This is a genomic window from Pseudomonas sp. MF6767, assembly GCF_016405475.1.
GTDB classification, from domain to species: Bacteria; Pseudomonadota; Gammaproteobacteria; order Pseudomonadales; family Pseudomonadaceae; genus Aquipseudomonas; species Aquipseudomonas paracarnis.
This window is the reverse complement of the sequence record NZ_JAEKCY010000012.1, coordinates 57,672-114,611: the sequence shown is the minus strand read 5'-3', so window position 1 is coordinate 114,611 and position 56,940 is coordinate 57,672. Positions and strand designations below refer to the sequence as shown.

The window sequence follows — 56,940 nt, the reverse complement described above, 5'->3', positions numbered from 1 at the left end:
TTTGTGATCCTGGGCATTGCGTTCACGGTGGTGTTTGCCTTGACGCTGTTTGGCATCGTCAAGCTGGTGCTGTACCTGGCCGGTGTTTAACGCCGCCGCCGATGCAGACTGAACGCATAAACAGGACGCCGGTTTGCCAACGACCGCCAGCGCACGGCATCCACCGGCGCTGGCGGCGCTGACAAATGCAGGCGCTCAGATGAACCTTGAATATCGACCGCCATCATCTTGGCTACTCGACAACCAGTCGCTGCTCAATCAACGGTTTTATCACTGGTGGCTGACCCAAAATACAGCGGTCCCGACCACGAGAATAATCAGAAACAAAATGGCCCAGACATCAACGGTACTGTCAGGTTTACGGGCTTTGGTGGAATTACTCATCGCATCGCCTCTTGTCGGTTTTATAGGTGACTGCACTAAGACTCGTCCACAGTAAAGACCAGTCTTGCCCCCATGACAAATGTGGGTATGGCGATAACGGTTCTCATTAGTCAGTTTGGTTATGTGCATATACCCAAACATCACTTTTGCGCATATACGCAAACTGGTATCGTGCGCCGGCTCCGTTGGGAGTGCGCGGCCGTGCGCGCAGATTTGCCGAGAACAGGACCTATATGTACGTATACGACGAATACGATCAGCGCATCATCGAGGACCGCGTCAAGCAGTTCCGTGATCAGACCCGACGCTACTTAGCAGGTGAACTGAGCGAAGAAGAGTTCCGCCCTCTGCGCCTGCAAAATGGCCTTTACGTGCAGCGCTTTGCGCCGATGCTGAGGGTGGCCGTGCCCTATGGCCAACTGACGTCGCGCCAGACGCGAATGATGGCCAAGATCGCCCGCGACTTCGACAAAGGCTATGCCCATATCAGCACCCGCCAGAACGTGCAGTTCAACTGGCCGGCCCTGGAAGATGTGCCGGATATCCTGGCTGAACTGGCTACCGTGCAGATGCACGCCATTCAGACCAGCGGTAACTGCCTGCGCAACGTGACCACCGACCAATTTGCCGGCGTCGCTGCCGACGAGTTGATCGACCCACGGCCGTGGTGCGAAATCGTGCGCCAGTGGACTACCTTCCACCCTGAGTTCGCCTACCTGCCACGCAAGTTCAAGATCGCCATCAATGGCTCGACCTCGGACCGCGCCGCCATCGAAGTCCACGATATCGGCCTGGAGCCGGTGTACAACGCTGCAGGCGAGCTGGGCTTCCGTGTGCTGGTGGGTGGCGGCCTTGGTCGTACGCCGGTGGTCGGTGCGTTCATCAACGAGTTCCTGCCGTGGCAGGACCTGTTGAGCTACCTCGACGCCATCCTGCGGGTCTACAACCGCTATGGCCGTCGCGACAACAAGTACAAGGCCCGGATCAAGATCCTGGTCAAGGCGCTGACCCCTGAGGTGCTTGCCCAGAAAGTCGATGCCGAAATGGAACATCTGCGCGGCGGCCAGACCACCCTGACCGAAGCCGAAGTGCACCGCGTCGCCAAGCACTTCGTCGACCCTGAGTACAAGGCCCTGAGCAATCAGGACGCCGAGTTGGCCGCACTCGACCAGCAACACCCAGGCTTCGCCCGCTGGCGCACGCGCAATACCCTGGCGCACAAGAAGCCGGGCTACGTGGCAGTGACCCTGTCGCTCAAGCCCACCGGCGTTGCACCTGGCGATATCACCGACAAGCAACTGGACGCGGTCGCCGACCTGGCCGAGCGCTACAGCTTTGGCCAACTGCGCACCTCCCACGAGCAGAACATCATTCTCGCGGACGTTGAACAGAGCCAACTGTTCACCCTGTGGGGCGAACTGCGCGAAGGCGGCTTTGCTACGCCGAACATAGGCCTGCTGACCGATATCATCTGCTGCCCGGGCGGCGACTTCTGCTCCCTGGCCAACGCCAAGTCGATCCCGATTGCCGAGTCGATCCAACGCCGTTTCGACGACCTGGATTACCTGTTCGATATCGGCGAGCTGGACCTGAACATCTCCGGTTGCATGAACGCTTGTGGTCACCACCACGTCGGCCACATCGGCATCCTGGGCGTGGACAAGAAAGGCGAAGAATTCTACCAAGTGTCCCTGGGTGGCAGCGCCAGCCGCGATGCGAGCCTGGGCAAGATCCTCGGCCCATCCTTCGCCCAGGAAGCCATGCCAGAGGTGATCGGCAAGCTGATCGACGTGTATATCGAACAGCGTACCGAAGATGAGCGCTTCATCGACACCTACCAGCGCATCGGCATCGACCTGTTCAAGGAGCGTGTCTATGCAGCGAATCATTAAGAACAACGCAGTCGTCGACGAAACCTGGCACCTGCTGCCCAAGGACGCGAGCTTCGACGGCATCTCCAACTGCGACGACCTGATCGTGCCGCTGGCCCTGTGGCGTGAGCACGGCCATGCCCTCAAGGCCCGCGATGGCGGCCTGGGCGTGTGGCTGGACGCCGATGAGGAAGCCGAAGAAATCGGTGATGACGTGCAGCATTTTCAGGTCATCGCCCTGAACTTCCCGGCCTTCACCGACGGGCGCAACTACTCCAACGCCCGCCTGCTGCGTGACCGTTATGGCTACAAGGGTGAACTGCGGGCCATTGGCGACGTGCTGCGTGACCAGTTGTTCTACCTGCACCGCTGCGGGTTCGATGCCTTCGCCTTGCGCGCGGACAAAGACCCGTACGAAGCGCTGGAAAGTCTCAAGGATTTCTCGGTGACCTATCAAGCGGCCACCGATGAACCCCTGCCGCTGTTCCGCCGCCGCTGACACCTTGTCCCTGTAGGAGCGAGCTTGCTCGCGAAAAACCTGAACGATAACGCAGGTCGCCTGGCTGTAGTGGCGCCCTCGCGTTCTTCGCGAGCAAGCTCGCTCCTACAGTTCCATCGCCCGTCAATCCTGTGTGATCGACTGCCGCTTGACATTAAAGTTAACTTTAAGCTTAGCCTGAGACCTCCCCTGCTCAGGAGTTAACCCATGTCACCGTTCGAATCGCTGCAACTGCCCAACGGCCAAGTCATCGCCAACCGCATCGCCAAGGCCGCGATGGAAGAGAATATGGCGGACCTGCATCAGGCACCGTCCAAAGCATTGAAGCAGCTATACAAGACCTGGGCCGACGGCGAGCCCGGCTTACTGTTGACCGGTAACGTGATGATCGACCGCCGCGCCATGACCGGCCCTGGCGGTGTCGCGCTGGAAAACGAGCAACACCTGGCCAGTTTTCGTGAATGGGCCGACGTAGCCCGGGCCAAAGGTGTGCACTTCTGGGTACAGCTCAGCCATCCGGGCCGCCAGACCATGGCCAACCTCGGTCAACAAGCGTTGGCACCCTCGGCTATTGCGCTGGATGTGGGCAGTTTTTCCAAGATGTTCGCCAAACCCAAGGCCATGACCGAAGACGACATCCAGGACGTCATCAAGCGCTTCGCCACCAGCGCCCGCCTGGCCGAGCAAGCCGGGTTCACCGGGGTGCAGATCCACGGCGCCCATGGCTATTTGTTGAGTCAGTTCCTCTCGCCCTTGAGCAACCATCGCACCGACCGTTGGGGCGGCTCCCTGGAAAACCGGGCACGCCTGCTGCTAGAAGTCATCCGTGCCGTGCGGGCCAATGTCAGCCCTTCATTTTGTGTGTCGGTAAAGCTCAATTCCGCAGACTTCCAGCGCGGCGGCTTCGATGAGACCGATGCACGCGCTGTAGTGGAAATGCTCAATACACTGCCGATCGATTTGCTTGAGTTGTCCGGCGGCAGCTATGAAGCGCCGGCCATGCAAGGTGAAGCGCGGGACGGCCGCACCTTGGCCCGTGAAGCCTACTTTTTGGATTTCGCCACGCAAATGGCGAGCATCGCCACCATGCCACTGATGGTGACCGGAGGTATTCGCCGCTTGCCGGTGGTCCAGCAAGTATTGGACAGCGGCATCGCCATGGCCGGCATCGCCACCGCCCTGACCCTGGAGCCGCAACTGATCAAACAGTGGCGTGAAGGTCGCGACCTCAACCCACAACTGCGGCCCATGGAATGGAAGCGCAAACCGCTGGCCGCCCTCGCCACCCTCGCCGTGGTGCGCGACCAGATGCGTCGCCTGAGCCGCGGCCGTCTGCCCAAACCCAACGTTGCGCCCTGGCTGGCATTGGCCTGTGACCAGTGGTTTATCGCGCGGCGTACGCGGCAGTATCGCGCGAGCATGACGCAATCTTCACATTAATGGCGGAGCATTCGCCGTGATTGAACTGTCCCCTACTGATCAGCAGTTTTTCAACCTCACTGACGATTGGAGTTCCTCATGGCGAAAATCAACCTGGCCCAGCAGTTGGCGACCACCCTGGAACAAGCGGGTATCAAGCGTATCTGGGGGCTCACCGGCGACAGCCTCAATGGCCTGACCGACGCCCTGCGCAGCATGGACAGCATCGAGTGGATGCATGTGCGCCACGAGGAGGTCGCCGCCTTCGCTGCCGGTGCCGAAGCGGCGGCCACCGGCGAGTTGACGGTGTGCGCCGGCAGTTGCGGGCCGGGTAACCTGCATTTGATCAATGGTTTGTTCGATTGCCATCGCAACCATGTGCCGGTGCTGGCGATTGCCGCGCAAATTCCGTCCTCGGAGGTTGGCCTGAATTACTTTCAGGAAACCCATCCCCAGGAGCTGTTCAAGGAATGCAGCCACTTTATCGAGCTGGTGAGCAACCCCGAGCAGATGCCTCAGGTGCTGCACCGTGCCATGCGTTCGGCGATCCTCAACCGAGGCGTGGCGGTGGTGGTGATTCCGGGGGATGTGTCGCTGTTGGAGGTGGAAGATAAGCTCAAGCCGTGGCCGGCCTTGCACGCACCGCGCACCGTGCCGATTGAGCAGGACTTGCAGCGCCTCACCGACATGCTCCAGAGCAGCGAGAAAGTCACCCTGCTGTGTGGCAGCGGCTGTGCCGGTGCCCACGATCAAGTGGTGGCGCTGGCCGACGCCCTCGGCGCGCCGGTGGTGCACGCACTGCGGGGCAAGGAGCATGTGGAGTGGGATAACCCGTTCGACGTCGGCATGACCGGCCTGATCGGTTTCAGCTCCGGCTACCACGCCATGCTCGATTGCGACACCTTGGTCATGCTCGGCACCGACTTCCCTTATCGCCAGTTCTACCCGACCGACGCCAGGATCATCCAGGTGGACCGCAACCCCCAAGCCCTGGGGCGCCGTGCGACCCTGGACCTGGGCATCGCCGCCGACGTCAGTGAAACCATCGACGCGCTGTTGCCGCGCCTGACCCGCAAGACCGATCGCAGCTTCCTCGAAACCTCCCTCAAGCACTACGAAAAAGCCCGCCAAGGCCTGGATGACCTGGCGCAACCGTCCAAGGCCGGCCGGCCAATCCATCCCCAGTATGTGGCGCGCTTGCTCAGCGAACTGGCCGATGATGATGCGATCTTTACCGCCGATGTCGGCTCACCCACCGTGTGGGCGGCGCGTTATCTGAAGATGAACGGCAAGCGCCGGCTGATCGGCTCGTTCAACCATGGCTCGATGGCCAACGCCATGCCTCAGGCTATCGGCGCTCAGGCGGCGTTCCCTGGACGACAGGTGATCTCGATGTCCGGGGACGGTGGTTTCACCATGTTGATGGGGGATTTCATTTCCCTGGCGCAACTGCAATTGCCGGTCAAACTCGTGGTGTTCAACAATTCGTCCCTGGGCTTTGTCGCGATGGAGATGAAGGCTGCGGGTTACCTGGACACCGGCACCGAGCTGAAAAACCCGGACTTCGCGGCCATGTCCAATGCCATGGGCATTTTGGGCATACGTGTGGAGCAATCCGAAGACTTGGAGCCGGCACTGCGCCGAGCCCTGGCCCACGATGGCCCGGTGTTGGTGGATGTGGTGACCGCGACTCAGGAACTGGTGATGCCGCCGAGCATCAAGCTGGAACAGGCCAAGGGGTTCAGCCTGTACATGCTCAAGGCGGTGATGAGCGGGCGTGGCGATGAGGTTATCGAACTGGCACGCACCAACTGGTTGCGATAACCCCCTACTGTAGGAGCTAGCTTGCTCGCGAAGATCGCTAACGGTAACGCTGACATCCTGAATGAACGCGTTGTCGTCGAGTTTTTCGCGAGCAAGCTCGCTCCTACAGGTGCCGGGCTAATTTCAGCCTTTCTGCTTTTCTACCCACTTGCCGTAGGCATCGATGAATGCCTGCAGGAACGGCTTGGTCTTGTCCGACACCTTCCCCGCCTCATCGAACACACTGCCTGCCCCGCCCAGATAGGCTTCCGGCTGTTGCATGCACCACACATCCAGGAACACCAGGGACTGGCGCAAATGGTGGTTGGCGCCAAAGCCGCCAATGGCACCCGGCGACACGCTGATGATCGCCCCCGGCTTGCCACTCCAGGCGCTCTGCCCGTATGGGCGCGAGCCCACGTCAATGGCATTTTTCAAGGCCGCCGGCACGGAGCGGTTGTATTCGGGGGTGACGAACAGCACCGCGTCGGATGAACTCACTTGTTTGCGGAAAGTACTGTAGGCTGCGGGCGGTGTTGCACCGTCGATGTCCTCGTTGTAGAGCGGCAAGTCGCCGATTTCAACAATGTTCAACTTGAGATTGGCAGGGGCCAGTTCGGCCAGGGCCAGGGCGACCTTGCGGTTGATCGACTCTTTTCTCAAGCTGCCCACCAGGACGGCAATCGTGTAGACCTTGCTCATTGAGGTTTCCCGACTTCTGAATAAAGGAGCCTGTAGTTATAGAGGCTTCGCGACGCGTTCACCAGAGGGTTGTGCGGATTCCCTCGCCGTTTTCCTTGCAAGCACTTGCGTAGGAAGCGTCTGAAAATATCAGCGAATAGTATTTTTTTCTTACAGGTAAACTACCCCGCTCCCTGACGGTCTACAGAACCGCAAATCGAGTGTTTATCTCCAGAGGTTCTAAACAGATGGCTGCAGTACTTGTTGGACAGTTTCATGCCAGAGACGCGGAAGGCCGCGTTTATTCGGTGCATGAGTTTCAGGAATCCAACCCGGCGCAAGGCGACCTGCCCGGATCGACGCCCACCACGACCTACAAGCTGGCCATTGGCGACCGTGTAGAAAAGCTGGAAGGTGATGAATTCAAACTGATCCAGTCGGGCACCATTCTCGTGCGCGAGTCCGAAACCACTCTGGCATCGTAAGCGCTTGCCTTGTTCACCTGCTCAGTCCTGGCGGCTGGGCTGGGGACGTTCATGGGCGGCGGATCTGCGTCACCTCTATGCCCTGCTCGTCTTGCTTGAGCGTCACCAGCACCTGGCCGTGCTCCCCTTGCACGGTAAACATCGAACGCTTGTAACCTGCCGCATTGTACGCGGGGTAAGCCTCCACCTCCCTGACCAGGGTGATCCCCACGACTGCGCCCACCTGCTCGCCCACCTGTTGCTGGGAGCGAATAAAGGCTTCCAGTGCAAGATTGTCCGGCGTCGGTTCATCCTGATGATTGAAGAAGTAAGCCGCCAGGCATCCCACGGTCACCAGGACCACGAGTTGCTTGGCCGTTACCCCGAAGAAAGTCGAGGGTAGAGGCATATGAGACCAGACCTGTTTTTTATTTTAAGTACCGGGAAACCGGCAGGGGTCGTTGCTGATCGGACCCGCCATTCTAATGGGGTCCTGGCTGAGCGCCATAGGCCGGGACGACCCCGGCAGTCTTTTTTGCGCACGAAGGCCTGCGCCATTGAATCCCCTGCGCACTGCACATAGACTCCGGCCATGCGTTTACGTCATATCGAAGTGATTCAGGCCATCTTGCAGACCGGCCACCTCGGCACCGCCGCCGAGTGGTTGCAACTCCCCGTGGGCGAAGTAGACGCCACTCTCAAGGACGCTGAGCAGCAATTGGGCTTCATGCTGTTCGCCAGCGTGCGCGGGCGTTTGCAGGCCACCCGGGAAACCCTGGAATTGCAGGCACAAATCACTGCTCTGTATGAAGCCCTGGAGCCGTTGCAACGCCTTGCCAGCCGCTTGAAACACCATCATGCGCCGCCCCTGCGCGCGCTGTGCACGCCGCCGTTGGCCAACCAACTGTTGCCCCAGAGCATTGCTGCACTGCGTCGACGCTTCCAGGACATGCCGTGCAACCTGTCGAGCCAGCCAGTTGGCGAGATCATCAACAGCCTGCTGTTGCATGAAGCCGATGTGGGCCTGAGCCTGCATGACCCAGAACATCCACAGATCCAGAGCACGGTGCTGGCCCAAGGCAAATTGCAGTTGCTGGCCCCCCATGGCTGGCTCAAGCCCAAGCAAAAATACATTGCGCTGCAGGAGTTGGCCGGCCAGTCCCTGATCGGCCTTGAAGGCCATGACCCGCTCAGCCGCTTGCTGGATGCCAAGCTGCACGCCCTGCGGCCGCTGCCCGTGGTGCAGACGCGGGTGCAAACCTACCCGATGATGCGCGGCTTGGTGGAGGCCGGAGAAGGCCTGGCGATTGTCGACCCGTTCACTGCCTTGGGTGCACGAGAGTCCGGGCTTGATGCGTGCCCGGTGTCACCACCGATAGTGGTCAGCCTGTATGCGTTGACCTTGAAAGACGCTGCGCCCTCCCCGGCATTGAATGCGCTGCTGGAAATCGTCATCCAGAAAGCCGAAAGCCTGCTTGGCAACGACACCAAGTCCCCGTAGGAGCGGGCTTGCTCGCGAAGAACGTGAACGATCACACGCTCATCCTTATGCAACGCGGCGCCTTGGCGTTTTTCGCGAGCAAGCTCGCGCCTACAGGGGTCAGACAGCCTCCACTTGCGCCTTGAACAACCGATACCAGAAAATCGCGACCTCGCGGGTTTGCGGGTCAATCCCGCGATAACGCAGGTGATCGATGCCGCCCATTACATAGCCACAACGCTCATACAGGCGACAGGCGCCGAGGTTGTTGTTCTGGGTCTCAAGCATCATGCCCGGCAGGTTCTTCTTGCGGGCCCAGAACTGCGCCACGTCCAACAACGACTTGGCCACGCCATGTCGGCGCGCCGGCAACGCCACAGCCAACTCGTCAACATGGGCGAAACCGTTCCAGTTGGTGCTGACCACGATATGCCCCACTGCGCGGTCATCCAGGTACGCCATGAAGATCGAGCTGTCGGCGGCATCACGGAAACTGGCGAACTCTTCCGGGTCGATGCCATAGCACTTGCGGTACGGCAGCACTTTTTCCACCGGCCATTGTTCGACGCGCTGGCCCATTTGCGGCACCCCATAGGCACTGACTTCAAAGCTGAAATCATTGCCCCACACATAGGCATCAAAACCTTCGTCGGCGACTCGCACACTGAGCCCTGGATACTTCGGGTTCATTACAGCTTGCATAGACTTCCTTAACCCTTGATGCAGTCGACGGTATAACGACGGCCACTGCCGTCATCTTCGTGTTGCAGCCCATGCACATCCGCGACAAAACCGGGGAAACTGCTATCGAACGTGCGGGCAAATGCCAGGTAATCGATGATTGAACGGGTTGACTCGGTGAAGCGTTCGCCGGGCATGATCAGTGGTATGCCCGGAGGGTAAGGCACCAGCATCACGGCAGCGATGCGTCCTGCCAAGGCATCGATGCAGACCGCCTCCACCTCGCCCCTGACCAACTGGTCGTAGGCATCGGCGGGTTTCATCGCGATTTGCGGCAATACCGTATACATACGCTTGAGGTGCCTGGCCGTGGCATTGCTACGGTAACAGCTGTGCAACTGGTCGCAAAGGTCACGCAGCCCCAGGCCTTGATAGCGTGCCGGGCCTTGGGCATACACCGACGGCAAGCAAGTGGCCAGGCTGACATTGGCATCGTAGCTACGCTTGAACTCCAGCAGCTCGGTGAGCAAGGTGCTCCATTTACCTTTGGTAATGCCCATGGAAAACAGCACGAGAAACGAATACAGCCCAGTCTTCTCCACCACCAGCCCGCGCTCCCAGAGGAACTTGCTGACCACTGCAGCGGGAATCCCACACTCGCTCAAGGCCCCACCGGCGTTGAGGCCAGGCATCACGAGCGTGACTTTGATCGGGTCCAGCAGCACGTAGTCCTCTACCACGTCGCCAAAGCCATGCCACTCATCCCCAGGGTGCAACAACCAATCCGCCGTGGCGACCCGGTCAATGCCCGCGACCGAGGGTGGCTGCCAGATGGAAAACCACCAGTCTTCGGCCGCGATATGCTGGCGCAAGTTGGCCAGGGCGCGACGGAAACTCAAGGCCTCGTCGAACATTTCCTGAAGCAGCGAGCGCCCGGCCGGGCCTTCCATCATTGCCGAAGCCACATCCAGCGACGCGATGATGCTGTATTGCGGCGAGGTGGAGATATGCATCATGAAGGCTTCATTGAAGCGGTCACGGTCCAGTTGCCGTGCGCCGCCGTCCTGCACGTGGATCATCGACGCCTGGCTGAATGCCGCCAGCAACTTATGCGTACTGTGGGTGGTGAACACCAAGGGGCTGTCCGGCGTGCGCGAGGTACCCATGCCATAACGCCCGGCGAAGAACTCGTGAAAGGCGGCGTAGGCATACCAGGCCTCATCAAAATGCAGCACCTCGACACTGTTGCCCAGTTGTTGCTTGATCAGTTCGGCGTTGTAACACAGGCCGTCATAGGTGGAGTTGGTCACCACCGCCAATTTCACTTTCGGTGGTCGCCCACGGGTCAAGGGGCTGGCGTCGATCTTGGCGCGGATCGACTCAGGGCTGAATTCGCTCAGGGGGATCGGGCCGATGATCCCCAGCTCGTTGCGCTCCGGGCACAGGTACAGCGGGATCGCGCCGGTCATGATGATCGAATGCAACACCGACTTGTGGCAATTGCGGTCTACCAGCACCAGGTCATCGCGCCCCACCATGGAATGCCAGACGATCTTGTTGGCGGTGGACGTGCCGTTGATCACGAAGAACGTATGGTCGGCGCCAAAGTTGCGCGCGGCGCGGGCCTCGGCTTCGGCCAAGGGCCCGGTGTGATCGAGCAGCGAGCCCAGTTCGGGCACCGATACCGACAAGTCAGAGCGCAGGGTGTTTTCCCCGAAGAACTGATGAAACGCCTGCCCCACCGGGCTTTTGCGATAGGCCACGCCACCGCCATGACCGGGGGTGTGCCAGGAATAATTGGAATCGGCGGTGTGTTGCACCAGCGCCTTGAAGAACGGCGGCAACAGGCCATCCAGGTACGTGCGTGCGGCGCGGGCGACCTGGCGCGCCAGAAACGGCACGGTGTCTTCGAACAGATAAAGAATGCCGCGCAGCTGGTTGAGCTCGCTCATGGCATCGGCGGGCGCGTTTTCCAGGGTGACTTGCTCGCCCAGCGCAAAGATCGGCAGGTTGGGTGCGCGCAGGCGCGCCAAGCGAATCAACTCCACCATGTTCTGCAACAGATGAGTGTTTTCCCCGGCGCCTTCGGCGGCAATCAGCATGCAGGCCAGACCGTGATGGGTAGCGGCCACCAGCCGCCCCTCGGCGTAGTCCACCGCAGAAAAAATACTGAAGCCCTCTTGTTCCAACTCCCTGGCGATGCCTCGAACCCGGTCACCGGCAACGGTGTCGGCCTTGATGTCACGGTGCACGATCAGAACAGGGAACTTCAGGTCTTTGTACATGAGCACTCTTACTCCGGAGGCTTTGCACAAGGGTAGAAGCTGGAAGCAAAAGTGGCGAATGAAGATTTCACAGGTGGTCGAGAGGTATTTATATAACTTCGGTACGGGGCTGAACCTGTCGCGAGGGAGCTTACTCCCGTGACGGCCCGCCTGCCGGGCCATACCTACCTGACACCCCGCGATCAAACTGTGGGAGCTGGCTTGCCTGCGATGACGGCCTGCCAGCCGACACTTATCTACCTGAGGCTCCGCAATCCAAATGTCGGTGGGCTGGGCCGGCATTCCGGCTTTTCCAAAGTGACCCGCTGTCAGAGCGGAACGCTAAATGGCCGTTACCGCAGCAATGGATATGTACTCAATCCAACCGTGTTGACAGTCAGGCCGCATTCGCGAGCAAGCCCGCTCCCACAATTTGATCGCGGGGCGTCAGGTCGATAGGCGTTGGCTGGCAGGCCGCTATCGCAGGCAAGCCAGCTCCCACAGTTTGATCGCGCAGCGTCAGGTAGATAGGTGTTGGCTGGCAGGCCGTCACGGGAGCAAGCTCCCTCGCCACAGATGCAACTGTGTAAGTACCCATGGCTGCAAGCCTGCTCCTACATGAGCGGTTATTGCTGAGTGAGTTGAGTCCACAACGCCGGCGCACCGGCTGCCTTGGCAATCGCCTCCAGCCTTGCCGCATGCTCGGCCAGGTCCTGCTCGCTGGCACGGATGATCGGCGTCGGCTTGCGATCAGCTGGCAAGCGGCGGATTTCCGAAGGGCGGTTGCCCGACCCTTCCGCCGAACCGCTGCCATCGGATGCATTACCGGCCAGGGACAGGCTGGTCTGCCCGCCGGTCATGGTCAGGTAAACGTCGGCCAGGATCTCGGAGTCAAGCAAGGCGCCGTGGAGTTCACGGCCGGAGTTGTCGACGCCATAGCGCTTGCACAAGGCATCGAGGCTGTTGCGCTGGCCCGGGTGACGCTCGCGGGCCATCATCAAGGTATCGAGGATCGTACAGTGCTGGGAGATGTCCGCACGGTCAGTCTGCCCCATCAGGGCAAATTCGTTGTTGATGAAGCCGATGTCGAACGCCGCGTTATGGATGATCAACTGGGCGCCATTGATGAATTCGAAGAACTCATCGGCCACTTCGGCGAAGCGCGGCTTGCCCTTGAGGAATTCGTCAGTGATGCCGTGGACGCCAATCGCGCCCTCGTCACTGTCGCGGTCCGGTTGCAGGTAGACGTGGAAGTGGCGGCCGGTCAGGCGGCGCCCCATCAGTTCGACACAGCCGATTTCGATGATCCGGTGACCATCGGTCACCGGCATGCCGGTGGTTTCGGTATCGAGTACAACAGATCGGATGGCCATCAGGGTTCAGCTCTCAACGGTTCGGTACAGTTCAAGGGGCGGGATATTAGCACGCTCTGTAAACGAAGCGCCCATGGCACCCAATCACCGGTGGACACCCAACAGTTATTTACAAGGTTTCGCAAACTTGCTGCGGTTTTCTACGTCCCTCGTCGCTAACCTGCGCGCCTCCTCCAGATACGGAATTCACTGACTCATGTTCAACCTGAAATGGCTGTTCATCCCCTGCCTGTTCAGCGCTGCCGGTGCGCAAGCCACCAGTTTCGTGATGACCACTGACGCCTTGGTGAGCCTGTCGATGAGTGCCACGGGCGGCACCAGCAGCAGCTTCAAGGACGACAAGATTGTGCTGGCGGCCAAGGCCGATGCCGCATCGTTTGTCGCAAGCGAAGGTGCAATACGCGGTGTCCAGTTGGAGTCAGCCTTGCGGCATATTCGCCAGACAAGAGTGGACCTGCGATGCACGGACGAACAACTCGCCCGTGCAATCCTGGCTCTATAAGCGACAACACTCACGGCATCTTTGTGATCAGGCCAAAGTATGCCTGCCTGAAGCTCAATGCCGTGCTGGTAGATTCGCCACACGCAATGGCGGCGGTGAAGCAGCGGCTCGAACGGCCGCCGCGGTGTCGCTGATTCAGCTCTGCTTGTAGCCGCGCACTTCATCCACGCCACGGTTGGCCAACTGGTCGGCGCGCTCGTTGCCAGGATGGCCGATGTGCCCGCGTACCCATTTCCAGGTGATGTCGTGACGATTGCACTGTTCATCGAGCAATTGCCACAGGTCGGCGTTCTTGACCGGCTCCTTGGCCGCCGTTTTCCAGCCGCGTTTTTTCCAGTTGACCATCCACTCGTTGATGCCCTTCATCACATATTGCGAGTCGGTCACCAGCAGTACGTTGCAACGCCGCTTGAGTTCTTCGAGGCCGCGAATGGCGCCCATCAATTCCATACGGTTATTGGTGGTATTGGCTTCGCCGCCCCACAGTTCCTTCTCCACGCCCTTGCACACCAGCAAGGCGCCCCAGCCGCCTGGGCCCGGGTTGCCTTTGCAGGCGCCATCGGTGAAGAGTTCTACGCTATCGGTCATCGGTTATTCGGCCTGAAATCAAAAAGAGGTTTTACGGTTCGCCTTGTTCGCGGTTGACCTTGGCCAACGGCATCGGCACGAGCTTGCCGATCGGCTCGCGGCGCATTTGCTGCAACGGTCGCAGACCGACCACGATCTTGCGTGCGACCAATAAATAGAAGCCGCCACCCGACAGCTGCCAGGCTCCTGCCCGGCGTTCCCAACCGGCCAGACGGCCCTGCCACTTGGCAGTCGCAAGCGGCGGACGATAGCACCCGAAGCGGCGTTTCTCCAGCGCGAAGCCCAGCAGGTTGAGCCAGTCGCCCACACGCGATGGCGCGATGCAACGCGCCTGGCGCAGTCCGTCATGGGCGAACACACGGCGCAGGCCCCAACTGCTCCAGGGGTTGATGCCGACAATCAGCAAATGGCCACCAGGGCGCACGCTGCTCGCCGCTTCGCGCAACAAACCGTGGGGCGACAGGCAGAAATCCAGGCCGTGCTGCAACACCACCACATCGGCGGCGTGTTCGCTCAAGGGCCAGGCCTGTTCCTCGCAGACGATCTCCACGCCCGGCAACGGTGCACCCAGGCGCACATTGCGTTGCACCTGCGGCGCCGATGGAGGCGTGTCGGCCGACGGTCCGTAATGCACCAGGTAGCCACCAAAGAACCGGCCCAGCTCGTCTTCGAGCATGCGCCGCTCTTCTTCCAGCAAAAACTGCCCAATCGGCCCGGACAACCATTCGCGGGCCGCGCTGATCAGGGCCAGCCACTCAGGATCGGCCTGGGCGAACGCTTTATCAGTCATTGCATTCTCCAACTCGCCTAGACGTTCTAAGATGCACCAATGTGTTCAGCTTGGCGAATCGAAGAATGATACAGATCAGTGCCCTACCCGCCTTTACCGACAACTACATCTGGTTGTTACAAGACCCTACGACCCAGCGCTGCGCCGTGGTCGACCCCGGCGATGCCACGCCAGTGCTGGCCTGGCTCAAGCAGAATGCCGAGTGGCGCCTCAGCGACATACTGGTTACCCATCATCACCATGATCATGTAGGCGGTGTCGAGCAACTGAAAAATGCCACCGGCGCCAAGGTTTATGGCCCTGCCAACGAAAAGATCCCGGCGCGGGATGTGGCCTTGCACGATAACGACCATATCCGCGTGCTGGGCTGGGACTTCGACGTGTACGCCGTGCCAGGCCACACCCTCGGCCACATCGCCTTTTATCACCAAGGCGTATTGCTGTGTGGCGATACCTTGTTCGCCGCCGGTTGCGGTCGCCTGTTCGAAGGTACACCCGAACAGATGTACAACTCTCTGGAACGCCTGGCCGCCCTGCCCGCCGATACGCAGGTGTACTGCACCCATGAATACACGCAAAGTAACTTGAAATTTGCCCAAGCCGTGGAACCGCACAATGCCGACATCGCCGAACGGGTGGAAAATGTCGCCCAACTTCGCGCCCGTGGCGAGATGACGCTGCCCTCCAACCTGGCCCTGGAAAAACGTACTAACCCTTTTCTGCGCACCGCTGAAACATCCGTTAAACAAAAAGCGGACGAACGGAACGGCCGCGACAACCGCTCTGGGGCCGAGGTGTTTGCTAGCTTGAGGGCTTGGAAAGATAAGTTCTAACCAGATGCAATCTGATACGTAATTTCTGAATGGTTGACCGGAACCAAAGCGCTTTCTAGAATCGCCCGACATTTTTGCCCGGAACTTACTTCCAGCCAATGTCGTCATCTATTCGTAAATCCATTTCTTCAGACGCATTGACCCGCCTGGCTCAAGCCGTGGCGGTGGCCGTTTCCGCAACTCTGGCGGGCTGCCAATCGACTCATTACGCTGCACAATCCACCGTGCAACCCAAACCGAATCTTGCTGCCAAGATCAAGCAAAAACCTATTTGGCTATCAGAGAAGCCCAGCCCCGAAGTACCCCAGGACGTCTGGGAACGCATGCGTCGGGGCTTTCAATTGCAGGACGGTGTCGGCGTCAACCCGCGCATCGAGCAACAGCGCCTGTGGTTCGCCAGCAACCCCTCCTTTCTGGAGAATGCCGGCGAACGCGGCAGCCTCTACATTCATTACATCGTCGAACGCCTTGAAGAACGCAACATGCCTCTGGAACTGGCGCTGCTGCCAGTGATTGAAAGTGCCTACAACCCGATGGCCTATTCGCGCAGCGATGCGGTGGGCTTGTGGCAGTTCATTCCCTCCACCGGGCGCTACTTCAACCTGCGCCAGACCCGCGCCTACGATGGCCGCCGCGACATCACCGCCTCCACCACCGCCGCCCTGGACTATCTGACGCGTCTGCATGACATGTTCAACGGCGACTGGCTGCTGGCCCTGGCGGCCTATAACGCCGGCGAAGGCACCGTCAGCCGGGCGATCGAGCGCAACGAAAAGCTCGGCCTGCCCACCGACTACTGGAACCTGCCCCTGCCCCAGGAAACCAAGGACTATGTGCCCAAGTTCCTGGCCTTGTCCCAGGTGGTACTGGCGCCCGAAGCCTACGGCGTCAACCTGAACCCGATTGCCAACACGCCGTACTTCGAGGTCGTTGAAGTCAAGCAAAGCATGGACCTGTCACGGGTTGCCGCGCTGGCCGAGATCGACGAAGACGAACTGTTTCAGCTCAACCCGGCCTTGAAACAACGCACCACCCTGGACGGCCCCCAGCATCTGCTGGTGCCGACCTCCAAGGCCCAACTGCTGACCAGCACCCTTTCGACGATGAAGCCGGAAGAATTGCTGAGCATGCGCCCCAAGAAGCCGGTATTCGACGAAGTCGAGACCAAGGCGGTCGCAGGGCGTACCCGCAGCTACAAGGTACGCAGTGGCGACAACCTCACGCTGATCGCCAAGGCCAACAAGGTCGATGTGCATGACCTGCAGCGCTGGAACAAGCTCAACGGCCAGGCCCTCAAGGTCGGCCAGACCCTGGTGATGCAGGACACGCGTAAAGTCGCGGCGAAAAAACCGGTGCAGTACAAGGTCAAGAAAGGTGACTCGCTGTACATGGTGGCCAAGCGCTTCAACGTCGAGATGCAACATCTCAAGCGTTGGAACCCGCGCACCGGCCAGGCATTGAAACCAGGGCAGATGCTGGTGGTTTCCGGGCCGCGCTAATACCTCGGGGAGAGCTGGCTTGTGTGGGAGCTGGCTTGCCTGCGATGCAGGCACCTCGGTCTATCAGTCAGACCGCAGTGATGCTATCGCAGGCAAGCCAGCTCCCACATTTGACCTTCACACCGTCCAATAGCTTGCAGTCCGCAAAATGGCCTTCCCGACAGCCTTTTTCCAACCGGAACAAGCTGTTACTGTACCGATCATAAAGCCCAAGCCGCCTGGATCGGATCTCTGACTTGAAGCGTCCCCTCCTTCTACTAATAAGTCTGGCCTTGAGCTTTGCGGCGAACGCGACGATCACCGAAAGCCACGGTTATGCGCAGTTCGGCACACTCAAGTACCCGGCCAAATTCACCCATTACGATTGGGTAAACCCTGCAGCGCCCAAAGGCGGGACATTGCGGGTGATGGCATTTGGCACCTTCGATACGCTCAACCCCTACACCTTCAAAGGTTCAAGCCCGGTTTCCACCGCCAACTTCCTGCAGTACGGCGTCAACGAGCTCAATGAACCCTTGATGGTGGGCACCGGGCAATACGCGCCGTCGGGCGATGAACCCACCTCAAGCTATGGCCTGATTGCCCAATCGGTGGAATACAGCGAAGACCGCAGTTGGGTGGTGTTCAACCTGCGCCCCGAAGCACGCTTTCACGACGGCAAGCCGATCACCGCCGCTGACGTGGCGTTCTCCTATCGCACCCTGCTGACCGAAGGCCACCCGCAGTACCGCACCAACCTGCAGGAAGTGGCCCGGGTCGATATCCTCAACCCTCACCGTATCCGCTTTGTGTTCAAGCGCGCCGGCAACCCCTTGCTGATCCTGCGCCTGGGCGAGTTGCCGGTGCTGCCCCTGCACTATTGGAAAAACCGTGACTTCAAGGCAACCACCTTCGAGCCGCCCCTGGGCAGTGGACCTTACCGCATCACCAAGGTTGCGCCTGGGCGGCAACTGGTGTTTGAACGGGTCAAGGATTACTGGGGCAAAGACCTGCCGGTCAACCAGGGTTTCTATAACTACGACAAGGTCGAAGTGGAGTTCTATCGCGACAGCGACGTGGCCTTTGAAGCCTTCAAGGCCGGTGAATTCGACATTTATATCGAGCATCAGGCCAAGAACTGGGCCACCGGCTACAACTTCCCGGCGGTCAACCGCGGCGATGTGATCAAGGCGCAGATCGCCCATCAGATCCCCACCCAGAGCCAGGGCCTGTTCATGAATACCCGGCGACCGGCATTCAGCCAGGCCAAAGTGCGTGAAGCCCTGGGGTTGATGTTCGATTTTGAATGGACCAACCGCACGCTGTTCAGCAGCGCCTACAAGCGTTCGGTGAGCTATTACCCCAACAGTGAATTCTCGGCCACCGGCCTGCCCGTGGGCCATGAGTGGTTGATGCTCTCGCCCTACCGCGGCCAACTGCCGGCTGCGCTGTTTACCCAACCGTTCAGTCTGCCGCACACCGATGGCCGTGGCATTCCCCGCGAAACCCTGCGCCAGGCCCTGGCCCTGCTCAGCGAGGCCGGCTGGAAACTGTCAGGGCAGCGCCTGCTGGATAAGGACGGGCAACCGCTGCGCCTGGAAATCCTGCTGGTCAACCCGAACCTCGAGCGCATCCTGCAACCCTATGTCGAAAATCTGACCCGCATCGGCATCGACGCCCGCTTGCGTACCGTTGACCGCGCACAGTACAAACAGCGCCTCGATCAATTCGATTTCGACATGATTTTGATGACTCTCAACCAGACCTTGAGCCCCGGCCTTGAGCAGTGGCAGTACTTCCACTCCAGCCAGGCCGCAATCAAAGGCAGCAAGAATTACGCCGGTATCGCCAACCCGGTGGTCGACCACCTGCTGGACCAACTGCTGGCGGCGCAGACCCGCGAAGAACAACTGGCTGCCGGCCGCGCCCTGGACCGGGTGCTGCTGTGGCAGCACTACAGCATTCCCAACTGGTACCTCAACTATCATCGCCTGGCGTACCGCAACCGGTTCGCCTTCGTCACCACGCCGCCCTACAGCCTGGGCCTGAGCGCATGGTGGCTGAAAGCTTCGGAGAAAGCCCAATGATGTCCTTGCGTACTACCCTGCTCGCCAGCCTGTTGCTGTGCACCGCGGCGCACGCCGCGCCTCAGCATGCGCTGACTCTCTACAACGAGCCCCCCAAGTACCCCGCCGACTTCAAGCATTTTGACTATGTAAACCCCGACGCCCCCAAGGGCGGAACCTTCCGCGAATCGGCCATGGGCGGCTTCGACAGCCTCAACCCCTATATCAGCAAGGGCGTACCGGCAGACAACCTGCCACTGATCTACGACACCCTGGCCATGCAAAGCCTGGACGAACCCATCACCGAATACGGCCTGGTGGCCGGCAAGATCGAAAAAGCCCCGGACAACAGCTGGGTGCGCTTCTATCTGCGCCCCGAAGCGCGCTTCCATGACGGCCACCCGATACGCGCCGAAGACGTGGTGTTTACCTTCCAGACCCTGATCAAGGAAGGCAACCCGCTGTACCGCAACTACTACGCCGACGTCGATGAGGTGGTGGCCGAAGACCCGTTGCGCGTGCTGTTCAAGTTCAAGCGCACCAACAACCGCGAGTTGCCGTTGATCCTTGGGCAGCTGCCAGTACTGCCCAAACACTGGTGGGCCAGCCGGGATTTTTCCAAGGGCAACCTGGAAATCCCCTTGGGCAGCGGGCCTTACCAGGTGACCGAGGTCAAGCCGGGCCGCATGATTCGCTACGAGCGGGTCAAGGATTATTGGGCCAAGGACCTGCCGGTCAATAAGGGCTTCTACAACTTCGATACCCGCATCACCGATTACTACCGCGACAGCACTGTCTCCCTGGAAGCCTTGAAGGCCGGGCAGTTCGACTACTGGCTGGAGTTCAGCGCCAAGAACTGGGCCAATGCCTACAACATTCCAGCGGTGAAAGAAGGCCGATTGATCAAGGAAGAAATCCCCAACGGCAACCCCACCGGCATGCAGGGTTTTGTGTTCAACATGCGCAAGCCGATGTTCCAGGACGTGCGGGTGCGCAAGGCCATCAGCCTGCTGCTGGATTTCGAGTGGAGCAACAAGCAACTGTTCAACGGTGCCTACACCCGTACCCGCAGCTATTTCGAAAACTCGGAAATGGCCGCCACCGGCCTACCCGGTCCGGACGAGCTGGCGATTCTCGAGCCGCTGCGCGACAAGATCCCTGGCGAAGTCTTCACCCAGGCATTCGAACCGTCCCACACCGACGGCAGCGGCATGATCCGCACACAGCAACGCGAGGCCTACCAACTGCTGCAGGAAGCGGGCTGGAAGATTGTTGACGACAAAATGGTCGACAGCACCGGCAAGCCAGTGACCATAGAGTTTTTGCTGGCCCAGACCGAGTTCGAGCGCATCCTGCTGCCGTTCAAGCGCAACCTGGCAGACCTGGGCATCGACCTGGTGATTCGTCGCGTGGACGTCTCGCAGTTCGTCAACCGCCTGCGCTCGCGCGACTTCGACATGCTGGTGGGCAGCTTCCCGCAATCCACCTCGCCGGGTAACGAGCAGCGCGAGTTCTGGAAATCCTCCAGCGCCGACAAGCCCGGCAGCCGCAACTACATGGGCCTCAAGGACCCCGCGGTCGACCAGTTGGTGGAAGAGCTGATCGACGCCGGTTCGCGCCAAAGCCTGATCGCCCACGCCAGGGCGCTGGATCGTGTGCTGCAGTTTGGTTACTACGTGATTCCCAACTGGCACATCAAGACCTTTCGCGTCGCGTACTGGGACCACCTGGGCCACCCCAAGGTCTCGCCACGCTACGACGTCGGCACCGCGACCTGGTGGAGCAAACCCGACGTCACACCTGCCGTCCCCCTGGACACACGCGCCGATGCGGCGAGCGGAGGCGATTAAATGCTGGCCTATATTGTTCGCCGCCTGTTGCTGATCATTCCCACGCTGTTCGGGATCTTGTTGATCAACTTCGTCATCATCCAGGCCGCTCCCGGCGGCCCGGTGGAGCAGATGATCGCCAAGCTCGAAGGCTTCGACGGCGCCACCAGCCGCATTGCTGGCGGCGGCGCCGAAGTCGCGGTGGCCGGTTCCAGCTACCGTGGCGCTCAGGGACTGGACCCGGCGCTGATCAAGGAAATCGAAAAGATGTACGGCTTCGACAAGTCGGCGCCGGAACGCTTGTGGATCATGGTCAAGAACTACGCCCAGCTGGACTTCGGTGACAGCTTTTTCCGGGACGCCAAGGTCATCGACCTGATCAAGGAGAAGATGCCGGTGTCCATTTCCCTCGGGTTGTGGAGCACCCTGATCATGTACCTGGTGTCCATCCCCCTGGGGATCGCCAAGGCCACGCGCCACGGCAGCCATTTCGATGTGTGGACCAGCTCGGCGATCATCGTCGGCTACGCGATACCGGCGTTCCTGTTTGCGATTCTGCTGATCGTGGTGTTTGCCGGTGGCAGTTATTTCGACTGGTTCCCCTTGCGCGGGCTCACCTCCAACAACTTCGAGGAGTTGAGCTGGGGCGGCAAGATCCTCGATTACTTCTGGCACCTGGCGCTGCCCGTCACCGCCCTGGTGATCGGCAACTTTGCGACCATGACCCTGCTGACCAAGAACAGCTTTCTCGACGAGATCAACAAGCAGTACGTGGTCACCGCCAAGGCCAAGGGCCTGACCAACCGCCGCGTGCTGTATGGCCACGTGTTCCGCAACGCCATGCTGCTGGTGATCGCCGGTTTCCCTTCGGCCTTCATTGGCATCTTCTTTACCGGCTCGTTGCTGGTGGAGGTGATCTTCTCCCTCGACGGCCTGGGCCTGATGAGCTTTGAAGCGGCGATCAACCGTGACTACCCGGTGGTGTTCGGCACGCTGTTTATCTTCACCCTGCTGGGGCTGATCGTGAAACTGATCGGCGACCTCACCTACACCCTGGTCGATCCACGTATCGACTTTGCCAGCCGGGAGCATTGAGATGAACCTGTCCCCCCTCAATCGCCGCCGGTTCGAGCGGTTCAAGGCCAACAAGCGTGGCTGGTGGTCGCTGTGGCTGTTCCTGGTGCTGTTCGTGCTGAGCCTGGGCGCCGAGTTGATCGCCAACGACAAGCCCCTGGCAGTGCATTTCGACGGTGGCTGGTACTTCCCGGCGCTCAAGCGCTACCCGGAGACTACCTTCGGCGGTGAATTCCCGCTGGAAGCCAACTACAAGAGCCCGTACATCCAGGAGCTGCTGAAAGCCAAGGATGCCTGGACCTTGTGGGCACCGATTCCGTTCAGCTACCAGAGCATCAATTACGACCTGAAAGTCCCGGCCCCGGCGCCGCCGTCCTCGGTCAACCTGCTGGGCACCGATGACCAGGGGCACGATGTGCTCGCGCGGGTGATCTACGGCTTTCGCGTGTCGGTGCTCTTCGCCCTGACCCTGACCATACTCAGCTCGATCATCGGCGTGATTGCCGGCGCCTTGCAGGGCTTTTATGGCGGTTGGGTCGACCTGGCCGGGCAACGTTTCCTGGAGATCTGGTCCGGCTTGCCGGTGCTCTACCTGCTGATCATCCTGGCCAGCTTCGTGCAACCCAACTTCTGGTGGCTGCTGGGGATCATGCTGCTGTTTTCCTGGATGAGCCTGGTGGATGTGGTGCGCGCCGAGTTCCTGCGCGGTCGTAACCTGGAATACGTACGCGCGGCGCGGGCGCTGGGCATGCAGAACGGCGCGATCATGTTCCGTCACATTCTGCCCAATGCGATGGTCTCGACCATGACCTTCCTGCCCTTCATCCTTACCGGCGCCATTGGCACCCTGACCGCCTTGGACTTTCTCGGCTTCGGGCTGCCGGCAGGTTCGCCGTCGCTGGGTGAGCTGGTGGCGCAGGGCAAATCCAACCTGCAAGCGCCGTGGCTGGGCATGAGTGCCTTCGCGGTGCTGGCGATCATGTTGAGCTTGTTGGTGTTTATCGGCGAGTCCGCTCGCGATGCGTTCGACCCGAGGAAATGAGATGAATCCGGACAATCTGATCGAAATCCGCGACCTCAGTGTCGAATTCGTCACCGGCGAGCATCACCACCGGGTGGTCAACCACGTCAGCTTCGACATCAAGCGCGGCGAAACTCTGGCGCTGGTGGGTGAAAGCGGTTCGGGCAAATCGGTCACCGCCCATTCGATCCTGCGCCTGCTGCCCTACCCGTTGGCCAGGCATCCGTCGGGCACTATCGAGTATTCAGGGCAAGACCTGCTGACGCTCAAAGAGAAGACCCTGCGGCATATACGCGGCAATCGTATTGCGATGATCTTCCAGGAGCCGATGACCTCGTTGAACCCGCTGCACTCCATCGAAAAACAGATCAACGAGGTGCTCGGCCTGCACAAGGGCCTGACCGGCAAGGTCGCCACCCAGCGCACGTTGGAATTGCTGGAGCTGGTGGGTATCCCCGAGCCACACAAACGCCTCAAGGCGTTGCCTCACGAGCTGTCCGGCGGCCAGCGCCAGCGAGTGATGATCGCCATGGCTCTGGCCAACGAGCCGGAGTTGTTGATTGCCGACGAGCCGACCACGGCGCTGGATGTCACCGTGCAGTTGAAGATCCTGGAATTGCTCAAGGAGCTGCAGGCGCGGCTGGGCATGGCGCTGCTGCTGATCAGCCACGACCTCAACCTGGTACGGCGCATCGCCCACCGTGTGTGTGTGATGCAGCAAGGTTGCATCGTTGAACAGGCCGATTGCGAGACACTGTTCCAGTCGCCCCAGCATCCCTACACCCAGGAATTGCTCGCGGCGGAGCCCAGTGGTGGGCCAGCCAACAATGATGTCGGCCCTCCGCTGCTGGAAGTGGACGACCTGAAAGTCTGGTTTCCGATCAAGAAAGGCTTTTTGCGCAATACCGTCGATTACGTCAAGGCTGTGGACGGCATCAACTTCAGCCTGCCCCAGGGCCAAACCCTGGGCATCGTTGGCGAAAGTGGCTCGGGCAAGTCCACCCTGGGCCTGGCAATTTTGCGCCTGATCGGCAGCCAGGGCGGGATTCGCTTCGAAGGCCAGCAACTGGACCGCCTCAGCCAACAGCAGGTGCGCCCGTTGCGCCGGGAAATGCAGGTGGTGTTCCAGGACCCGTTCGGCAGCCTGAGCCCGCGCATGTGCGTCAGCGAGATCGTTGGCGAAGGCCTGCGTATCCACAAGATGGGCACGCCCGCCGAACAGGAAGCGGCGATTATCGCGGCGCTCAAGGAAGTGGGCCTGGACCCCGAATCCCGGCATCGCTACCCCCATGAATTCTCCGGCGGCCAGCGCCAACGCATCGCTATCGCCCGAGCGCTGGTGCTCAAGCCGCGCCTGATCCTGCTGGACGAACCCACCTCGGCCCTGGACCGCACGGTACAACGCCAGGTGGTAGAGTTGCTGCGCGGCTTGCAGGCCAAGTACAACCTGACCTACCTGTTTATCAGCCATGACCTGGCGGTGGTGAAGGCGCTGAGTCACCAATTGATGGTGGTCAAGCAAGGCCAGGTGGTGGAGCAAGGCGATGCCCAGGCTATTTTTGCCGACCCGCAACATGCCTATACCCGGCAGTTGCTCAAGGCCGCTTTTCTGGTACCGGCCTGAGGTAACGCGGGTGAGAATGCAGGAGAAATAACGCCATGTCGCTCAGCCCGATCACCCGTCCCGCAGACACGCCGCGCTTCTGGCGCGACGAACGCCTGCCGTTCATCGAAGCCCGCAGCATCGCCGACGGGCGCAAGGTCACCTATACCCGACACGCCCATGAGCATTTTTCCATCGGCGCGATCACCACGGGCTGCAGCTATTACCACTACGGCGCGCACACCTTCGAAATCAGCGCCGGCACCGTGGTGCTGATGAACCCCGGCGATGTGCATGCGTGCAACCCCATCCATGACCAGCCCTGGTCCTACCACATGCTGTACCTCGACACGCCGTGGCTGACCGACCTGCAATACCAGTTGGGGTTCAGTACCGACCAGGGCTACCGGCCATTCGACACACCCCATACTCGCGACACCGGGCTGTACCACGGCTTGCTCGACCTGTACCGCACGCTAGTGGATGAACAGGCCGAACTGCTGCAAAAACAGAGCGCGCTAGTGAGTTACTTCACCGAGGTGCAACAGCGCCTGAACCCTTCGCTGACGCCGGTACGCGAGGTCAACCACAAACTGGAACGCGCCGCCGACTACATCCGCGCCCACTGCACGCAGGCCTTGAAACTCGAAGACATCTGCCAGGCCGCCGAACTGTCGCCGTCTTATCTGATCCGCGCATTCAAGCACTATTACGGCTTGACGCCCCACGCCTTCATGGTCAACCGACGCATCCAGTTCGCCCGCAGCCAACTGCGCAATGGCGCACTGATTGCCGACGTCGCCCTGGCCGCGGGCTTTGCCGACCAGGCACACTTCCAGCGCACCTTCAAACAACACTTCGCGGCCACGCCGGGGCAATACCGCGAGAACCTCAAGCCATCAGCAAATAACCCACACTGGCCACCAGCAACGCGGCCATTGAGCGGTTGAACAGGCGCACACCTTTGGGATTGTTCAAGTAGCGGCGTAAAAAAGTCCCCGCATACGCCCAGCACGCCACCGACAGGTAGCAGATCACCAGGTAAAGCGCGGCAAACAACCACACCTGCGCCGCATCGCCATCGGCCACGAACAACCCCATGCCTGCCACACACGCCAGCCAGGCTTTCGGGTTGAGCCACTGCATGATCGCGCCATACAGCATCGACGGCGCTGTGTGCGCACCGTCAGCGTCCAGCCGGCCATCATCCACGGCCAGCTTCCAAGCCATATACAACAAGAACGCCACGCCGCCCCAGCGGATCAATTGAATCAGGATCGGCCAGCGCACCAATACTTCATGCAAACCCAGGCCGATCAACACCAACAACAAGGTAAAACCCACGGCGGCGCCGAAGACATGTTTCTGGCTGGCGACGAAACCAAAACGTGCGCCAGAACTTAAAGCGACCACATTCACCGGTCCCGGCGTGATGGACGTGGCCAGGGCAAAGGCGGCCATGGAGAGAATCAAGCTCATTGCAGTTCCTTTTGTGATCCCAAACGAGGTTTAGATCACGGTACCGCGCAGGGACACGAGGGTATTGAAGAAAATGCCCCTGGGTACTTCAGAAACGGACGCCGATCTGATTAGTGCCCCCGCGATCAACTGTGGGAGCTGGCTTGCCTGCGATGGCGGCCGTTCAATCGACAGAGATGCGAATGTGCCGCCCACAGGTAACCACGATGCGAAGCGAGCCAGCCGCTCTTGATCTTGATCTGCTTGTGATCTTGATCTCAGGCGCCCCGTTAAACCACGCTGGCCGAACGCAGGCTTGAATTCGTGGGTAACGTGGTGGGGCAAGAGCGTTTTGCTTACTTTTGTCTGGGCCGGCATTCCGGCTTTTCAAAAGTGAGACGCCGTCAGGGCGGAACCCTAAGTAGCCGTTACCGCAGGAATGGATAGGTACTCGGTATTACGGTGTCGACTGTGAGGCCGTCTTCGCAGGCAAGCCAGCTCCCACAGTTGGATCGCGGGGGCGTCAGGTAGATAGCTATCGGCTGGCACGCCGCCATCGCAGCGATACGGCGACCCAACAAGCCAGCTTTCATAGTGGGATCCAGGGCACTTCTCAGCGCTGGGTGGGAATACGAATATCGCCCCCCCGACACTGGCTCTTCACACTGCGCGGGCAACCGGCAAACGCGAGATCCTTGGTCAGGCACACCCGCACTTCCGACAGCACCTTGCCCTTGCAGATCACCGCCATACCGTGGTTGCCCATACGTGGGTTGCTCTCGCGAAACAGCGCCTCGATCTCGTTGGCCTGCAATGACGGCGGCGTATTGAACGGCTGCAGTTGCTGCGGAATGGCAACCGCACCGAGCGCCACATCGGTCTTCTCCAGATACTCCAACGGCTCCAGCCCACTGCAGGTGCCATGCTTGGCCCACTCATGCTTGAGCAGCGTGCGGGTGGGAAACAGCGCCGCGCCCTTGTCCATTTCTGCCTCGCTCAAGCGCGTCTGCGGTGTACAAGACGCCGGCCACCCTCCCCGCGCGTATTGCGGCCACAAACCATGCAGCACAAAGCCGTAGCCTTTACCTGAGCATTGCTCGTTGCCTGGGTGCGTGAGGCAAAACGTGGGTGACCACGAGAGCGATAGCACATAGAAATCAAACTCACCCGCCTGCCCTTGGCTGCGTGGCGCCGCCGTTGCCGCGGTGGCCATCAGCAGCCACACCACCATCCAGTATTTCATCCCGGTATTCCTTTAAAAAAGTAAAGCCTTACGCTATCGCCACGCCTAGGGATGCTGGGAGTAACGGTGTAACACCTTGTCCAGGATGATATCGGTCTTCAGCGCTTCGATGCCCAGCGACGGATGCTCGGCCTCGCCACGAATATGCGCGTTCATGTTCAGGACGTGGTGCCATTGAATATGGGTGTGACACGGCACGTCCAACACCTCGGTGGTCTCGCCTTCAAGACGCAGCGGCTGGTCCTCGAACACCGAAAACTGAATACGACCGCGACTGCCGATCAGTTCGACTCGGTCTTCGCGTCGGTCCGCCACAAAATTCCAGCAGCCCATGCCCAATGCACCGCTGGCAAATGTCCAGCAGGCCGTCACGGCATCTTCTGCCGCGTAGCGCCCAGCCTGTCGCGCCGAAAAGCCTGAGACCTCGACGATGTCCCCGGCCAGGTACTGGAACAGGTCGAACCCATGGCTCGCCAGGTCGGCAAAGTAACCGCCACCGGCAATGGCCGGATCGGTGCGCCAATTGGTGGCGTCGGAGTCTGTTACGGCAGCGGGTTTGCACAAGGTCCAGGTCAGGTGGCGCAACTCACCGATGCGGCCTTCGTGCAGCCATGTGCGCACTTGCTGGAAGCGCGGCAAAGAACGCCGGTAGTAGGAGACAAACAGGTGCAGCCCGGCGCGCTCGAATGTGCGCTGCATCAACGCGCTCTGTTCAGCATTCAGCGACATCGGCTTTTCGACGCAACAATGTTTGCCCGCCGCGGCCACTCTCAGGGCGTACTCAAGGTGACTGTCGGGCGGAGTGGCAATGTAGACCGCATCCACCTCGGGGTCATCGATCAAGGCCTGGGCATCGGTATAGCAACGGGCAATGCCATGGCGCGCCGCATAATCGCGCACCGCCTCGGCACGCCGCCCCATCACGGCGACCAATGCCGAACCTGGCGCTTTATAGAAAGCCGGTCCACTCTTCAATTCAGTAACACTGCCACAGCCGATCATGCCCCAGCGTATGGTCTTCATCTAATGTCCTCGGTCGTATTCGTCAATCGGGCAGTATCCACATACCGGCCCTGGCGCGCCATAACCACTTAGCATGACAATTGCATTACACTTTTATGACATTCATCCGGCGCGGGGGCACATTCGATGAAAATTAGGGCGACCGTCATTTGCGAACGTGAGGGGCACATCCTCTTCGTACGCAAGGCCAGATCAAAATGGGCATTGCCCGGCGGGAAAGTAGAAGCGCACGAGCGCCCGGTAGGCGCGGCGGAACGCGAGCTGGAAGAAGAAACCGGTTTAAACGTGGACGGCTTACTGTACCTGCAGGAGCTCAAGGCCCGCGACACCGTCCACCATGTGTTCGAGGCCTCGGTGGTCAATATCGACGAGGCGCGGCCGTGCAATGAGATTGTCGATTGCCAGTGGTACGCCTACAGCGCCGTGGACGAGCTGGATACCACAGACACTACCCGCCACATCGTCAAATCCTTCCTGCGGCGCCTCTGACGCGCTGGACGGCCCTTAACCTACCGCAGCAAACCCACGGCGCCCGGCCTTTATCTCGGTACGCAACTCACCAATCAGGTTAGAGATGGCACGGATGCTGTCCAGGCCTTCGGGTGATACGCGGGTCAGCAGCAAGTCGACACGACCGGACGCAGGCTCGAACACGCTGATGCGCAGCGAGCCGTCACTATTGAGGCAGCACTCACACGCAAGCGGCAGGAAGCCTGAGGCCATGATGCGGTTGAATTCGGTGATGGAAATCATGATCAGCCCCCCGTCCCTGGGTTCTACCCGATTGAGGTGATGCAAGCAGCATAGATAAGGTTTTGCCGGCCGCCGGACAATTAATGCAAAAGTGTTAGCCAGCCCTCACTTTAGTAGGGCGTCACCGGCCATGAACGACAGGCCGAGATTAAATCGCGGGCAAAAAAAATCCCAAGTAGCTGATGGAAACTTGGGATTTAAAAATGCATAAACCGTGGGAGGTGAACGCCCGGCTATAGTAGCGATTGTAAAAACATGTAACAAGATTATTTTAATCCTTTCGTCGGATTGAAAGCGTCGTAAGTCATTCAATAACCACATATTTTTTAAGGTAGAAGGCAGTAGTCGTGCTACTTTTTGGTGCAAGTAACGACAGTAAGTCCCTGTATAAAAAATGGTTATTAATCGGGCGTAGCGCTTTCAAGTAACTGTTCACTTAACTGCTTGCATGTTTCTTGAAGGGCCTCACGACTGGAAGCAGTGGCGCCCACCACGGCCTCCAGATGACGACACAGCGTCAGGCGTTCAGCCGCCTCTTCGCGCTGGCGGTCGACCTTGGCGTTGAGTTGAATGAAATAGAACCCCAGCAGCACGGCGATGCCCAGCACACCCACCGCGAGGTAGCGCAAGCCGTTGGACGATGGAGGCTCTGGGGCATTCATGGCCTTATGGCGCCCTGCTCTTTTCATAACGAACGTCATCACCATCGACCGGGCCCACGACGGACCAGCCCAGGCGCTGATAGAACCCATTGGCCCGGATTTCATCACGCCCATCAGTCACCAGGTAGAGCGTGTCGTGGTGCTCAAACAGGGCCGCCTCGGCCACCGCCATCAGTTGACGGCCCAGCCCAAGCTTCTCGTGCGATGGCAGCACGAACATTGCGAACACTTCACCTTCATCCAGGTCGACCATGGAAAACCCCGCCGCCTGGCCGTCCACTTCCGCGATCCAGCCGCAAGGTGCTGCGCGCAACGTATCGCTCAATACCTGCGGGGTAATCCCCAGGCCAGCCATCTGTTCAAGGCTCAGGTGGTTTTGCACCACCGAGGTGCGAATCGCGCACAGCGTGTCGACGTCATCAGGTGTCGCCGTTCGAATCAGCACTTGCATACCCGCCTCCATCAAGAAGTGCGCAATTGTATGCAAATACTCACACGGGGTTTGTCGTGGATTTGTAAAGGCCCCACGGCTGGTGCGGGGCTACGGATTACTTGCGCGCGACCTTGTAGCGCAGGCAATCCTGGTAAAAGCTTTGACGAATCGCCTCGGGCTTGAGCCTTGAGCGGCTGTCATAGGTCTGCTCGGTGATGCCCATGGCCATCATGCGCATCCACGACTTGCTGAACTTGAGGGTCTGGATCTTCTGCCGGGCCGCGTATAGCGAAACGCCGGATAACTTGAGTTCCTGGGCCCTGGCGGCCGTGCCTGCGCCCCAGCTGCACATGTACTTGTCACCCTCGCGCAATTCCCTGGCCTGCGCGACAGTCGCGCCGCCGGCCAGGGAGCAGGCAATCAGCATCATTCCCACAGAGCGCATTTGCATCCTCACCTAACCACCTGAAAATAAAAGTGATTTTGGCGAGGATTTTGTTACAAAGGGGCCATTAAATTGCCTTACTGCGCAAAGCGACTCGCGGATGCTTCCTATCAAGGCTTGAGTTCGAACAGCGCCGGCATCGGTGGCCACTGCGAAGGCACTTTACGAAAGCGGCTGAACCCGGCTGCCTCAGCCATCTGGCGGGCACGCTTCTCGCCCATGAACGCCCCCAGCCCTGCCCCACCGTGGGACAGCGAACAGGTCATGCAATAGAGGGTGCTCTGCGGGTACATGACGCGCCCGAACAGGTTCATGTTCTCGTGCAGTTCCTCGGACAGGTTGAGCTCCACCATCAGGTAGGTACCGTCTTCGGCCGTGGCGGCGCGCAAATCCTTGAGCATCTGCTGAGGGTCGGTGGCATCGTGGATCACCACAAAGGTGGTCACGAAGTCGAATTGCTGGCCGCGCAAGGCATCGGAGTCGTTCACCTCGAATTGCACCCGGTCACCCACACCAGCCGCCTCGGCGTTGGCCCGCGCCAACTCGATGGAAGGCAGGTGGAAATCGCAGCCGACAATGCGCGCCTCGGGGTAGGCCTTGGCCATGGTGATCGCTGCAAGGCCCGCACCGCAGCCGAAATCCAGCACACTGCCGCCGGTCTTGAGCTTCTCTTCGACGCCGTCCAGGGATGGAATCCAGTGCTGGACCAGGTAGTGCTTGTACCAGGGCATGGTCATGCGCTCCATGCCTTTCCAGGTTTCCAGCGGGAACGCCTCTTCAGCGCAACCACCACCATGGCGGAAGGCCTCGATGACCTTGGGCGCCATGCTCACGAACGGCACGCTCAGCTGGATAATGCCACCGGCAAAATACGGCGAATCTTCATCGGCCAGCACCGGCACAAACTCGGCGGGCATTTGGTAACGGCGGGTTTGCGCGTCGTAGGTCACATAATTGCCGGTGGCCATGCTGCCCAGCCATTCGCGCAAGTAACGTGCGTTGTAGCCGGTCTTGTGCGCCAACTCTTCCAGGGTCACCGCCTGGCCGTCGGCCAAAGCCTTGAACAAACCGAGCTGGTCGCCGATGTAGAGCATGGCGCCGCGCAGCGTGTTGCCGTAATCCTCCATGATGCGCGCCGAAAATTGCTGGACCTTGGCTTTATCAACTTCCATAACGTTGGACATCTGTCGCTCCTTGATGAATATGCAAATCTGTTAAGGGATCAGTGGCCGGCGAGTTTGGCCAGCACGTTGTCAACGATGCGTTCGGACATGCCCAAGTGAGTACGGGGCTCGAACAGCCGGGCCAGGGCGCCGTCATTCATGACCGCAAGCACCCGCGCATCGGCCTCGATTGCCTCGCGGATCGACACGTGATTGCGCTGGCTGGCCTGGGACACTTCGAAGATGATCTGGTAGGCGCTGCTCTTGCCCAGCTTGCGCGCCATTTCGAACACCACCGCTTCGGTGCAGATGGCATCGCCATAGGCCTGGGCGGTGCATTCCATTTTCTGCACATTCACGTTGAGCCCATCGATGGTCTCGGTCAGAATCGAGAGCGCCATCAGTGCATAGTGGGAAACGTCCGCGACCGCGCACCACTCCAACCGCGTACCGCGGTAATCGCGCTCATGCTCAAGAATCATCGCGTCCAGCGCGAGCATGACCTGGGCCTTGGCCAGCCGTGCCAACACCACCACCTGCTCGCAGCCTTCGGGGTTGCGTTTGTGCGGCATGGTGCTGCTGCCGATCTGCTGGTCGCTCCAGCCCACTTCCACTTCAGCGATTTCCCAACGATTGAGCGTACGGATTTCATCGGCTACGCGGGCCAACGAGGCGGTGACCATGGCCAGGGTGCTGACGAACTCCGCAACGCGGTCACGGGACACATGCCAGCCCGTCAGGGGCACTTGCAGCGACAAGCGCTGGGCAAAACGATCCAGCATCGGCATGGCGTCCGGGCCGAACGCCGCCATGGTGCCGACCCCGCCGAACAGTTGCACCACCAGTACACGCTGGCGGGCTTCGGCCAAGCGCTGCCGGTGGCGCAACAGCTCATCGATCCAGCCGGCGACCTTCAGCCCGAAGGTGGTCGGCAAAGCGGGAATCGAGTGGGTCCTGGCGACCATCAGCGAGTCACGGTGCGCATCGGCCAGGGTCGACAACTTGCCCAGCAAAGTCTCCAGGGCCTGATCCATCGCATCAAGCACATCGCGCATCTCCAGGGATTGGGCGGTGTCCTGGATGTCTTGGGTGGTAGCGCCGTAATGCACGTATTCACGGGCACTGGGGCTACAATTTTTTTGCAGGGCGCTCAGCAATGGCATCAGCGAATGCCCAGTGGCAGCCACGCCCTCGGCCAGTTGGCGCACATTGATGCCCGATAGCAACGCGGCCTTTTCGATCTCCAGGGCCGCCTCGCGCGGGATGATGTTGACATCGGCCTGGGCCATGGCCAGCGCAGCTTCCACGTCCAGCCAACGTTGCAGGCGACAATGACTGCAGAAGATCTTGCGGCTCTGCGGGCCGGCATAACCCGAACCGTGGGTTTTCGAATCGAGGATGTGGCTGTGTTCGTGGCGGCATTGCTCGCCGTCATGATCAAAGCCCGGGTGGTCCGAACGTGCGGTGCAAGACGCACGGGCTGTCACTTCCAATGTTTGCGCATCCATCACATACCCTCCGTAGCGTACAGGGACTGACTGGTATTGCCTTGGGTTGCCATCACCGCCTCAGCGCCATCGCCTGAAGCGCGAGGTCTTGCTTTAGTTGCCACCAGATCGACCATCTCGGCCGCCAGCCCTGTGTAGGCTGTCGGGTCAAGCAAGTCGTCGAGCGTTTGCGCGCTGAAACAACCGCGCAGCCGAGGGTCGCCAAGCAGCGCATCGCGAAAGCAAACGCCCGCGTCCTGGGCCTGCAGGGCGATGTCGTGCACCAGATGATGGGCCGTCTGCTTGCCACACCGAGGCGCCAGCGCAAGCATCACGCGCTCCGACAGGATCAGCCCGCCCAGCAAGTCCAGGTTGCTGCGCATGCGCGCTTCACGCACCTGCAGCCCAGCCTGCAGCAAGCCTTCCATACGAGCGAGCAACGCACCGGCGTAAATGAACAGCTCGGGTAAGGCCGCCCATTCGATGCGCCAAGTGGTGCCGTCACGCTCGTGCATCTGGAAAGCGGCGTCGGTCAGCGCAACCATCTGCGCGCGCACCAGCCGCGACAGCGCGCTGATCAGGTCCACCGTCGATGGGTTTTGCTTGTGGGGCATGGTGCTACTTCCCACTTGCCCGGCTCGCCGCCCCTCGCGCACTTCGTCGATCTCGGTGCGCTGCAGGTGGTAGATCTCATTGGCGACACGGCCCAACGTCGCCGACGCCTGCACCAGCAACCACGCGGCTTCCAGGATGCGGTCGCGGGCGCTGTGCCAACTGCTCAACGGTGCCGACAGGCCGAGGCTTTCCAGGGTACGGCGCTGCACTTCCAAACCCTGCGGGCCAAGCCCGGCCAGGGTGCCCACGGCGCCGGTCAGGTTGCCGACCATCACCCGGGCGTAGGCTTCTTCAAAGCGTTCAAGGTGTCGATCAAGCTCATCGACCCACACCGCCACCTTGTAGCCAAACGTGGTGGGCAAAGCGTGTTGACCATGGGTCCTGGCGACCATCGGCGTGTGCTTATGGCGCAGGGCGAGCGTGAGCAGATGCCCACGGATCCCGCGCAAACGCTGCACCACCAGGCCCCAGGCATCGCGGATTTGCAGGATCAGCCCGGTGTCGAGGATGTCCTGGGTGGTCACGCCGTAATGCACGTATTCGCCCAGCCCATCGGCGCATAACCCCTGCAATGCGCGCAGGGTCGGCACCAGGATGTGCCCGGTTTCCAGGCCTTCGCGCCCCAACGCGTCGAGGTCCAGCAGTTCCACGCTGGCTACCCGGGCAATCTCCCGGGCGGCCTCGTGGGGGATGAGGCCCATCTGCGCCTGGGTCGCCGCCAGCGCTGTTTCAACATCGAGCCACTTCTGCACCTGATTGGCATCAGAGAAGATCGCAGCAAATTCCGGGGACGAGTAAGCGCCCCCGTGGATACGGGATTCAGTGATATGACTTGGCATGTCGGGTTACTCGGGTTGTCCAGGGAGGGCTACTTCACGCGTTGTACTTCTTCCCAGACTGCATCGTAATAAGCCCGCTCCAGCCGGAAGTGCTCGGCCAAAGACGTCAGGAACGCATTCTGAAACCCGAGGTCCGGAATACGCCGTGAGATCAGCGCCCATTCACGCTTGGCCCGCGGCGGCACCAGGCTGATATGCACTTCGTAGTACTCCGCGTCATCCTGGCTCAAGCCCGCGTTGCGCAGGGCGTTGTACAGCTTGCCGTGGTTGCCCGGCACCACCAGTTCGGTGATGTAGAACACCGCCAGGCCCCAGCCGACATCGGGGTTGCGGAAACAGCGTGCGCGGTTGTTGAGGTAGGCGATTTCCTCGGGCATCGTCGAGAGCGCCTCGAAATCGGCATTCAGGCCCACGGCGGCAAGCAGCTTGGCTAACAGGCGGGGGTGGGAGCGCCGCTCGTCTTCTTCGCCCAACTCGCCGTAGAGATAACGCGCCAGGGCGGCCGCTTCGTCCACGTCGGTCAGGTTGACCAGCAGGTCGGCGGCATCCCGGTACAGGCGGTACGTGCGGAACCACTGGTGACGCAAAAACACCTGCAGTTGCTCGCGAGAGGCTTTGCCTTCAAACACATACTGCGACATCGGATGGTTTTCCCGCGACTGCGCGGCAATCTGCTCTTCCAGGCGTTGCTGGAAACCGGCCTCGGACAAGGGGGATGCCAGGTCGGCTGACGGCATGAAACGCTCTTGTACGCTATAGACGGCATTGGCCAGCCAGCGCCGGGTCGAGGCGGTGGCCACGTCATCGCTCAGCGACAGGATGTACAGCAATTGCTGGCACTGCGCTGCATTCGCGGCGTCGCCACGTTGGCCGGTCTCGCACAGGGCGCGCAGCATATTGGCAGCAATTTCGATGCGATTGAACGTCGCGTCCGGCTTCAAGGCTTCCGCCAACAGACGGGCTTCGGCCGTGTGAATATTCTGCAATTGCGGCAGGGAAAAATTACGTGGGCTCATCATGTGCTCCATTATTTTTGTTTTCGGATCGCAGGTCGTTCAGGCAGACAGGCGTTGGGCCTGCATCTGCTGCCACAGGCTGTCGAAGTAGGCTTTGTTGATTTCGAAGTGGCGCTTGAGTGCGCGCATGAACGTGCGCTGAAAGCCCTCCTCGCTGGCGAACTTGGCAATCAGTGCCCACATTTCCTCGGTGTCGATCTCATCCTGGGTGCCATGCAAACGGTGGAATTCGCTGGGCTGCTCTGGAACGTCGAGGCGCTGCAACAGCTCGTAGATGCGCCGATGGTTGACGCAACTGACAGACTCCACCGCATACAGCAGCGCAAGGCCCCAGGCGACATCCGTGTGGCGCACACAGCGAATACGATTATTCAGGTAGGCCTTTTCCAGCGGATGCAGCGCGGGAAAGTCGATGGCCAGCGGAATATCGAAATACTCCATCAGATGGGCGAGCATCGCCGGGTGCGAACGCTCCGGTGTCTCAGCCCCTGCTTCGCCGTACAGGTTGCGGTAAAACACCGAGGCGTCCTCGATGGCTTCGAAGCGAAAAGCCAGTTCGGCCAGCAGGCTGTAGAAGTTGTAGGAACGGGTCCAGTGATGCTCCAGGAAGAAGCGCACATCCTGCACCGGCGGCGTACCTTGGAACAGGTGTACCGACATCGGGTGGTTGACCCGGCTGCGTGCGGCGATTTCAGCGTCGACCTGTTGACGGAACTCCTCCACCGGCAACGCGGTGAAGCCCGGCACGTCGGCGGCGAACTCATCTTCGACGCGGTAGACCTCGCTGGCCATCCAGCGCCGGGTCGGCTCGGTGCGCGGGTCACCTGGAATGTGAAGTTGCAGCAGGGCTGACTGGTAGTGCGCGTAGGCGCCAGCGTCTCCCGCCAGGCCTTGCCGAGTCAGTGCGAGCAGCGCTTCCAGCGCGCGGATGACCTGGGTGTAGTTGGCGCCGGGTTCCAAGGCATTCGTCATCAGCCGCGAGGCGGTGGTGAACAGATCGGAATCCGAGCGTTGTTGCAGGGTAGCAGTATCCATTGATAACCCCTGAATCTTGTTTTTGTGGTGGGACATACTCGGAAAAAAGCCTAAAGGTTCCCGTAGTGGCAAGGTCAACACCTGTAGGAAAATTCTTTCAAGGCTTGGCGATGGGAGGTGATGGCGTCAGGGCGGAGCCCCAATTAGCCGTTACCGCAGGAATGGATATGTACACGATCCAACTGTATCGGCTGTCAGGCCGTCTTCGCAGGCAAGCCAGCTCCCACAGTTAGATCGCGGTGCGTCAGTTAGATCAGCGTCGGCTGTCAGTCCGTCACGGGAGCAAGCTCACTCGCCACAGGTCCAGCGTCGCACCAAAGTTGTGTAGTTACCTATGGTCGTCGCCGGCGAGCCAGCGCCCACAGTTGGATCGGGGTGCCAGGTAGATAGGGTCGGTCATCAGACCAACGCCCTGCGCTCAAGCACAAAGCGCGGCAACTGATCCCCAGGCAGTGCCTTGCTGAAATACCAGCCCTGGATAAACAACTCAGGCCCGTTACTCAAAAAGGCCAATTGCTCAGCCGTCTCGACCCCTTCCACTACCACGCCCAGGTCCAGGGCCTCGCAGAAGCGCAACATACCGGTGAGCACCTGGGCGCCTTTAGGGTCGTGCTGGGCAACCACAAAACTGCGGTCGATCTTGATGAAATCCACAGGAAACTGATGCAGATAGCTCAACGCAGAAAACCCAGTGCCAAAATCATCCAGATAGACCTTGGCCCCCATGGCTTGCAACTTCTGGATGGTCTGGCGGGTGGCCGGGATGTCGCTGACCAGCGCGTCTTCGGTAATTTCCACTGAAACTTGCCCACGGGCCTGGCCAAGAATTTCCACCAGGCGGTCGCCATAGGCGGCGTCCTTTAGTGTGGTACTGGAAATATTGATGGTCATCGGCAGTTCAAAACCCATCTTCTGCCATTTCTGATACTGGCGCACGGCCTGGGATGCCACCCACACATCCACGTCCGGCATCAGCCTGGCGTGCGCCAGCCATTGCAGGAACTCCCACGGCGAATGCACCGTGCCCTGGCTGTCCCGGGCGCGCATCAGCGCCTCGCACCCGGTGCACAAACCGGTGCGGGTGGAGACCTGGGGTTGAAACTCAAGATAGAACTCGTAATCGCTGATCTGCTGGATGCGGTTCAACTCAGCCGCCTGGCGGGCCAATGTCTGGTGGGTGGCCAGCACCGGGTCGAACTCTAGCAGACGGCCTTTTTCCTCAAGGCCGCGAAAGGTCATGTCCAAAGATTTGAGATACACCGTGCCGCCATCGCTGGACTGGCGATGAATCGCTCTCACGTAGGGCGCATACACCAGCGTGCCGGCCCCCAGCAGAACGATCTGCAACACCACCGCCGCCACGTCGCCATGGGTGCTGAGGTATGCATTGAGCAGCACCGGGGCGGTAAACGGCACGCTGGCCACCGCCGGCGACACCCAGCCCAGTTGTACCACCATCAACGCCACCATCGCGTTGAACGCCGGTACCAGTAGAAACGGTATAAACAGGCGCGGGTTGAGGATGATCGGCAAACCGAACAACAGCACCTCGCTGACATTGAATAACGACAACGGCAAACTCGCTACCGCCAGCAAGCGCATGGACTGGCTTTTGGAAAACAGCAGGATCGCCAGCAGCAGGCATAAGGTTGCCCCCGAACCACCGATAAACGCAAAACTGCCCAGCAAGCCGTTATTGAGCAAGTACAGCACCGGCTCCCCCGCCGCCAACGCTGCGCCATTGAGCGCCACGGCCTGGTCCAGGGCATCGAATAGCGGCTGCATGGCATACACGCCGTGAATGCCGAAGAACCACAGCAGCGAATTCATCAGTGTCACAAACAACCCGCTGCCGTAAGGCGTCTGCAACGCATCAAGCACCTGCGGACCCTGGATTTGCGCCACATGGGGTATCAACAGCAGCAACGACAACACCGTCACCAACGACAAGGCCGTGAGTGCGCCGGGTATCACCATGTTGATGGTGCCCTTGAGGTTATGGCCGACCAGGTCTTGGTTGACCAGGCGTGTCCAGCGAAAGCGGTGCAGCCAGGCAATGGCAGGCACATTGATCAAGGGCGAAGCAATGGCAATAAACAGCAGGAACGTGGCCGAAGCACGCGGGTAATCACGCAGCACGAAGGTGGCGACCACCACATGGGCCAGGCACAGGAAGGCAACCGGCAGCTGTGGCAGACGGTGTTGAATCGCCAACATATAACCGATGGAGGCCGCGACCAGCAGTGGGATCACCGAACTGATCTGTTTATGCAACCCCGCCAGGAAACTCACCACTTGGGGATCGAACCCCAGCGCCAGGGCGCATTCGGACAGAATCAGGAAGCCGGCGGACACCAACAGGCACGGCAGAATCCACAGCAGCCCCTCACGAATCGCACGCAACGACTCCGTGCTGGCCAGGACCGCCAGGCGCTGGGTCAGGAAAAGTTTGAACAGGGTGTGCGCCATGGGCCGTCCTCTGCCTGTCACCGACTGCCGCTGAAGATCAGCGGCCGGAAACACCGCTAACGCTACACGCCCTGATAGCCGAAGCGAAAGCCTTTATCCCCGCCCCAGCCCGGCTTTTTACCAGTGAATGCCTGGCTGCTAGACTAAATCCCTACAGATTTATCGAACTTTCTGACTTGAATCATCCCCTAAGGCTGTCTGAGTCGGTATCATCCGCACGGTTTGTGCGTGTTAAACGATGTTACAACCTGTCTGATAATGGGTACGCACTCAGGGAATCTTGCCTGGAACGACAACAGGCCAAAGGAGAGAACCTCACTATGCAAGACAAGCGCTCAAGTAACATGCGTCCTCTATTCGTCACCATTGTGCTGTGGTTGTGCAGCGTGGTGTTGCTGTTTGTGATCAAGAACGTCATTGAATTGTTTACCGGGCCTGTGGCTGAAACCTGGGTAGACCTGACGCTGGTGCTGATCGCCTATCTGATGTTTTTCTTGCTGGCGCCGTTGCAGAACTGGATGCGACGCAGGTCGCGCAAGCGTGCCCGCCATCACCTCAACGCACGCACGTCCGATAGCAGCTCTCATCCTTCTCGTTAAGGTGTCTATCTGTGTCGACGCCTAACGATACTTATCAGCTTGCACTGGACAGATTTCTGCGCGAACAACCGCAGGTCGCTGCCGAGCTGGACAGTCTTAACCCGCTGGTAGCCCAGGCCAGGGGCGAAACCCTGGCGCAGTATCGCGCTGAACGCCTGCATGAGGCTTTCGAGGCACACGCTGAACAGCAACAGCTGTTCGCCTGGGAATTGACCCTCAAGCTGACGGCCGATTCCACCGAAGTCTTCGAGGCCCAGCGCCGTGAAGTGCATAAAGAAGTCGCACAGATGGCGGGCATGGACTGGCTGGAGTACTGCCAGTTGCACGGCTTGGCCGTTTGACCTCTTCCCTACAAGCGCCAGCGTGGCCGGTTGCGCCCCATGACTTGGCGCAACTCGGCGACCGTTATGCTTCGGTGCTGCGGGTCCACCGCGAGCGCAGCCTGTAACGCCGCCCAGCAATGCCTGGGCAACTGCGCAGGCCGGGACAGCCGGTCCATTGCGCAACGTTCGCCAACGCGCTTGCCATGGGCCAGTTCGTATAGGATGCAGGCCACGCCGTACAAGTCGGCGGCCGCGGTCAACGCCCCGCCGGCCAACAGTTCCGGGGCTGCGTAGGCAGGTGTCCAGGCATTGAAACGACTGCGGCTGACACTCGGCAAACCCACCCCAGCCTGCCCGGCGGCATGGCCCAGCCCAAAGTCGAACAAGCGCACGCCCTCCTCGCCCACCATGACATTGGCTGGTTTGACGTCACCGTGCAGCACGTTTTGCTGGTGGGTGTAGACCAAGGCATCCAGCAACTGCACGGCGATGGGTTGCAGTTCGCGCCAGGGCAACCCATAAGGGCATTCCAGCAGCAGACGGTCCAGGGTCAGCCCCTGCAACAACTCCATGGTGAAGAACGCGACCTGGCTGTGTGTGTCGACTTCGAACGAGAACGTCCGTACCACGCGGTCGTGCCGAAGGCTGCGGGTCAACGCAAACTCGTTGTACAACAACACATGCGCATCGGGACATTGGGAAATGGATTCGTCCACCAGCTTGAGCGCCACGTTCGAACAGCGCTCGCCTAATTGCTCGTGCAGCAGGTCGCGCGCACGGTACACAACGCCCATACCCCCTCTGCCCAAGACATGCTCAAGGTGATAACGCCCAACCAGCAGACGCAAGGCTTGTGGCGACGCGCTGAAGGCTGCACGACAACCGCGGTCAGGTCATCATGTACCGGCCTGCGCAACGCCCCTGCAAATAGCCGTTCCACTGCCTGCTGGGGCGTTTGCATACTCAACGCTCGTCCCAGGTCCACATGGCTGAGGGCCTGATACAAACCATCACTGCATAATAAAAATACATCCCCTGGGCGGGTACTGAGTTCCAATGCCTCAAGGTGCAACCGCGAACCCGCGCCCACGGCTCGGGTCAAGGCCCTGGCATCGGGGTAGGCCTGGGCTTGCGCGGCACTGAGGTGACGCTCGTCCATGAGCCGCTGCAGCAACGAATGGTCCTTCGACAATTGGTAGAGACTCTGCCCGCGCCATAGATAGCAGCGACTGTCTCCCGCCCAGAGACAAGCCGCCCGGCCTTTCTCCAGCAGCAGTGCAACTACGGTACTGCCCATCGTCGCGTCAGCAGGTGCACCAGGTTCTATCCATGCACGCCTCAACCCTTGGTTGACGCCCTGCAAACAACTGCGAACGGCCTGGATACGCTGATCGAGGTTGCCCTGAGCCGACACGGCTGCCAACTGCCTGATTACCCATTGGCTGGCGAAATCCCCGTTGCGATACCCGCCCATGCCATCCGCAACCGCCCAGCAGCTGCGGCGCGGGTCGTCCAGGAATGCATCCTCGTTGCGCAGCCGCGCCTGCCCCTGCTGCGTACGACCAGCGCTGCGCCAGGGGGCTGCCATCTTCACAGTTGCTCCGGCAAGCGAAAGGTGCGCCACGTATCCACATCAAACGGGACAGGCGTGCGTTGGCTGGTCAGCAGGTAATTGACGCGCAGGCCGGCGAGGTCTGCCTTGAAAACCTGAGCATTTTGCCCACTGGCGGGTTCTCTCTGCAGCTGGTCCAGAAACCGGAACAGTGACCAAGCCCCTGTGTTCTTCTCGATTCCCAAGGGTCGCTGCTCGGTGCCTTTCTCCAGGACGAGACTGCTGCGCCCATTGTCTGCATCGGTGGGCCAACGGAACGCCACGGGCACGATGGGACCGTGGCGATATTCCAATTGCTGGTCACCCACGCGCAGAATCGCACGACTGATCGATGGGTCCAGGCTGTAGGGCGCCACGGTAAACCGCACAGATAACTCCTCCGTGTCCTCGGTAAAAAAACCGCGGCGTATGGCCTGGGTTTTTGTCAATTGCTCCAACAGCGAACGCGAAACCGGCAAGCTCTGGCCATCCAGCCCACGCAATCGGTAGCGAGTGCCGTCGACACTGATGAAAGGCCGCAGGTAGTTCTCATAAAAGCGCGCCATCACCCCTCGTGGCTTGAAGAACTCCTGAAAATCATGAAGGGCTACGTCATTGCTCGCGTTGGCATGGAACGGGTAACGTCGTCCAATTGCCTTGGCGTAAGGGCTACGCACATCGCTCTGATAGCGTTGGTTGACGTGCACATAGGCCTGCTCCAGCAAATGCCGCCAACTCTCGTCGGCCAGGCCCTCAAGCCAGCCGGCAACGGGTAGCGGCAGACGCGCAGCGGCATCACGCAGGCTACCCAGCACATCCTGCTGCCCCTCCATACGCTGCCGGGCACGCAGGAAGGCTGCCTGCTCGGGTGCGCTGTCACGGTTCAATGCCGTCAGTTGCAAGTGCAGTTCATCCAACTGACGCAAAGCCTGGGTCAGCTCTGCTCCGGGGTTGTTCTGCTCATCCAGCAATTGATGCAAAGGCTCGAATTTTTGTTGCAGCGCCCGCCGCGCAGCATCAGTCCCAGCCACCAGCGCCGCCTTGGCCACGTCTGCGGGATGTTGCACTGCTTTATCGAGCAGCTCATGACCTGGCAGCAAACGCGTGTTTTCACGCAACTGTTGCAACAACCGAATCAAAGGGGACTGGGCCGAAGTCAGGCTCATGAGCTGCTCGGCGTCCTGGCGTAGGCTGTCGGTCTCTTGCAGCGTGATACGGCCGAGAACATCGCTCCAGGCATCGGCATATTCACTGAAATAGCGCTGCTGCAATTGCGCCATCAGCCGACTCAAATCTTGATGGCCCAGATCGGTACCCTCACCGAGCACCCAGTTATCCCGGGCAATGGTGTCAACCAACCGTGGACCCTGCGTCTCAAAGTACTGCAGATACCTTTTGGTATAGAAACCCGGTACGGAGGGGGCGATACCAGCGAATACATTGCCCTCGGCCAGGCGCAAGGGTTCCAGATCGCGGGCTTGTTCGCGCAGTACCCGATACACCACGTCGGCCAATGACTCGCCCCTCAGTGCTTCGCGAGCCTGAGCCACCCGTTCCTCGTTGAGCGGCCCGACAAACGGACGCTCAAGCAGCCGCGCAAAGTGATCAGTCAGGCGCTTCTGTGTCGACATGTCCCCGGCAAAACGCTCCGACCAGAGGCTCGCCATATGTTGTGCCAGCCAAGCAGTCTCACGGCGCTCGCGCAAGTTGAGCATCAAATACGCGCGCAGATTGACCAATAGCCGGTCCCGATCTCCCAGGCTGGCATATACCTGCTCGTCCAGTTGGGCGGTTATCCAACGCAGCAATTGCTGGTGCAGTGCCTGCTCATAGGCGTGTTCGACACTGGGCCGACTCAGCTCGCCCTGATACAGCCCAACGTGCTCGACCAGGCGCACATCTGCCGACCTGGGAAAAACCCGGGTCGCCGCCAGCCGCGTATCCAACAGCGCCAACAGCGCCGTGCTGTCATCGCTGGCTTGCGAGCCAAGCGGCGGGAGAGCTACCAGTGCCGCCAACTGCGCCAGTCGTTGATGGTTGACGGCATAACTGTGCCACCACAGCCCGCCGACACCGCCAATAACCAAGGCTACGGCCATCGCTTGCAACCCCTGGCGCCAACGGATTCGCTGTCGTTCCTCGGCCTGCAAGCCAGCGAGGTCGGCTTCGGCAAAGATTGCCTGGCTGAACAGGCCCTGCACAAATCGCGGGTGCCGGCCATCGGCGCAGGTCAGGAAAATCCCTCGCAGACCATTGATGGGTTGGTAGCGATGAGAGGAAAACGCCATTTCAGCGAACAGATTCACGCGTTCACCTATTCGTGCCACCTGCTGGGGGAATCCCAGCATCAGCCCCCGGCGCTCGACATTGCGCTCCTGGTGCAATCGCCCGATCAGCTCACTATTCAAGCGCTGTAACAATCGCTCGACGGCCCGGCGAACCTGCGTAGTGTCAGTATCCTCGACATGGGCGTCCAAGTGCTGCCCAAGCAAGCTGTCAGCACTCTCTGCGTGGGGCAGGTCGAAGAACTCAGCGAATCCCGACAACCGATCGGCCTGGGTCAAAACCAGGTAGATCGGCACATCCACATGCAACGTCTGCTGAATCTCCTGCAAACGTGAGTGCACACGGCGTGCGTGATGATCCAGGTCGTACTCGTTGATGCTCAACAACGTGTCGACCGACAGCGTCACCACTACACCATTCAGCGGACGCACTCGGCGCCGCCATCTGAGCAGATTGAGCAGGGTTGCCCAACCTGCGGCATCCACTGAGCTGTCAGGCTGGGTAAGGTAGCGCCCCGGCGTGTCGACGAGTATGCCTGCGGCGGCAAAGTACCATTCACAATGAGTGCTACTGCCCATTGGTCGCCCTTGGGCAGGGTCGAGCGCCAACGGCAAGCCGGCGGCAGCCAGTAACTGCGTTTTGCCACTGCCCGGCTCGCCGATCAACAGGTACCACGGCAGATCATGGCGCCACCGTGCGTTATGCACGCCATAATGGCTGGATGTTTTCAGCAGATGCACAGCGTTTTTGAATCGAACGCTTACCTGACGGCGCTCATCCTCGACCCACTTCAACGGCTGCTCACGCGGGGGCCTTTGGCGCCTGGTAGCACTACCAGTATCCGTAAGCGCTATCACCAGCCCCCACAGTAAAAACACGATGCTGATGGTAAGCAGGCGAGCAGTCGTCCCCTGCCAGATACGATAGTCATCCACTGCCAACAGCGGCCCTAAAAACCACACGAGTGCCGCACAGGAAAGCGCCAGCAGAAGGCTCCAAACCCAAACCCTGCCCAGCACGGCGCCCATCCTCTTGAAGAATGCGCTCATTCATTGCTCCAGCGTTTACAAGGGCGTACGAATCAGGTCCGACGCCGAGAATTGAAGGGGTTGCAGTGCATTCGATCGTTCCTTGCTCAGTACCCAGGCAAATCCTGTATACAGAGCCAACAAACAGCTCAGGGTGAATGCCACACACCAGGTGACGGGAATGACACGGATCCGCTTGTGCGGGTCCTTCCCCTGTATGGCAGGCAGTAGCGGCGCCTTCAGCGGTTCCCCACGTACATGCCTGATCTGGCGATACAAGGCATCACGAACAGCCTCAAGTTGTGACGCGCCCCGCTCCATGACCCGGTATTTGCCCTCGAACCCCAAAGATAGACACAGGTACAAAAGCTCCAGCATCGCCAGGTGCTTGAGGGGGTCGCGCGACAGCCGCTCCAGCAGTTGGAAAACTTTTTCGCCCCCGAAGGTTTCGTTATGAAAGCGGCTCAACAGGCTCTTTTTCGACCACTCGCTCTGCGCCCCCCACGGAGTTATCAAGACCGCCTCGTCAATCACACTGCACAACACATAACGCGCCGATATTATCTGGCTGCTTTCCACGCCGCCCTGCAAAGCGTGGGTTTCAAATTGATTGACAGCCAACGACAACCGCTCGTTGAGCGTGTCCCAACTTTCACGGCCAGAGCAGCGCCTGAGCCCTACAACCTCGGACAATACCGCCCAGGCTGCGTCGACTATAGGGTTGAGCCCAACCTGGAAGCTTTGCGTATCGAGCCTGAGGCCGGCGTAGATCATCCGATCTTCCAACTGCTCATAACGCGGCGGCGACGGGAAGTCCGTTAATGGTCCTTGGGCAGGCCCATGACTTTCCCGGTCAAGCAAGACGGTTTTTTCATCTTGAGTGCATTCACTTTCCATGGCGTTCAATTCCTGATGGCCCAGAAGTCAAGTTCAAGCCCGGTGAACTCACCTCCTACGTGGAAAGCGAAACCACCTGACTGCTCCAGTTGTGCGATATCACGAGCGCTCATATCGAGCATGAAGTAGGTCTTGCCGGCGTGAAATGGAATCTGTCGCGGCGCCACTGGCAACGACGTGACCTTGATACCGGCCAAGTGCAGGTTGACCAATTCACGTATGCGCTCAACCGGCGCGACTTTCAGGTGTGCCGGCAGACGCTGGCGCAGTTCCTGCGCCTCACACTGCGCAGTGGCCGCCAAAATGAAGGTGGCCGTACCAAGCAATTTCAACTCGCTGACTGGGCATACCAGGACGCCATATTGGCGCGGCTGCAAAGCCAACTTGATCGCCTGTTGCTCCAACACCACAGACAGCACCAAGCGCACCTGCTCCATCAGCCCACGAAAACTGGCGCCCTGATCACCGTGTTGGTAATGAACGTTCAACTGCGCACGCTTACTGTCACTGGCGAACGTTGATAACTCACCGAGCAGGGACACCAGCGCACGGAACACTGCTTCGGGCCGCACCCGAGCCTGGCTCAGGCAGTGGCGCAGCTCCAGCTCGGTACGATTGATTACTTGCAGCATCAGGAAGTCAGCGATTTGTGTGCCTGCGGTCGTGCTCTCGCCACGAATACGTGCAGCGATGGCATCGCCCCTGCTGACAAGCAGGCCGATCACCTCCTTGAGACACGACGCCACGTACCCATGCTCCTGCACGAAAATGAACGTAGGGATGAACGTTGTATCCAGGTTCACTCCCCCCTCGTCGGTGGCGTCCAGTACCTGGGCGATCTTGAGTTTGACGAAGTGCTCGTCATGCGGGTGTTCGCCCAACAGAAGACGTAAGTCGGGACGTGCGCAGTTGATCCGGCAACGCGTATCCACACCCGCATTGGCATCTCCCACTTCCACTTCGCAGCTGACGTAGCGTGCCAGCACATCACTCTGTCCTGGCTGGCGAACTTCAAGGTGACTGCCACTGGCCAACGGGAGCGCCAGGAAAACGCCTTGTCTGCCCGTGTCGGTGGGTACCTGCAACACCAGAGGTTCCATGCCGGGGCTCAACTCAAACAGGCTACCGTCCGGCAAAACGCCGCTGGCCTGGTTGACCACCAGCTTGCCCAGCTTGAGGTACTGCAAATTGAGTTCCAGCGTGAGCAAGCCCCAGGTATCACTGCCCAACAAGCGCGTCTGGGTGAGTTGTTGATGATAATAACGGTCGTTGTGCTGCAAGTGCTGTGGCCGCAACAGCATGCCTTCTTGCCAGATAACTTTCTGAGCCTGCATGTCACTGCGCCTCCAGGCCGGCGAGTGAGCCAGCAACGCGTATACCGGTCTGATCCAATACCAGATCAGCACGGTTACGTTGTTGCACGGTCAGCGGGATCAGTAGCCGCCACTGGACATTGGGCAGGTCTCGATAAGCCGCCAGCACCCCCACGAAACGACTGTCAGGTCCGATACGAAGCTTGAGCCCCAGGCGGTCCCCAGGGCGCAATTCAAGTTCGTCGCTGTTTACCCAGTCCTTGGACAGCGTCTGCTGCGCATTGCCATACAGACCGAAGAAGTCGGCATGTTCAAAAGCGACGCCCTGGCGCAGTTCAATCAACTGCACCACAACTGGCGAGGGGCGGCCATGCAGATCCGGGTTGACGAGTTCACTGGCGGTCAGCGCCATGTCTAGCTTGGTCAGCTTAGAAAAAGGCGAGGCGGCGCTGCAACCTGTCAATAGCCCGAACATGAGCAACAGCAAAGCAAGGGTGACTCGGTACATGAGCATTATCCTGGAAAATCAATATGCAGGCTGGAGATCAGGCGCACCTGCTCCTCATAGGCCTTGGCGAAGTCGCCCCCCAAAGGACGATCACTCAATCGCTCTTGCGCCACCAGACGCTGGTAATGACGCTGGTACGCACGCCAATGCCCACCATCCGAGAAAAACCCGACCGACTTGCCCGAGGACTCGAAGCATCCCAACAGATAGCTGGGCTCAAAGGCCGCACGGGCGTTGCGCAAGGTGCTTCGACAGGCGGCCAACAGTGCGACCTGATGCGCTTGCAGTTCCCGGTGAGCCTGGGTGATAGCCCGTACAGCGGGCATCTGGCCTAACGCACTTATATCCAACATCGCAGCTACCGCAGCATCGATGTCGCTACACGCTTTCAAGGGATTAAGGCCCACACCATGGCTGCCGAACGGCGCTGTATCCAACTCGTTATTCAATTCGTCACGGGTGCGCAAACTTTGTTGCAACCCTTCGATCGTCAGGCGAAATAAGCGCGCCACCTTGATCGCCAGTGCTTGCCGACCCGGTTGATCGAGCGTATTCAGGTCCAGGCCCAAGGCTGCTGCAAATTGTGGCCAGAACTCGTCATCAGTCGGCACAGTCATCGCTGCCTGTACCGTAGCAACCTCTACCGCGGGTTCTTCCCGACGTGGGAAGACCACGTGCTCCCGGTCAGCCCCGTAGCGATCCGTCCACACTTGCTGCTCATCGGCGGACTCGTTCAATGCCTCCAGATCCTGCGAAAAGGCATGCATACGGCAATCAAGGTCCAACTGATGCGAAGGGCCCAGCGAGAGGAAGGCGTCTTCAGGGATCGTTACTGCCGAGGCGGCCTGCAAGCCGCCAGCAGGTTGCGGTGGCTCCAGCAAGCGCGCACGTATCGCCAACGCTCCCAGCTCGAACACTTCGCCATCACTGATCAATCGCGCGTGCCCCTTGCGCAGGCGCTCATGACTCCCTGCCACCCTGATTCCGTTGCGGCTGATATCCGTGAGGAAATAGCGGCCCTCGCGGTAGGCGACCAGTCCATGGTGGCTGGAGAGCACGCGGCTGGCGTCAGGTATTACCCAATCACATTCCGAGCCGCGGCCGATCACGCCACCACTCACGTCAAACACTTTGCGGTCCAGGGGCACGTTCTTTTCGCTCTCGGGCGCGCAGATCTCAAACACAAGCTGCATCTTCATGACCCTCCATTCAGCGGCCACGAGTGATCGCCTGTGGGTCACCCACAGGATGGTACTCAGCGTCATCGAATACATAGTTGGCGTTACAGCCACCCAGCAAAAACAGTACAAGCACGACGATGTGCCATGGACGATCAGGCATCGGCTTTCTCCCATAGTGAAAATAAGGTGCGTCATTCAGCGTTCTTCCCTGGCATCGCCAAAGGGAATGTTCAAGCGGGCAAGACGGTAGAGCAGCGTACGCCGGGCAACCCCTAGCTCCCGTGCCGTACGGGTGCGATTACCGCGATTCTTGTGCAGGCAATCGAGCAAAAACGTGCGCTCCACTCGCTCCATGCGCTGGCGCAGGGTCGCTTCATCGGTAGCGGCTGGCGTCAGTGTCATTGGCAGCGCCAGATGCTCCGGTCGGATCACGCTGTCGTCACACAACAGCACGGCGCGCTCCACCAGGCATTTGAGCTCGCGTATGTTGCCGGGGAAGCTGTGGCTGGAAAGTTGATCAAGGGCGGTATTCGACCAATCGACAGGTGACCTTTCCAGCGCTTCGCAAACCTTGTCCGTGAAATAGCGCGCCAGTTGCTGTACATCGCCGTCTCGCTCGCGCAGGGCCGGTAGAGTGATGGGAAACTGAGCAAGCCGATAATAGAGATCCTCGCGAAAGCGCCCCTCGGCAACCATCGCCGCGAGGTCGCGATGGGTGGCAGCAATGATGCGGACATCAACCTTATGGGCTGCACTGGCGCCCAGTGGGCGAACCTCGCCCTCCTGCAATACCCGCAGCAACTTGGCTTGCAGTGACAGCGGCATATCGCCGATCTCATCCAGCAGCAACGTACCGCCATGCGCAGCGTCGAACAGCCCCGCGTGATTGCGCTCGGCGCCAGTGAACGCGCCTTTTCGGTAGCCGAACAGTTCGCTTTCAAGCAACCCTTCCGGGAACGCTGCGCAGTTCTGCACGACAAAGGCCTTGGCCTTGCGCGGCCCGGCGGCATGGATGGCGCGGGCCACCACTTCCTTGCCAGTGCCGGTCTCACCGTGCAGCAGCACGGTATAAGACGTGTGCAGCACTTTACTGATCAGCCGGCACGCCTGCTCCATTGCCGCACTGGTGCCAATCAAGCCATATGTTCCAGCCAACGGTTTGTCGCATCTGCGCTTTGTGCCAACGATGGGCTGGATATCGCGCAGTGCGAGTAACTGATTCAAGGCGAAGCTGCCCAAATGCCCCAAGGATGAGGCGTAGACTCGCAACTGGACCGACTGCTGGCGGGCGAAGACCAGCACACCGGTCATACGTTTGCATCGGCTGAGCAGCGGCACGATCAATAGCGCACGCCAGGGTATCGCCATTGCCGGGAGGAAGCGGGTGTCATACCCACTGTCTTGCACATCCTCCAGACTCAGGACGGAGCCCTGGTTCAAGGTTGCGTGCAGCAGCCCTTGGTGGGACTGATCGGGACACGCAGGCGCAACGGAGAGCGATGGTATCTGGGCCATATGTTGAGCGGTCAGTTCAAGCCGGCCGGTCACTTCGTCCAGCAGATACAATTGGCTGAGCTCACACTGGCTCAGCCGTGCCGCCCCGGTAACGCATCCTTCAAGTAACGAATGTTCATCGCGCTCGAACCCCAAGCGTGTGAAACAGGCAGACAGCGCGTCGACATAAACCAGCGGGTCGGCCTCTTTACCAAGCAGGTTATCGGTCATGGGCTGCACTCGTCGAAACACGCCAGGGCCAGCACTGTGTCGGTCTTGCCGACAGCGCGCCGATCAGTTGTTGCAGGTCCGCATTAGTCATGGTCATTAATCCCTGATGAATTGTGGGTCAGCGTGACCACGCCATCGGCCTGTTCATGCGCCAGCCAAGTGGTCCAGCCCAGGCGGCAAACTGTGTTCTCACCAATATGCAAGGCCTTGATCTGGCCCTGCGCCAACATCAGGCTCAGGTCGTAGTCCAAGGGGTCCCGCAGGGTCAGGCGCACCAGCGAACGCAGTGGTTGGTAGGCACTTCCGGTGGGCAGAAAATCGTGGAAACGCTCCCAGCACAGCGCCCGGACATGCACCCTGAACTTGCCACTGCGGTCAGCGATGCGGTGCCCCAGAACCAGGTCATCGCCAAGAGCACTATTGGCCCGCCCCAGATGATTGCGCTGCGTCTGGCAGACCTCGACCGTACGTGCAACCCATTGCTCTAGAAACAACGCCTCGTGCATGAAGTAGTAACGCAGGACCGACTCGATCAACGCCGCCGAATGCACCCGTAAACTCAGCAAGCCAAGGTAAGGCAGCAAGCGCTTGCAATCGACTTGGCAAACGCCCCGTATCGCAGCTGCGCCCAGCCCTATCAAGGCAAACATCTGCTCGGAAAACCTATCGTTGGCACCTGCCCGGAAACACGCCCGATAGCGGTACTTGCGCCAGATCGGCAGCATCAGCCGGTGCAGCCGATGGTGGAACAGGTCGAGGAAATCCCGAGTCGGGTTGCCACCCGAGCGCTCGGCGAATGCCTGCTCACCATAAAACGCGGGCAGTGGTGACCCCGCACCGAATAACCCCAACACATTCAGACGCAGGCGTGCGCGCAATTGGCCCTGTTCCATAAAGAACTCCACCCGGTCAATATCGTGCGCGGCAAACCCGAGACCAGGGTTGGCCTGGAACTCCAACTGGTCGTACAGCGCGTCGTCATCTAAAAGCGGATGGGCCTCGCGCAAATGCTCGATAACCTGCAGAACCGCCTGAAACAACGTGAACTCACGGATAACGCGACAAAGTTGAGTCAGAGCTGGGGTTGCTGTCCCATCTGGGATGGCCATAGATACACGTCTCCTTGTGTGCTGATGACCCGCAACTCGTGATACGAATTGAGGCTGGCATAAAGCGCAAAAAACTCATTTAGAACGCAAGCGAATACAAACAGGTCGCCCTGGCCAACAAAGCCCTGGGAATCGACCGTCAGATCGATCCGCACGCCTCGGATGGGCAGCCCGCGGTGCAGGCGATCCACTGGCTCTTGGCGGATGGAGAGCAAGGCGCCCAGTCTTTTCTGGCTGACCTTCAGGGCCTGGCGATCGTAATAACGCGACAAATCGTAGGACTCCAGAATCACTTTCAAGGCATTGATATCGGTCAACGACAAATAGTTGAGCGACATGTTGCTGATGAGCTTCCACAGATAGTCTTGGTCCAGTGGTGGTGCGAAGCTCGCCGTTGGCGCGGTGATGTTGCGGAACGTCAACGACTCCGGCGTCTGCTCACCGGGCAGATTGATATCACCCGCACGCAGTTGGCGCGGCAGGTTGCAATTAGTACAGGTCAGTTCGACCGACAAGGTTTCATGGCCCCGTTCGCGGCGGTTGCCAAACCCCATCCAGGTATCGAGCCCGGCATGTTGAACCGACGAGCGTTGGCGAATGCTGTAGCTGGGCGGTGCCGCCAGGGGCTCAGTGTCGCAGTCATGCTCAAACGACTCGAACGGCACGTAGGTTTGATAGCCCAAGCCACCGGGGCGCCACCCAGTGACCTGATCCACGGAAAAGACGCTGGCATTACCCGGCGTATATTCCCCGGGCACCAAGAGGTACTCATCCTGCTTTCCATCCAGGCGAATAGGAATCGCATCCTGCTTGAACAGGTTGACGATGGGCGTGCAATACAACTTTATGTTGTCCAGGGTGGGACGCTGAGGTTCACGGCCGTGAGTGCGATGTTCAAAGCGCATTACCATGCCATGCGCCTGCCGGAGCAGCTCGTGAGACAGCGTGTGCAGCACACTCAGACCTTCAACGTCGACAAACAGGTACTTCTCGGGAAAAGCAAAGTACTCCTGCAGGTGTCGATAACCCCCCAGGGCATTCTGCGGATAAGGAATCAACGCCTGCTCCTTGGAGAATCCCACCGGCCGAACCTGGTCAGCAGCGAGCCGTAGCATCACGGGCATGCCATCGCTGGCGATGATCGGCATACCGTCGTGATCCAGTAACAGCAGGCAGATCCCATCGAGATGACGCAACAGGTTCAGATACAGGCCCTGACTGACATAAGGATCTCCGGCCAGGTGCAAGCGCAGTGAATCAAATGCCAACTCGCTGAAGTTACCTGCGACACTCATGCTCAGGTGCAAATCCAGACGGGCCCCTTCGCCCTGGCTCCGGTATTCCAGGCCACTGAGTTGCAGGGGCATGACATCGGTGGCGTAGCATGTACGGAACCGGCAACGCTCGCCGTGGATGGTGGCGCTTTCCACGGCGGTGTCCCGACCCACTCGAACACCGGGACCAGCGCGTTTCAACGGATCGAATTGCAGGATGCTGAAGGCCGGTATCGGCCGCATGTAATGAGGCCAGAGCAAGTGCATCAACGAATGCGTCAACTCCGGCAGTTCGTCATCCAGCTTCTGGCGCAGGCGCGCGGTCAAAAAGGCAAAACCCTCCAGCAAGCGTTCGACATCCGGGTCCTGGCCAGCCTCGGCGAGAAACGGCGCCAGGGCGGGATTGCGCTCTGAAAAACGCCTGCCCAGTTGGCGCAGGGCACTGAGTTCGCTTTGAAAATATCGGTCAAGCGTCATCGGTAAAAACCTCAACCCGCCCGGCATCCGTGAGGCGGGCGTGGAACACCACGGGCTGCAGGATGCCGTCAATGGCCCGCTCAGCCTCGATGGCAAACGCCAACTCCAGGGATTCACGCGCCCCCGGCAACAGCCTGACACGTGCATTCGTCAACCGCGGTTCATAGGCCTGGATAAAGCGCTCGATATGTAGACGCGACTGGCTCAAGGACTCATGCAAGCTAAGCCGCATGTCATTGAGGTCCGGCAGCCCATAATCAGGCAATGTCTTGACACTGCCCGCGCGAGTGCTGAGCATTTTCCCCAGATGGGCAGCAATGGACGCCGCCCCGCCCTCCGGGGGCGACGCACCGCATTCGAGGCGTTCGAAAAGGCTGCCGTGCTCTGGCATGCCGTAGCCTCTGCTCATTCTTTATCCAGCTTACCGACCAGGGACAAAGTGAAATCTGCCCCCATGTACTTGAAATGCGGGCGCACAGTCAGGTTGACCCGGTACCAGCCAGGTTCGCCATCGACATCACTGACGACAATGCGTGCAGCTCGCAACGGGCGCCGCCCACGTACCTCGGCACTAGGATTTTCCTGGTCCGCCACGTACTGGCGAATCCACTTGTTGAGTTCCAGCTCCAGGTCTGTGCGCTCTTTCCATGCGCCCAACTGCTCGCGCTGCAGCACTTTGAGGTAGTGCGCCAAGCGGTTGACTACCATCATGTAAGGCAATTGGGTGCCCAGCCGGTAATTCAGCTCTGCGGCCCTGCCCTCCTCACTGATACCAAAGGATTTTGGCTTCTGCACGGAGCTGGCGGAAAAGAACGCCGCGTTATCGCTGCCTTTGCGCATGGTCAAGGCGATGAAACCTTCTTGTGCCAACTCGTATTCGCGTCGGTCCGATACCAGCACCTCGGTAGGAATTTTGGTTTCGATCTCGCCCATGCTCTGGAAGTGATGCAGCGGGAGGTCCTCGACCGCTCCGCCGCTTTGCGGGCCGATAATGTTCGGGCACCAGCGAAATCGCGCAAAGCTGTCGGTCAGGCGGGTGGCAAAGGCATACGCGGTATTGCCCCACAAGTAATGCTCGTGGCTATTAACCACATTCTCCTGGTAGGCAAAGGTCTTGACTGGATACTCAAGGGGGTCATACGGGGTACGCAACAGAAAGCGCGGTACGGTAAGGCCGATATAACGGGCGTCTTCGCTCTGCCGGAAACTTTGCCACTTGGCAAATTGCGGACCTTCGAAATGATCTCGCAGATCCTTCAGGTCCGGCAGCCCGGTGAAACTTTCCAAACCGAAGAACCCGGGCCCGGCAGCGGCGATAAAAGGCGCGTGGGCCATGCTGGCGACGCTGGATGCGTACTGCATCAGCTTCACATCAGGTGCGTTGGGCGAGAGAAAGTAGTTGGCAATGATTGCGCCCACCGGCTGTCCGCCGAACTGGCCGTATTCAGCACTGTAGACATGTTTGTAAAGCCCGGACTGGGTGATCTCCGATGAGTCTTCGAAGTCGTCCAGGAGGTCCTGGCGCGAGACATTCAAGAGCTCGATCTTGATGTTTTCGCGAAAATTGGTGCGCTCGACCAGCAACTGCAAGCCTCGCCATGAAGCCTCCAGTGCCTGGAAGTCCGGATGGTGCAGGATTTCATCCATTTGCTGGCTGAGCTTGGTATCGATCTCGGCAATCATGCGGTCGACCAGGTGTTTCTTTACCGGCTCATCACAGTTATGTGGCTTCACCAGCTCTGCAATGAACGCCGACACGCCGCGCTTGGCGATGCCGTAAGCCTCGTCGTCGGCACTGAGCAAGGTCTGGGCAATGATGTTATCGAGGATGCTGCAGGTTTCGGTGGTTTGTACGAGTTTCGAGCTGTGTTCAATCGTGTTCATGGTGTCAGTGTCCCTTTACTGAAACGGCAATGCTTGAGGGCTGTCCAGCCCCAGTTCGGCCAGGACTCGAGCGCGGGAGTCGTCATTGGCCAATGCCTGCTCGATAGCCTTGCGAAAGTTCGGCGTGTTCCCCAGCGGTCCCTTGAGCGCCACCAGGGCTTCACGCAATGCCATCAGCTTTTGCAACGCCGGGATCTGCTCGACCAGGTTTGCGGGGTTGAAGTCCCTCATGACGTTGATCTGCACCTGGATCGGCAACTCCTCCACATCAGCGGTATCCTGCAGGCGATTGGGTACGCTCAGCGTCAGGCTCAAGGCTTGCTTGGCCAACACCTCGTCAAAGGTGTGCTTGTCGATACCGATGGGCTTGCGATCCTCGAGTTTGCGATGGTCCGCACGCTGGGAAAAATCTCCCAGCACCAGCAGCTTCAACGGCAGCTCGACTTCTTCCTGGGCCCCACCGACAGCGGGTTTGAAAGTAATATTGATACGTTCCTTGGGGGCTACCGAACCGTCTTTGGCCATGGTGCTTTTCCTTTTTGATGAGGCGCTATTCAAGTACTGCTTCAAGATCGAAATGGCACAACCTGCGATGCAGTGCGTCTTTGCAGTCGCATATGGGCTGGGTTTGTGGCAACAGCTCATAGCAGCGGTACAGAAGCTTGCCGACTTGCAAGGTCAGCGCCGGCTCCCAACTTTCCAGACCTGTGCGCTGTAATTGAAGGTCGAGTTCTTCCAGCTGAAGCCTGGCCAGCTCATGCTTGCCAGCCGCCACGCACAACCTGGCCAGCGCCAGGCGCCAATGAAAGCGCGCTCGATCACCGCACGCCGCCTGCAGCCCTTGCTTGAGTACGGCCACTGCTGCCTTGAGGCCGTCCTTTCGCAGGCAAGGCATCACCGCTTGCAATGTGGTCTCCCAGGGCTGCGTGTGACTGTCGGCGACAACATGGGAGGGCTCGGGCTTGTGCACGTGACGCATCACATGCAGCGCGATCCACTCACCTGTCGCAGGGTCGGCAAAGGGGGTGCCGTCGTTGAACCGATATTCAGGCAGGTGCGGCAGGCGCTGCAGCAGCAGAGCCAAATGCATCTCCAGTTCAGTCATGGCCAGGTTTGCATGCAAGGCGTCCAGGCACTCCCAGACCATGCGCAAACCATCCAACCAGAACAACGCACCCGCCAGGCTTACCTCAAGCTCAGGCAACAGATCGGCGTGATGGCCTTGGCTGAGACGCTCTTGATAGCGCTTGCGCTTGTCCGCGACCAACGGGCGCAACGCCGTTACTCGCTCACTGTTGGCGTCGGGATAATTGACGAGCATCAACCACGCCAAGGTTCGACCCAGGCGCAAGGCACGCAGGTCGGTTGCGTCCTGGCGCAACCACCAGGCACATAACGGGC

At 59.8% G+C, this 56,940-nt stretch carries 53 protein-coding genes and 1 pseudogene (2 of these 54 running past the window's edge); 19 read left to right on the top strand and 35 right to left on the bottom strand.

The annotated features are described in order from the left end of the window. From JFT58_RS19320 to poxB, 5 genes are all read left to right on the top strand, one after another. A protein-coding gene (locus JFT58_RS19320; RefSeq protein ID WP_054897507.1) for a DUF2970 domain-containing protein crosses the window boundary here: on the top strand, positions 1–90 show its final stretch. The gene continues 129 nt to the left of window position 1, outside the view; only the last 90 of its 219 coding nucleotides appear in the window; the start codon falls outside the window, past its left edge; it ends in the stop codon at positions 88–90. A 527-nt stretch (positions 91–617) separates the two neighbouring features. Continuing rightward, a complete protein-coding gene (locus tag JFT58_RS19315) occupies positions 618–2,276 on the top strand; it encodes a nitrite/sulfite reductase (RefSeq protein ID WP_054897506.1) in 1,659 nt (552 codons plus the stop codon). After that, a complete protein-coding gene (locus JFT58_RS19310) occupies positions 2,260–2,754 on the top strand; it encodes a DUF934 domain-containing protein (RefSeq protein WP_003190711.1) in 495 nt (164 codons plus the stop codon). Before JFT58_RS19315 ends, JFT58_RS19310 begins: the two co-directional genes overlap by 17 nt. A 207-nt stretch (positions 2,755–2,961) precedes the next feature. Continuing rightward, a complete protein-coding gene (locus JFT58_RS19305) occupies positions 2,962–4,194 on the top strand; it encodes an NADH:flavin oxidoreductase/NADH oxidase family protein (RefSeq protein WP_054897505.1) in 1,233 nt (410 codons plus the stop codon). A 78-nt stretch (positions 4,195–4,272) separates the two neighbouring features. Continuing rightward, positions 4,273–5,997: a ubiquinone-dependent pyruvate dehydrogenase gene (gene poxB / locus JFT58_RS19300; RefSeq protein WP_054897504.1), complete on the top strand. Its 1,725-nt coding sequence runs from the start codon at positions 4,273–4,275 to the stop codon at positions 5,995–5,997. Between the two features lie 123 nt (positions 5,998–6,120). Here the strand turns inward: poxB and JFT58_RS19295 are convergent, their stop codons facing one another. Beyond that, positions 6,121–6,678: an NADPH-dependent FMN reductase gene (locus tag JFT58_RS19295; protein WP_003190705.1), complete on the bottom strand. Its 558-nt coding sequence runs from the start codon at positions 6,676–6,678 to the stop codon at positions 6,121–6,123. 227 nt (positions 6,679–6,905) lie between these two features. On the opposite strand from JFT58_RS19295, the gene JFT58_RS19290 reads away from it, so the two are divergent. Continuing rightward, entirely contained in the window at positions 6,906–7,142 is a 237-nt protein-coding gene (locus JFT58_RS19290) for a hypothetical protein (RefSeq protein WP_054897503.1), read from the top strand. Positions 7,143–7,191: 49 nt separating this feature from the next. Here the strand turns inward: JFT58_RS19290 and JFT58_RS19285 are convergent, their stop codons facing one another. Further along, positions 7,192–7,530, bottom strand: coding sequence for a hypothetical protein (locus JFT58_RS19285; RefSeq protein WP_054897502.1), 339 nt, complete (start codon positions 7,528–7,530; stop codon positions 7,192–7,194). Positions 7,531–7,713: 183 nt separating this feature from the next. On the opposite strand from JFT58_RS19285, the gene JFT58_RS19280 reads away from it, so the two are divergent. Then, a complete protein-coding gene (locus JFT58_RS19280; protein ID WP_054897501.1) occupies positions 7,714–8,622 on the top strand; it encodes a LysR substrate-binding domain-containing protein in 909 nt (302 codons plus the stop codon). Between the two features lie 99 nt (positions 8,623–8,721). On the opposite strand, the gene JFT58_RS19275 is transcribed toward JFT58_RS19280, so the two are convergent. The 3 genes from JFT58_RS19275 to dnaQ form a co-directional block, all read right to left on the bottom strand. Beyond that, positions 8,722–9,291, bottom strand: coding sequence for a GNAT family N-acetyltransferase (locus JFT58_RS19275; RefSeq protein WP_054897500.1), 570 nt, complete (start codon positions 9,289–9,291; stop codon positions 8,722–8,724). A gap of 20 nt (positions 9,292–9,311) precedes the next feature. Then, positions 9,312–11,567: an Orn/Lys/Arg decarboxylase N-terminal domain-containing protein gene (locus tag JFT58_RS19270; protein WP_054897499.1), complete on the bottom strand. Its 2,256-nt coding sequence runs from the start codon at positions 11,565–11,567 to the stop codon at positions 9,312–9,314. A gap of 605 nt (positions 11,568–12,172) precedes the next feature. Beyond that, positions 12,173–12,913 carry a DNA polymerase III subunit epsilon gene (dnaQ, locus tag JFT58_RS19265; protein ID WP_164692278.1) on the bottom strand — a complete coding sequence of 247 codons (741 nt, stop codon included), beginning with the start codon at positions 12,911–12,913 and terminating at the stop codon, positions 12,173–12,175. Between the two features lie 202 nt (positions 12,914–13,115). On the opposite strand from dnaQ, the gene JFT58_RS19260 reads away from it, so the two are divergent. Then, positions 13,116–13,421 (top strand): DUF2388 domain-containing protein, encoded by a 306-nt coding sequence (locus JFT58_RS19260; protein WP_054897498.1) that lies wholly within the window; start codon positions 13,116–13,118, stop codon positions 13,419–13,421. A gap of 135 nt (positions 13,422–13,556) precedes the next feature. On the opposite strand, the gene rnhA is transcribed toward JFT58_RS19260, so the two are convergent. Continuing rightward, entirely contained in the window at positions 13,557–14,009 is a 453-nt protein-coding gene (gene rnhA / locus JFT58_RS19255) for a ribonuclease HI (RefSeq protein WP_003173571.1), read from the bottom strand. A 31-nt stretch (positions 14,010–14,040) separates the two neighbouring features. Next, positions 14,041–14,799, bottom strand: a complete 759-nt coding sequence (locus JFT58_RS19250; RefSeq protein WP_054897496.1) for a class I SAM-dependent methyltransferase — start codon at positions 14,797–14,799, stop codon at positions 14,041–14,043. Between the two features lie 65 nt (positions 14,800–14,864). On the opposite strand from JFT58_RS19250, the gene gloB reads away from it, so the two are divergent. From gloB to JFT58_RS19210, 8 genes are all read left to right on the top strand, one after another. Further along, the gene (gene gloB / locus JFT58_RS19245) at positions 14,865–15,632 is read left to right on the top strand and encodes a hydroxyacylglutathione hydrolase (RefSeq protein WP_034126075.1); all 768 of its coding nucleotides are present in this window, start codon (positions 14,865–14,867) and stop codon (positions 15,630–15,632) included. A 98-nt stretch (positions 15,633–15,730) separates the two neighbouring features. Continuing rightward, complete coding sequence (locus tag JFT58_RS19240) at positions 15,731–17,131, top strand: transglycosylase SLT domain-containing protein (protein WP_003190692.1); 1,401 nt, start codon at positions 15,731–15,733, stop codon at positions 17,129–17,131. A 236-nt stretch (positions 17,132–17,367) separates the two neighbouring features. Beyond that, the gene (locus JFT58_RS19235) at positions 17,368–19,197 is read left to right on the top strand and encodes an extracellular solute-binding protein (protein WP_054897495.1); all 1,830 of its coding nucleotides are present in this window, start codon (positions 17,368–17,370) and stop codon (positions 19,195–19,197) included. Continuing rightward, entirely contained in the window at positions 19,194–21,026 is a 1,833-nt protein-coding gene (locus JFT58_RS19230; RefSeq protein WP_054897494.1) for an extracellular solute-binding protein, read from the top strand. Before JFT58_RS19235 ends, JFT58_RS19230 begins: the two co-directional genes overlap by 4 nt. Then, positions 21,027–22,100, top strand: a complete 1,074-nt coding sequence (locus tag JFT58_RS19225; protein WP_034126078.1) for a microcin C ABC transporter permease YejB — start codon at positions 21,027–21,029, stop codon at positions 22,098–22,100. 1 nt (position 22,101) lies between these two features. After that, positions 22,102–23,121 (top strand): ABC transporter permease, encoded by a 1,020-nt coding sequence (locus tag JFT58_RS19220; protein ID WP_198834496.1) that lies wholly within the window; start codon positions 22,102–22,104, stop codon positions 23,119–23,121. A gap of 1 nt (position 23,122) precedes the next feature. Further along, positions 23,123–24,724 (top strand): ABC transporter ATP-binding protein, encoded by a 1,602-nt coding sequence (locus JFT58_RS19215; protein WP_014718252.1) that lies wholly within the window; start codon positions 23,123–23,125, stop codon positions 24,722–24,724. A 35-nt stretch (positions 24,725–24,759) separates the two neighbouring features. Then, a complete protein-coding gene (locus JFT58_RS19210) occupies positions 24,760–25,653 on the top strand; it encodes an AraC family transcriptional regulator (RefSeq protein ID WP_034126080.1) in 894 nt (297 codons plus the stop codon). Here the strand turns inward: JFT58_RS19210 and JFT58_RS19205 are convergent. From JFT58_RS19205 to JFT58_RS19195, 3 genes are all read right to left on the bottom strand, one after another. Continuing rightward, the gene (locus JFT58_RS19205) at positions 25,595–26,182 is read right to left on the bottom strand and encodes a LysE family translocator (RefSeq protein ID WP_054897493.1); all 588 of its coding nucleotides are present in this window, start codon (positions 26,180–26,182) and stop codon (positions 25,595–25,597) included. The genes JFT58_RS19210 and JFT58_RS19205 overlap by 59 nt on opposite strands. Before the next feature lie 592 nt (positions 26,183–26,774). After that, complete coding sequence (locus tag JFT58_RS19200; protein WP_034126082.1) at positions 26,775–27,404, bottom strand: ribonuclease T2 family protein; 630 nt, start codon at positions 27,402–27,404, stop codon at positions 26,775–26,777. A gap of 45 nt (positions 27,405–27,449) precedes the next feature. Next, entirely contained in the window at positions 27,450–28,427 is a 978-nt protein-coding gene (locus tag JFT58_RS19195; RefSeq protein WP_054897492.1) for a Gfo/Idh/MocA family protein, read from the bottom strand. A gap of 126 nt (positions 28,428–28,553) precedes the next feature. On the opposite strand from JFT58_RS19195, the gene JFT58_RS19190 reads away from it, so the two are divergent. Then, complete coding sequence (locus tag JFT58_RS19190; RefSeq protein ID WP_054897491.1) at positions 28,554–28,916, top strand: NUDIX hydrolase; 363 nt, start codon at positions 28,554–28,556, stop codon at positions 28,914–28,916. A gap of 15 nt (positions 28,917–28,931) precedes the next feature. On the opposite strand, the gene JFT58_RS19185 is transcribed toward JFT58_RS19190, so the two are convergent. From JFT58_RS19185 to JFT58_RS19140, 10 genes are all read right to left on the bottom strand, one after another. Further along, positions 28,932–29,180, bottom strand: coding sequence for a DUF1652 domain-containing protein (locus tag JFT58_RS19185; protein WP_003191753.1), 249 nt, complete (start codon positions 29,178–29,180; stop codon positions 28,932–28,934). Between the two features lie 401 nt (positions 29,181–29,581). Continuing rightward, the gene (locus JFT58_RS19180) at positions 29,582–29,842 is read right to left on the bottom strand and encodes a hypothetical protein (RefSeq protein WP_032900704.1); all 261 of its coding nucleotides are present in this window, start codon (positions 29,840–29,842) and stop codon (positions 29,582–29,584) included. 4 nt (positions 29,843–29,846) lie between these two features. Then, positions 29,847–30,293: a GNAT family N-acetyltransferase gene (locus JFT58_RS19175; protein WP_034126087.1), complete on the bottom strand. Its 447-nt coding sequence runs from the start codon at positions 30,291–30,293 to the stop codon at positions 29,847–29,849. A gap of 97 nt (positions 30,294–30,390) precedes the next feature. Further along, positions 30,391–30,720, bottom strand: coding sequence for a hypothetical protein (locus JFT58_RS19170; protein ID WP_003191756.1), 330 nt, complete (start codon positions 30,718–30,720; stop codon positions 30,391–30,393). Positions 30,721–30,830: 110 nt separating this feature from the next. After that, positions 30,831–31,904, bottom strand: coding sequence for a class I SAM-dependent methyltransferase (locus JFT58_RS19165; RefSeq protein ID WP_014718237.1), 1,074 nt, complete (start codon positions 31,902–31,904; stop codon positions 30,831–30,833). A gap of 38 nt (positions 31,905–31,942) precedes the next feature. Then, entirely contained in the window at positions 31,943–33,391 is a 1,449-nt protein-coding gene (locus tag JFT58_RS19160) for a class-II fumarase/aspartase family protein (RefSeq protein ID WP_198834495.1), read from the bottom strand. Continuing rightward, the gene (gene purB, locus JFT58_RS19155; RefSeq protein ID WP_054897489.1) at positions 33,391–34,824 is read right to left on the bottom strand and encodes an adenylosuccinate lyase; all 1,434 of its coding nucleotides are present in this window, start codon (positions 34,822–34,824) and stop codon (positions 33,391–33,393) included. The genes JFT58_RS19160 and purB overlap by 1 nt, the downstream gene beginning before the upstream one ends. A 29-nt stretch (positions 34,825–34,853) precedes the next feature. Next, a complete protein-coding gene (locus JFT58_RS19150; protein ID WP_060764836.1) occupies positions 34,854–35,840 on the bottom strand; it encodes an HOASN domain-containing protein in 987 nt (328 codons plus the stop codon). Positions 35,841–35,879: 39 nt separating this feature from the next. After that, the gene (locus JFT58_RS19145; protein WP_054898538.1) at positions 35,880–36,875 is read right to left on the bottom strand and encodes an HOASN domain-containing protein; all 996 of its coding nucleotides are present in this window, start codon (positions 36,873–36,875) and stop codon (positions 35,880–35,882) included. Positions 36,876–37,274: 399 nt separating this feature from the next. Continuing rightward, positions 37,275–39,344 (bottom strand): EAL domain-containing protein, encoded by a 2,070-nt coding sequence (locus tag JFT58_RS19140; protein ID WP_034126092.1) that lies wholly within the window; start codon positions 39,342–39,344, stop codon positions 37,275–37,277. A gap of 344 nt (positions 39,345–39,688) precedes the next feature. On the opposite strand from JFT58_RS19140, the gene JFT58_RS19135 reads away from it, so the two are divergent. Then, positions 39,689–39,943, top strand: coding sequence for a hypothetical protein (locus tag JFT58_RS19135; protein WP_230032401.1), 255 nt, complete (start codon positions 39,689–39,691; stop codon positions 39,941–39,943). Between the two features lie 11 nt (positions 39,944–39,954). Beyond that, positions 39,955–40,284 carry a DUF6388 family protein gene (locus JFT58_RS19130; protein WP_054898536.1) on the top strand — a complete coding sequence of 110 codons (330 nt, stop codon included), beginning with the start codon at positions 39,955–39,957 and terminating at the stop codon, positions 40,282–40,284. Positions 40,285–40,292: 8 nt separating this feature from the next. On the opposite strand, the gene JFT58_RS19125 is transcribed toward JFT58_RS19130, so the two are convergent. The 15 genes and pseudogenes from JFT58_RS19125 to tssA form a co-directional block, all read right to left on the bottom strand. After that, positions 40,293–41,060 carry a serine/threonine-protein kinase gene (locus JFT58_RS19125; RefSeq protein WP_034126095.1) on the bottom strand — a complete coding sequence of 256 codons (768 nt, stop codon included), beginning with the start codon at positions 41,058–41,060 and terminating at the stop codon, positions 40,293–40,295. A 74-nt stretch (positions 41,061–41,134) separates the two neighbouring features. After that, positions 41,135–41,854: pseudogene (locus tag JFT58_RS19120) on the bottom strand (PP2C family protein-serine/threonine phosphatase); the annotation flags it as partial. Between the two features lie 2 nt (positions 41,855–41,856). Then, positions 41,857–45,192 (bottom strand): type VI secretion system membrane subunit TssM, encoded by a 3,336-nt coding sequence (gene tssM / locus JFT58_RS19115; RefSeq protein WP_054898534.1) that lies wholly within the window; start codon positions 45,190–45,192, stop codon positions 41,857–41,859. 15 nt (positions 45,193–45,207) lie between these two features. Continuing rightward, positions 45,208–46,068 carry a type IVB secretion system protein IcmH/DotU gene (gene icmH / locus JFT58_RS19110; RefSeq protein ID WP_054898533.1) on the bottom strand — a complete coding sequence of 287 codons (861 nt, stop codon included), beginning with the start codon at positions 46,066–46,068 and terminating at the stop codon, positions 45,208–45,210. Positions 46,069–46,073: 5 nt separating this feature from the next. Continuing rightward, complete coding sequence (gene tssK, locus JFT58_RS19105; RefSeq protein WP_054898532.1) at positions 46,074–47,402, bottom strand: type VI secretion system baseplate subunit TssK; 1,329 nt, start codon at positions 47,400–47,402, stop codon at positions 46,074–46,076. 1 nt (position 47,403) lies between these two features. Continuing rightward, positions 47,404–47,889 carry a type VI secretion system lipoprotein TssJ gene (gene tssJ, locus JFT58_RS19100; protein WP_034126100.1) on the bottom strand — a complete coding sequence of 162 codons (486 nt, stop codon included), beginning with the start codon at positions 47,887–47,889 and terminating at the stop codon, positions 47,404–47,406. Positions 47,890–47,894: 5 nt separating this feature from the next. Continuing rightward, on the bottom strand, positions 47,895–49,088 hold the full coding sequence (gene tagH, locus JFT58_RS19095; RefSeq protein WP_054898531.1) for a type VI secretion system-associated FHA domain protein TagH: 1,194 nt from the start codon (positions 49,086–49,088) through the stop codon (positions 47,895–47,897). Positions 49,089–49,098: 10 nt separating this feature from the next. Continuing rightward, positions 49,099–49,230 carry a hypothetical protein gene (locus JFT58_RS19090; RefSeq protein ID WP_034126102.1) on the bottom strand — a complete coding sequence of 44 codons (132 nt, stop codon included), beginning with the start codon at positions 49,228–49,230 and terminating at the stop codon, positions 49,099–49,101. A 35-nt stretch (positions 49,231–49,265) separates the two neighbouring features. Then, a complete protein-coding gene (locus tag JFT58_RS19085) occupies positions 49,266–50,795 on the bottom strand; it encodes a sigma-54-dependent Fis family transcriptional regulator (RefSeq protein WP_054898530.1) in 1,530 nt (509 codons plus the stop codon). Between the two features lie 83 nt (positions 50,796–50,878). After that, positions 50,879–51,904, bottom strand: a complete 1,026-nt coding sequence (gene tssG / locus JFT58_RS19080; RefSeq protein ID WP_054898529.1) for a type VI secretion system baseplate subunit TssG — start codon at positions 51,902–51,904, stop codon at positions 50,879–50,881. Then, complete coding sequence (tssF, locus tag JFT58_RS19075) at positions 51,868–53,655, bottom strand: type VI secretion system baseplate subunit TssF (RefSeq protein ID WP_054898528.1); 1,788 nt, start codon at positions 53,653–53,655, stop codon at positions 51,868–51,870. The genes tssG and tssF overlap by 37 nt, the downstream gene beginning before the upstream one ends. Beyond that, positions 53,645–54,046: a type VI secretion system baseplate subunit TssE gene (gene tssE / locus JFT58_RS19070; RefSeq protein ID WP_054898539.1), complete on the bottom strand. Its 402-nt coding sequence runs from the start codon at positions 54,044–54,046 to the stop codon at positions 53,645–53,647. Before tssE ends, tssF begins: the two co-directional genes overlap by 11 nt. 14 nt (positions 54,047–54,060) lie before the next feature. Next, complete coding sequence (tssC, locus tag JFT58_RS19065; RefSeq protein ID WP_054898527.1) at positions 54,061–55,539, bottom strand: type VI secretion system contractile sheath large subunit; 1,479 nt, start codon at positions 55,537–55,539, stop codon at positions 54,061–54,063. A 15-nt stretch (positions 55,540–55,554) separates the two neighbouring features. Next, positions 55,555–56,064 (bottom strand): type VI secretion system contractile sheath small subunit, encoded by a 510-nt coding sequence (tssB, locus tag JFT58_RS19060; protein WP_054898526.1) that lies wholly within the window; start codon positions 56,062–56,064, stop codon positions 55,555–55,557. Positions 56,065–56,089: 25 nt separating this feature from the next. After that, positions 56,090–56,940, bottom strand: the 3' portion of a protein-coding gene (gene tssA, locus JFT58_RS19055; protein WP_054898525.1) for a type VI secretion system protein TssA. 691 nt of this gene lie beyond the right edge of the window; only the last 851 of its 1,542 coding nucleotides appear in the window; the start codon falls outside the window, past its right edge — the gene reads right to left on this strand; the stop codon is at positions 56,090–56,092.

Coding starts and splice junctions, on each gene's coding strand:
- JFT58_RS19315 (WP_054897506.1), top strand. CDS start 618: ATGTACGTATACGACGAATACGATCAGCGCATCATCGAGGACCGCGTC.
- JFT58_RS19310 (WP_003190711.1), top strand. CDS start 2,260: ATGCAGCGAATCATTAAGAACAACGCAGTCGTCGACGAAACCTGGCAC.
- JFT58_RS19305 (WP_054897505.1), top strand. CDS start 2,962: ATGTCACCGTTCGAATCGCTGCAACTGCCCAACGGCCAAGTCATCGCC.
- poxB (WP_054897504.1), top strand. CDS start 4,273: ATGGCGAAAATCAACCTGGCCCAGCAGTTGGCGACCACCCTGGAACAA.
- JFT58_RS19295 (WP_003190705.1), bottom strand. CDS start 6,678: ATGAGCAAGGTCTACACGATTGCCGTCCTGGTGGGCAGCTTGAGAAAA.
- JFT58_RS19290 (WP_054897503.1), top strand. CDS start 6,906: ATGGCTGCAGTACTTGTTGGACAGTTTCATGCCAGAGACGCGGAAGGC.
- JFT58_RS19285 (WP_054897502.1), bottom strand. CDS start 7,530: ATGCCTCTACCCTCGACTTTCTTCGGGGTAACGGCCAAGCAACTCGTG.
- JFT58_RS19280 (WP_054897501.1), top strand. CDS start 7,714: ATGCGTTTACGTCATATCGAAGTGATTCAGGCCATCTTGCAGACCGGC.
- JFT58_RS19275 (WP_054897500.1), bottom strand. CDS start 9,291: ATGAACCCGAAGTATCCAGGGCTCAGTGTGCGAGTCGCCGACGAAGGT.
- JFT58_RS19270 (WP_054897499.1), bottom strand. CDS start 11,567: ATGTACAAAGACCTGAAGTTCCCTGTTCTGATCGTGCACCGTGACATC.
- JFT58_RS19260 (WP_054897498.1), top strand. CDS start 13,116: ATGTTCAACCTGAAATGGCTGTTCATCCCCTGCCTGTTCAGCGCTGCC.
- rnhA (WP_003173571.1), bottom strand. CDS start 14,009: ATGACCGATAGCGTAGAACTCTTCACCGATGGCGCCTGCAAAGGCAAC.
- JFT58_RS19250 (WP_054897496.1), bottom strand. CDS start 14,799: ATGACTGATAAAGCGTTCGCCCAGGCCGATCCTGAGTGGCTGGCCCTG.
- gloB (WP_034126075.1), top strand. CDS start 14,865: ATGATACAGATCAGTGCCCTACCCGCCTTTACCGACAACTACATCTGG.
- JFT58_RS19240 (WP_003190692.1), top strand. CDS start 15,731: ATGTCGTCATCTATTCGTAAATCCATTTCTTCAGACGCATTGACCCGC.
- JFT58_RS19230 (WP_054897494.1), top strand. CDS start 19,194: ATGATGTCCTTGCGTACTACCCTGCTCGCCAGCCTGTTGCTGTGCACC.
- JFT58_RS19225 (WP_034126078.1), top strand. CDS start 21,027: ATGCTGGCCTATATTGTTCGCCGCCTGTTGCTGATCATTCCCACGCTG.
- JFT58_RS19220 (WP_198834496.1), top strand. CDS start 22,102: ATGAACCTGTCCCCCCTCAATCGCCGCCGGTTCGAGCGGTTCAAGGCC.
- JFT58_RS19215 (WP_014718252.1), top strand. CDS start 23,123: ATGAATCCGGACAATCTGATCGAAATCCGCGACCTCAGTGTCGAATTC.
- JFT58_RS19210 (WP_034126080.1), top strand. CDS start 24,760: ATGTCGCTCAGCCCGATCACCCGTCCCGCAGACACGCCGCGCTTCTGG.
- JFT58_RS19205 (WP_054897493.1), bottom strand. CDS start 26,182: ATGAGCTTGATTCTCTCCATGGCCGCCTTTGCCCTGGCCACGTCCATC.
- JFT58_RS19200 (WP_034126082.1), bottom strand. CDS start 27,404: ATGAAATACTGGATGGTGGTGTGGCTGCTGATGGCCACCGCGGCAACG.
- JFT58_RS19195 (WP_054897492.1), bottom strand. CDS start 28,427: ATGAAGACCATACGCTGGGGCATGATCGGCTGTGGCAGTGTTACTGAA.
- JFT58_RS19190 (WP_054897491.1), top strand. CDS start 28,554: ATGAAAATTAGGGCGACCGTCATTTGCGAACGTGAGGGGCACATCCTC.
- JFT58_RS19185 (WP_003191753.1), bottom strand. CDS start 29,180: ATGATTTCCATCACCGAATTCAACCGCATCATGGCCTCAGGCTTCCTG.
- JFT58_RS19180 (WP_032900704.1), bottom strand. CDS start 29,842: ATGAATGCCCCAGAGCCTCCATCGTCCAACGGCTTGCGCTACCTCGCG.
- JFT58_RS19175 (WP_034126087.1), bottom strand. CDS start 30,293: ATGCAAGTGCTGATTCGAACGGCGACACCTGATGACGTCGACACGCTG.
- JFT58_RS19170 (WP_003191756.1), bottom strand. CDS start 30,720: ATGCGCTCTGTGGGAATGATGCTGATTGCCTGCTCCCTGGCCGGCGGC.
- JFT58_RS19165 (WP_014718237.1), bottom strand. CDS start 31,904: ATGTCCAACGTTATGGAAGTTGATAAAGCCAAGGTCCAGCAATTTTCG.
- JFT58_RS19160 (WP_198834495.1), bottom strand. CDS start 33,391: ATGGATGCGCAAACATTGGAAGTGACAGCCCGTGCGTCTTGCACCGCA.
- purB (WP_054897489.1), bottom strand. CDS start 34,824: ATGCCAAGTCATATCACTGAATCCCGTATCCACGGGGGCGCTTACTCG.
- JFT58_RS19150 (WP_060764836.1), bottom strand. CDS start 35,840: ATGAGCCCACGTAATTTTTCCCTGCCGCAATTGCAGAATATTCACACG.
- JFT58_RS19145 (WP_054898538.1), bottom strand. CDS start 36,875: ATGGATACTGCTACCCTGCAACAACGCTCGGATTCCGATCTGTTCACC.
- JFT58_RS19140 (WP_034126092.1), bottom strand. CDS start 39,344: ATGGCGCACACCCTGTTCAAACTTTTCCTGACCCAGCGCCTGGCGGTC.
- JFT58_RS19135 (WP_230032401.1), top strand. CDS start 39,689: ATGCGTCCTCTATTCGTCACCATTGTGCTGTGGTTGTGCAGCGTGGTG.
- JFT58_RS19125 (WP_034126095.1), bottom strand. CDS start 41,060: ATGGGCGTTGTGTACCGTGCGCGCGACCTGCTGCACGAGCAATTAGGC.
- tssM (WP_054898534.1), bottom strand. CDS start 45,192: ATGAGCGCATTCTTCAAGAGGATGGGCGCCGTGCTGGGCAGGGTTTGG.
- icmH (WP_054898533.1), bottom strand. CDS start 46,068: ATGGAAAGTGAATGCACTCAAGATGAAAAAACCGTCTTGCTTGACCGG.
- tssK (WP_054898532.1), bottom strand. CDS start 47,402: ATGCAGGCTCAGAAAGTTATCTGGCAAGAAGGCATGCTGTTGCGGCCA.
- tssJ (WP_034126100.1), bottom strand. CDS start 47,889: ATGTACCGAGTCACCCTTGCTTTGCTGTTGCTCATGTTCGGGCTATTG.
- tagH (WP_054898531.1), bottom strand. CDS start 49,088: ATGAAGATGCAGCTTGTGTTTGAGATCTGCGCGCCCGAGAGCGAAAAG.
- JFT58_RS19090 (WP_034126102.1), bottom strand. CDS start 49,230: ATGCCTGATCGTCCATGGCACATCGTCGTGCTTGTACTGTTTTTGCTG.
- JFT58_RS19085 (WP_054898530.1), bottom strand. CDS start 50,795: ATGACCGATAACCTGCTTGGTAAAGAGGCCGACCCGCTGGTTTATGTC.
- tssG (WP_054898529.1), bottom strand. CDS start 51,904: ATGGCCATCCCAGATGGGACAGCAACCCCAGCTCTGACTCAACTTTGT.
- tssF (WP_054898528.1), bottom strand. CDS start 53,655: ATGACGCTTGACCGATATTTTCAAAGCGAACTCAGTGCCCTGCGCCAA.
- tssE (WP_054898539.1), bottom strand. CDS start 54,046: ATGCCAGAGCACGGCAGCCTTTTCGAACGCCTCGAATGCGGTGCGTCG.
- tssC (WP_054898527.1), bottom strand. CDS start 55,539: ATGAACACGATTGAACACAGCTCGAAACTCGTACAAACCACCGAAACC.
- tssB (WP_054898526.1), bottom strand. CDS start 56,064: ATGGCCAAAGACGGTTCGGTAGCCCCCAAGGAACGTATCAATATTACT.